Here is a 54,221-nt window from a genome sequence, read left to right on the forward strand (position 1 = left end):
GCGGCATCGACTGGTTCGAGCTGGCGCTCGGCGTCGAGATCGACGGCGAACGGCGCGACCTTGCGCCGATGCTGGCGGCGCTGGTCTCCAATCCGGGCTTCACGCCGGACATGGTCAGAAAGCTCGCCGAGGACGGCGATAATCTCTATGTGCCGCTTGCCGATGGTCGTCACGTGGCGCTTGCCGCGGATCGTTTCCTACCCGTGGTGCTGGCGCTGCACAGCCTGAGACTCAGCGGCGTATCGTTCGAAGCTTCGGGGACTATCAAGCTCGCGCGCGCGGATGTCGTACCGCTACTGGCGCTCGAGAGCGACAACTTCATCTTCAAGGGCGCCGACAACCTTCGCCGTCTCGCCGGCCTGCTGCAGGGACCGGGCCTCGTTCCTGCTGCCGTACCGCCTGATTTCCGTGCCGAGCTGCGGCCCTATCAGGCGCTCGGCGTGGCATGGCTTGATCTGCTGCGCGAGAGCGGACTGGGCGGCGTGCTGGCCGACGACATGGGGCTCGGCAAAACCGTTCAGATTCTGGCGCTAATCGCGCTGGAGAAATCGCGCGCCAATCTCGTCGGACCGGCCCTTGTCGTGGCGCCGACCAGCCTGATGACCAACTGGCTCAATGAAGCGCAAAAGTTCGCGCCGGAATTGAAGGTCCTGGTGCTTCATGGCGCGGACCGCAAACAACGATTCGACAGTATTTCCGAGCAAGATCTGGTGCTGACGACCTATCCGCTGATCGCGCGGGATAAAGAAATCCTGTTCGCGCGCGAATGGCATATGGCGGTCTTGGACGAGGCGCAGACTGTCAAGAATCCGGATGCCGCCACCAGCCGGTTGATCCGTGACTTGAAGGCAAAACACCGTTTCTGCCTGACCGGAACGCCGATGGAAAACCATCTCGGCGAACTCTGGTCGATCATGAGTTTCGCCAATCCGGGTTATCTCGGGGACAAGGCGGCGTTCGCCCGTCAATGGCGCAGCCCGATCGAAAAGCGTGCCGATGCCGCGCGAGCGGCGGTGCTGGCGCGCCGGGTCAGGCCGTTTTTGCTGCGGCGGACCAAGGCCGAAGTGGCGGCCGAGTTGCCGCCCAAGACCGAGATTCTGGAGACGATGGTCCTGGAAGGAAGCCAGCGCGACCTCTACGATTCGATTAGGTTGTCAATGTCGGCCAAAGTCCGCAAGGCCATCGCGGCGCGCGGGCTCGCAAAGAGCCATATCATCGTGTTGGAGGCGTTGCTCCGTTTGCGCCAGGTGTGTTGCGACCCGGCGCTGCTCAAGCTCGACGACGGCGTAGAACGGTCCTCCGCCAAACTCGAACGGCTGATGGAAATGGTGCTGGAGTTGCTGAGCGAAGGCCGCAAGATCATCGTCTTCTCGCAATTTACCTCCATGCTCGCGCTGATCCGGATCCGCCTCGATGCGGAACGCATCCGTTACAGCGTGCTGACCGGTGAAACTGTGGACCGCAAGACCGCCATTGAAACCTTTCAGGGCGGCGGCACCGATGTTTTTCTGGTCAGCCTGAAGGCGGGCGGCGTCGGATTGAACCTGACCGCCGCCGACACGGTGATCATTTTCGATCCCTGGTGGAATCCGGCCGTCGAACAGCAGGCGATCGATCGCGCTCATCGCATCGGCCAGGACAAGGCGGTTTTTGTCTATCGCCTGGTGGCGGCAGGCACGGTCGAGGAGAAGATGGACGAACTCAAGGCCCGAAAGCGCGCCTTGGCCGACAGCCTGTTCGATCGTGACGGACGCATCAGTTCAGCCCTCACGGAAGAGGATGTGAGAGCTTTGTTCGATGATTAGATCAGCCGACCACCGAGGGCGCAAGCCGTCGGCAACCACAAGCACGAGTGAACCTGCTTGCGTCGCGGCCTACTCGGCAGCCTCGGTATGCGGCTGATAGCGCGCGTCGGGAACGGGTTGACCCGTCTCTCGAGCGACCTCCAGCCAAAGGTCCATCGCGACACCCAACTCCGCTACCGCTTGTTCCGGCGTACTGCCGTGCGCCGCGCACGGTTCCAGGTCCGGTGCTTCCGCAATCCAGACGGCGTCCTCGTCGGACCAATACACGATGAGGGCGTACTTCTTCATTCGCTCTTGTCCAAGGTCAGGCCATGTTTACGGATCATATCGCGAAGGTGTCGAACCTGGGGATCGTTCGGCGGCCTTAGCATTTGATCGAAGTTTTTTGACCGCTGGGCACGCAAATCCGTAGATTTCGGCAATATATTCGTTTGGGATGACGCGACGAACTACTCCGTCGAAATCTTCAACTTGTTCGCGCCGTTGTAGCCGTAGACCTCATGCAGGATCGTCAGGAGTTCGTTAGCGATGGCCGCGTCGCCGAATTTGTCCAACGGATAGCTCTTCCAGTAATCCGCTGCACGTCCGGGATCGGCATATCCCGCGCTTCGCAGCCGCGACAGGCGAACGGGCGTGAGGATGGTTGCCAGTGCAGGCCAGCTTTCCGCCGATTGAGCCTCGCAGTAGATGGCTGTGGGCGGAGTTTCCGTTATGCATTGGACGTAACCAATGCCGGCGTTGAAGATGACGTAGACTTGGCGTCCGGTATTGATCCGCAACCGCTGGATTTCCGCGTTTGCGGTGGCGCCGTAGAGGGCGATGAGTTCCGCCGACGAGTTGACGATCTGTGGCGTCTCCAAATCCGGTTTATAAGAGCAGGTGCGCACCGCCCACTTTCGCATCGCCGGCGTGTCATTGACGAGGCCGGCGAGATTTTGCGAAGGACCGTTGCGGGGCGGGCAGGGCGTATCGGAGATCCACGTGGTTTGTATTTCCGGGCCTGGTGAGTCCGGGTCGTACGCCTCGGTCAACGTCCGCAGAATGTGAGCCGCTATAGAACCTGTCGGCCTGTCCGCTGGAAACGTCTGCACATAGTTTCCGAAGCTGGGATCGAGGGTCCAGCCGAGCGCCATGAGACGGCTTAACCGATCCCCGGTTAGCACGTTCTTGAGTGAGGATTGCATCGTCGTTCCGGCCGCTTCGCAGCGGAGTTCGCGCTCCGGCAGACGTCGGCACTGGATATATTTATTGCCGTCCCAGAACGTCGCGTAACCGATCCGACCGGGCCGAACCAATGTGGTGATGTTTTGCAGCGCCTCGTCGATGCGCGAACTGGGCGTTTGCGCGAAACTCGAGCCTGTTACCCGCGACAATTCGATCACGGCGATAACCACGGCAGCCCGCCTCAGCCAAAATCCAAAAACCCTCATGCGCGCGCCCGAAACGTCAGGATTTCAGGCACGATATTCGAGCAAGCCGCCGTCGGACACCGACTGAAAGTGGTTCGGACCTACCTCTGCAACTTATCCAGGGCCGTCGGCCGATCGCCGACGCATTTACCCAAGGCGTCGCGTTGGCAACGGCCCCCCCGCGGTGTCCTGCTGGAGCACCTCAATGAGTTCCAGCGGAATGCAGCGCCTCAGAGACGAACCCATCTCGATCGTACCCGTGCGCGAGGCTGTCAAGCTCCGTACACGATCGGGAAGTAGGCCTCGTCAATCTCATTATTGCGATCAGCAATAAGTGACACGTTGATGTGCTTATCCGACGCCGTGCCCGGGACGTAATGAAGGTCGGCGTCCATATAGTGAAGCGTCATGGCAATTCGATCGCGGGGCGATGTGTTGGGCCGGCTGCGATGTCCGGTCAGGCAATGATGTACCGATATGCTCCCCGCCGGACCGACGATAGGATGGCCGTCGTAAGCGTCGAGGTCGGCATCGTCGCCGAGGCCGGCCGCCTCGACCCTGTGGCTTCCCGCCGCGAACTCCATGCCGCCGTTGGTGGGGGACACGGAGTTCAGGGCCACCCAGAAGGTCAGGAGACGCGGCGCGCTCAGGCACTGCCAGGAGGTCATGTCGCGATGCCATCTTATCGCGTTCTTGCCGGGGGCGCCGGCGTATTTGCAGATGAAGGACGTCCCCCAAAGCCGGATGCGCCGAACGCCCAACATGCCCGCGGCCAGCCGGCCGAGATCGGCACTGAGAGCGATCCGTTCAACAACTGCGCTCGACCAGTGAGGGTGCGAGAGCATGTCGAGACTGTCCCGCTCATAAAGATCCTTGATCGTGTAGCGCGCCGGCGGGCGCGGGAGTTCGTCGAAGTTTCGGATCAGCCGCACGTATTCGCGCTTAAGGTTTCTCACATCCGAGGCCAGAACCGGTCGATCGGCTATGGCGAAACCAAGCCTGGCCCATTGTTCGAAGTCGAACGCCTCTTCCACACGCATGGGATCTCCGACGGCCACGGCGTCTCACCCCAATTCATTCGCCTTGAGGATGGACGGCCAGCGTCGCGGCCGTGTTTGACATTACTCCAAAGATCGCAAAAGACTACTCGCTTCCACCCTAACGACCGCAGGAAACCGATGGCACGCGTGCGCTGTATTACCGAAATGGGCATGGGCGTTGATGTTCACGGCCGCGATGCCACCAAGGCGGCAAGGCGTGCGGTCTCCGACGCCATCCGCCACTCCAGCCTCGGCTTCTTCCGGATGCTGGGTAAGACGGCCAACGACATGTTCGTCGATGTCACCATCGGCGTGCCGGACCCAGGCTTGGTTGACACCGCAGCGGTCGCAAAAGAGCTTCCTTACGGAACGGTGACCGTCACCGCGGTCAAAGGCGGACTCGAAGTTCCCGCTGAGAGCGGCGGGGATGCCATCATCATTGCCAATGCAGCGGTGATCGTCAGTCTCGACGACGGCGTGCCCGGCTAAACGCACATCTGAATTGGGCGCTGCCGCGCTCGGTCATCAACGAGTTCAATGGCATCAACCGCGGGGGGCCACAACCTGACGAGCGGCCCGGGACACAATTAAGTGGGAGTGATCCGGAAATGGCAGCCATTTATCAACCGTGAGTATTGAGATGCGCGTTCTAAGCCATTGAGGATTATGAATAAAATATAGAAAGGGTTTTTTATGCATTTGCACGTCGGAAATTGTAAAAAATTATTTTCACTACACACTTCAAAGATTCAGTTGAATTTTTGACGAACCTTCGCCTCGGTTGACCTTCCAAAACCTCCCTTATTCTGACGCTCGCTGTTGAAGGGGAATCGATATGGCGAGCCCAACAAAAACATTCGATGCGGTTAGGCGTGGTCATGGCAGTATTTCTTTTAATGACTTGCAACGACTTCTGAGCAAACTGGGTTTTCGGCTAGATCGAGTGCAGGGAGCCATCATATCTATGTTCGCGCGGGCGTGTCGCGCCCGATCAATATCCAGCCCGTAGGAAAAGATGCAAAACCGTATCAAGTTCGCCAACTTCGCGATATAATCGAGGAGTTCGGTCTGAAACTCGAAGATTGAATCCATGAACCGTTACGCCATCAATGTGTTCTGGTCGGAGGAAGACGGCGTGTGGGTTGCCGACGCTCCCGACCTGAAGTCTTGCTCCGCCTTCGGCGCGACTCCCGAAGAAGCGCTCGCAGAATTGCGAATCGCCATGGATGCCTGGGTGCAGGCCGCCCGCGAAGCAGGATACCCCATTCCCGACGCCCGCTATCAAACGCACCACGAAGCTGCCGAATAGGCGCAATATGACCACAGAGGCCGTCCGTCCCGCTCCGCGCCATCAGCCGTGGTACAAGATCCTCTACATCCAGGTGCTGATCGCCATCGCACTTGGCATCCTGATCGGGCATTTCTATCCAAATACCGGCAAGGCCCTAAAACCGCTCGGCGACGGGTTTATCGCGCTGATCAAGATGATGATCGCGCCGGTGATCTTCTGCACCGTGGTGCATGGCATCTCCTCGATGGGCGACCTGAAGCGCGTCGGCAGGGTCGGATTGAAGACGCTGGTTTATTTCGAAGTGATTTCGACGCTGGCGCTCGCCATCGGCCTCTTGGTCGGGGAAATCCTGCAGCCGGGCCACGGTTTCAACATCGATCCGGCCACGATCGACCCGAAATCGGTCGCCACCTATGTCACCAAGGCAAAGGAAGAGGGCATCGTCGAGCATCTGATGGGGATCATTCCCGACAGCTATATCGGGGCGCTGGCGCGCGGCGACCTGCTGCAGGTCCTGCTGATCTCGATCCTCTCCGGGTTTGCGATCGCCTTTCTCGGCAAGGTCGGCGAGCCGATCGCCTATGCGATCGACCAGGCCGCAAAGATGTTTTTCGGCATCATCCGCATCATCGTGCGGGCAGCACCGCTCGGCGCATTCGGCGCGATGGCCTTCACCGTCGGCGCCTACGGCCTTGACGCGCTGTGGAATCTGATCGCGCTGATCGGGACGTTCTATCTGACCAGCATATTGTTCGTGCTGATCGTGCTCGGCACCATCGCGCGGTTGGCCGGCTTCTCCATCCTCCGCTTCATCGCCTACATCAAGGACGAACTGCTGATCGTGCTCGGCACCTCGTCGTCGGAAACCGTGCTGCCGCAGATGATCCAGAAGATGGAGCATCTCGGCGCGTCGCGATCCGTGGTCGGCCTTGTGATTCCGACCGGCTACAGTTTCAATCTGGACGGCACGAATATCTATATGACGCTGGCGACGCTGTTTCTCGCCCAGGCCACCAACACCAACCTGACGATCTGGCAAGAGCTCGGCATCCTCGGCATCGCCATGATCACCTCGAAGGGAGCCTCGGGCGTCACCGGCGCCGGCTTCATCACGCTTGCGGCGACGCTTTCGATTGTCCCGGACATACCGATCCAGTCGATCGCCATCCTGGTCGGCATCGACAAATTCATGAGCGAATGCCGCGCGCTGACCAACCTGATCGGTAATGGCGTCGCCTGCATCGTGATCAGCCGCTCCGAAGGCGAACTCGACATGGACAAGCTGCACGAAACCATGGCGCATCCGATCGAACTCGGCGAGGCGCTGGAGCCGGGGCGAAGCTGAGCGTACCGAAGCTGGTGTTTCGCTTACACCCAATTCTCGGTCCTGACCCCCGGCATGCGGCTGAACTCGCGCACGTTGTTGGTAACGGTGATCAGCCCCTCGCTGCGGGCGTGGCCGCCGATCTGCATGTCGTGCGTGCCGCAGGGCGTTCCGGTGGGCTGCAGTTCGGCGCGGAGTTGCCCGTAGTGCATGGCGGCCTTTGCGTCGAATGCCAGCACATCGAGGCGCGCCACGAAATGCTCGAGACTGATCAGGTTGGCGGCGCGACGCGCGGATTTTTCAGCGCCATAGTGCAGCTCGCCGAACGTGATGCTGGAGATACAAAGTTGTTCGGCGAGCGAATTGAATTTTTCGAGCAGATTGAGAGAGCGTTTCCTCATCACATAGATGCAGATGTTGGTGTCGAGCATGTAGGTAAGCATCAGAGCGGCTCACGCTCCTCGGCCGCGGGCTGCTCACGGTCGATCATAAAATCCTCGCTGACGTGTGGACCGTTAAGAAACCAATCGTCCCAACGTCGGCCCTTGGGCACGATCACCCGGCTGCGGCCGATTTTCAAAATATCGACTTGGTGCACCGTGGTCGAGCTGACGCGTGGGAGCGGGGTGACGCAGGGCGCCATCTCCCAGCATCTCAAGTCGTTGAAGCTGGCTGGCCTCGTCGCGGAACGTCCCGAAGGCCGCAACGTCTATTACCGCGCCCAGCCCGACGGTCTCGCACCGCTCGTGGACTGGATGAGCCATTACGGCGTCTTCTGGCGTGACCGCTTCGCCAATCTCCGAACTCTCCTGACGGAAATCGATCCATGAACGACGTCGCTTTGAAATCCGGCACGCAAGAGATCGTCGTCGACGAGGTCTTTCCGCATGCGCCAGAGACGATCTGGCGGACGCTGACGTCAGGCGCGCTGATGACCCGCTGGCTGGGGATGACACCGACAGGGTTCGAGCCAAGGAAGGGCACGAAGTTCACTTACCAGACGACGCCGGGCGGCGCGTGGGATGGTGTCATTCACTGCGAGGTGCTGGAAGCGACAGCGAATGAACGGCTCGTCTACACCTGGAAAAGCGGGCACGCGGAAAACATTGGCTACGGCGCGCCGCTCGATACCGTCGTCACATTCATCCTCTCCAGGGTCGAAAACGGAACGCGCCTTCGCCTTGTCCACTCCGGCTTCGTGCTCCCGAAGAACGATGCCGCTTTCAAGAACATGGGCGGCGGCTGGAAGAAGGTCGTGCCAAGGATCGGCGCCATCGCCGGCGAACAGGACTGACGCATCACCTGAGAAGGGACGGAAAGAAGGAGTGCACGCCATGAACACACCCCCGATCGTGTCGCCGCAAGAATGGGATGCTGCGCGCGAAAAACTTCTGGTCGAGGAGAAGGAAATGACGCGCGCCCGTGACGCGCTGGCTGCCGAGCAACGGCGGATGCCGTGGGTTGCCGTGGAAAAGGCCTATACGTTCGACGGGCCCGAGGGCAAAGCGAGCCTGCTCGACCTGTTCAAGGGCCGCCGTCAGTTGATCATCTACCGCGCCTTCTTCGAACCCGGCGTGCACGGCTGGCCGGAGCATGCCTGCATCGGCTGTTCGCTCGGGGCTGACCAGGTTTCCAACCTTGCCCACCTGAATGCGCGCGACACCACCCTCGTATATGCCTCGCGCGCGCCGCAGGCCGACATCGCCCGGCTGAAGGCGCGAATGGGCTGGGAAATCCCCTGGGTTACCATCACCGACAGTTTTGACGCCGACCTCGGCGTAGACGAGTGGCATGGCCACAACGCGTTCATCCGAGACGGCGAGCGGATCTTCCGCACCTACTTCATCAACAGCCGCGGCGACGAGGCGATGGGCACCGTCTGGAGCTATCTCGACATGACGGCGCTCGGACGCCAGGAAGAGTGGGAGGACTCGCCGGAGGGCACCCCGCAGAGCCCGCCGTACAAATGGTGGAACTGGAACGACAGTTACGTCCAGGGCGCCGCGCCCGACCCGAAGTGGGTCGAGGTGTCGGACGCTGGGGAGGCCGCCTTTCGGACGTGATCCCGGCCGGGCCAGGTGACGCGTGCGCATTATTGGAACGTCGCCGATGGGGGACGCAGCGCCTTTCGGAAACGCGACGGGTAGTCCGGTGCGGCATCGCTCAGGCGGAGGCATTGATCGAGGCGATGGACTATCCCACCAGCGGCCGGTTCAGTTCCGTGCGCCAGTTTGCCGGGTCGGGACTCGACTGCGGACCGACCGAATACAGCTCCCACAGATCATTCGCCTGCGGGTGCCCGTTCGCCTTCATCCAACTGTTGAACTCGTCCCAGGCTGATGGCAGACCTTCATAAGGACCGCTATAGATTGCGCGAGCGACCTTTGCGGCGGGAAGCTCGCCCGGGTGCACGCGCCCGGAGGCCTTTACGGGCGCCGCGGTCTTCACGCCCAATTCGAAATCGAAGCTGTCGGCACTCATCTTCAGATGGTGCGCAAAGACCGCTCCGACCGGCTTCACCCCCTGTGCAGCGAGCGTTGTCATCAGCTCGCCAACGGCGGGGCCAAACTGTTTCATCATCTCGCTGCGCGGAATGGTGAGGCGGATGATGGCGGCCTGCTCGGCGCTGGTCTGAACGATCTCTGGCGTGGATAGCATGTCGGTACTCCCGGATTCGATGTGACAGATGCGATGGACATTCCGGGACACGCACTTTCGCGTCGACTCGGAATCCAGCCAGCTTATGCAGCGTTTAGATTTCGGGTCTGCGTGTTTCCCCGCATCCCGGAATGACGAGAAGTTCAAATCATGGTCTCGAGCCGGACATAACTCGCTTCCATCCCGTGCTCCATTCCGCTCGCAAGCATCCTTGCGCGCGTCTCGGCGTCGGGCAGGGTCATTCGCATGGTCATCAGTGTGCCTGCTCCGTCCGGCTCGAATCTCGTTTCGACGTGATTGTCGGGCGTCGGATCCGGCAGATGCATTCGCTCGACGTGAACGATCCGAATGAATGGCGCCAGTTCGATGAATTCACCGGTGACGTGAAATCCGTTTCCCTTGCCATCCGTCCACTCGTAGCGGATTTTCCCCCCCGGCCGCGCCTCGCAGATGCATACGGGCATCGTCCAGCCGTCAGGTCCGAGCAGCCATCTCTGGATAAACTTCGGCTCGGTGTGCGCGCGATAGACCGCTTCGGGCGGCGCCGCAAAACGTCGCGTGACCACGACATGCCTGTCGTCTTCTGTCCGGAGCGTCAGCTTGCTCATCGTCGGGGCTTTCGCTTTCTCGGTTTCATGGTGGCCAGAACGTCGTCGAGCCGGTCGTAGTTCTTGGCCAAGGCTTGCCGCAGCATGCCGAGCCATTGATCGATCTCGCTTATGGCGGCGGGCGCCAGCCGGCATGGCCGCCGCGTGCCCTCGACGCGGCGGATGATGAGGCCCGCGCCTTCGAGCACCTTGAGATGCCGGGAGATCGCCGGCTGCGTCATCTCGAATGGTTCTGCCAGCTCCATCACCGACGCTTCGCCCAGAGCCAGGCGAGCCAACAGCGCCCGGCGGGTCGGGTCTGCGAGCGCGGAGAAGGCAGAGTCGAGGGTTGCCATAGCCATCCTTTATATAACAGAATAGTTATATAAAGAAGCTGTTGTCAAGAGCCTTTTAATGGCCTCGACAGAGGTCGCCGCCATCCGGAAATCGCTGGCGGAATGCTCGGATCCTCGAAGGCTGATACGCGCGCGCATGATGAACTGAGTTCTCTGCGCGCATAGGCGTGGGATTATCTCACCGCCGCAGCTTGTCCAGCGTAATCGGCAAATCGCGCACGCGCTTCCCCGTTGCGTGATACACGGCATTAGCAATGGCCGCGGCCACGCCGACGAGGCCGATTTCGCCGACCCCCTTGATCCCCAACGGATTGATGATGTCGTCAGGCTCGTCGACAAAGATCACCTTGATGTCGTGAACGTCGGCATTCACCGGCACGTGGTACTCGCCGTAATTGGCGTTCATGATGCGGCCGAAATGGTGATCGAGCAGAGTTTCCTCGTGCAGCGCCATGCCGATGCCCCAGATCATGCTGCCCATGATCTGGTTATGCGCGGTCTTGGTGTTGAGGATGCGCCCGGCGGCGAGCGCGCTGACCAGGCGGGTGACCCTTATGACGCCGAGCTGCTCGTCGACCTTCACTTCCGCGAACACCGCGGAGTGCGCGTTGCGCGCATGTTTATCGTCTTTCTTGAAACTGGTGGATTTTTCCTGCTCGATCCGGTCGACCTTGCCGTGCCTCATCGCGTCCGCGATCGACACCGCGCGGCTCGAGTCTTGTTTGCTCACGATCTTGCTGTCGGCAAGCATGACATCGTCCGGCTTTACACTTTTCAGCGGCGAGTCTGGAATCTTCTTCGCGAGCGCCAGCAAGTCCTTGCGAACGGCATCGGCGGCATTCTTGATCGCATGCGATACCGAGGCTGCCATCCACGATCCGCCTTCGACCGGCGATGCTGGCAACGAGGAATCGCCGAGTTTGATGCTGACATTGTCGATCGGCAGGCCCAGCATGTCGGCGGCAACCTGCGCCATGATGGTATAGGTGCCGGTGCCGATATCGGCGGTGGCGCAGGAGACTTCGGCATGCCCGTTTGCGGTCAGCACGATCCGCGCCGAGGTCTTTTCCTGCAGCGCTTCCCATACGCCGGTCGCCATTCCCCAGCCGACCAGCTCGCTGCCGTCCCGCATCGAGCGCGGTTCGGCGCTGCGCTTGCTCCAGCCGAACGCCTCCGCCGCCTGACGGTAACATTCGCGCAACTCCTTGCTGGTGTAGGGTAAGCCCTCGTCCTGCTGGAGGTCCGAGTAGTTGCGCAGCCGCAATTGCAGCGGGTCCATCTTCAGCGCAACGGCGAGTTCGTCCATCGCGCATTCCAGCGCATACATCCCCGTCGCGGCCCCCGGCGCGCGCATGTCGCACGGCGTGGGCACGTCGAGCTTTGCAAGCTCATGAGAATATTTCGTGTTGGCGCATTTATACAGCGCGCCGGACCAGCCGGTGTCGTTGCGGGCAAAATCCTCGTATTGCGAGGTCATCGCGATCACGTCGTGCTCGATCGCATCGAGCACGCCGTCGGCGCTGGCGCCGAGCGCGACGCGCTGGGTGGTGCCGGGGCGGTAACCCAGCGTGTACATCTGCTGCCGTGTCAACACCAGGCGGACCGAGCGTTGCAGCGCGCGCGCCGCGAGCACGGCAAGTGCCACTTGGTGCTGCGGACGCAATCCTGAACCGAACGCGCCGCCGACAAACGGCGACATCACGCGCACTTCGTCGGGCTTCATCTTGAAGACGCCGCACAGATAGCGGTGCACGTTCTGCACGCCCTGGGTCTTGTCATAGACCGTCAGCTTGCCGTCGGACTCGCGAATCACCGTCGAGGCGAACAACTCCATCGGATTGTGATGCTCGACCGGTACGTAATATTCGCCCTCGTGGCGCACCGCGGCGGCGGCGAGCGCCTTCTCGGCGTTGCCGCGCGGCTTTGGCGCGTTTTCGGCAGGCTGCGTTTCGTCGAGCTTTCGCTTCATATCCGTGACGTGCGGTTCCTCTTCGTACCCGACGCGCACCCGCATGGCGGCAAAATGCGCGGTCTCCCAATCTTCGGCGAGCACCAGCGCGACCGGCTGTCCGCTGAACATGATTTTGTCGTCGTACAGGGGCCGGTAAGGCGATCCACTCTCCGGCGCGGTATCGTCCTTGTAGGCGCGGTCGTTATTGGCCATCGGCGGACGGTTCTTGTGCGTCAGCACGGCGATCACGCCCTCAACCGACAGCGCCTCGCTCATGTCGATGCTGGCGATGCGGCCTTTGGCGATCGTCGACGTCACGACGCTGCCAAAAGCGAGGTCGGGCGCGCCGAATTCGCCGGCGTATTTTGCTGATCCCGTGACCTTGGCGTGGCCGTCGACGCGGGATGTGGGCGTGCCGATATAGGGACCCATGACGTTCACCGGATTTTCTTGTCGGACTGCGATTGCGGCGTGGCTTTCGCGGCTTGGGTCAGCGCGCGGACCATGGCGCGCCGCGCCAGATCGATCTTGAAGGTGTTGTGCGCAAAACCTTTTGCATCGCCCAGCAGCAGGTCGGCGGCGCGCTCGAAGGTGGCCTGGTTGGCGGGCTTTCCGCGCAACGCCGCTTCGGCCGCCGGATCCCGCCATGGTTTATGCGCGACGCCGCCCAGCGCCAGCCGCGCGTCCTTGATGCTCTCGCCGTCGAGCTCAAGTGCTGCGGCGACCGACACCAGCGCGAAGGCGTAGGACAGGCGGTCGCGGATTTTCAGATAGGTGTAATGCTCCGCAAAGCCCCGCGCGGGAAGTTCGACCGCGACGATGATCTCGTCGGCCCCAAGATTGCTGTCGCGCTGCGGCGTGTCGCCGGGCAGGCGATGGAAGTCCGCGAACGCGATCACGCGCTCGCCCGCAGGCCCGGCCACATGCACTTTGGCCTCGAGCGCGGCCAGCGCCACGCACATATCGGAGGGATGCACCGCGATGCAGGCTTCGCTGGTGCCGAGGATCGCGTGCATGCGGTTGACGCCGGCAATCGCCGAGCAGCCGCTGCCGGGCTCGCGCTTGTTGCAGGGCGTTGCGGTGTCGTAGAAATAATAGCAGCGGGTCCGCTGCAGCAGATTGCCGCCGGTCGAAGCCATGTTGCGCAGTTGCGCCGAAGCCCCGGCGAGGATCGCGCTGGAGAGCAGTGGATAACGCTGCTCGACCAGAGGATGCCAGGCGAGGTCGGAGTTCGGCACCATCGCGCCGATGCGCAAGCCGCCGTCCGCGGTTTGCTCGACCGACTTCAGCGGCAGCCGGGAAATGTCGATCAGCCGCGTCGGGCGTTCGACCTCCTCCTTCATCAGGTCGATCAGGTTGGTGCCGCCGGCGATGAATTTTGCGCCTGGTTCGGCCGCGATCTGGCGCACCGCGTCGGAGACGTCACTGGCTCGCGCGTATTGAAAATTGATCATGATTTCCCCATCGCCTGCTGGATCGCCGCAACGATGTTGGGATAGGCGGCGCAGCGGCAGATGTTGCCGCTCATCAACTCGCGGATTTCGTCCGGGGTCTTCGCCTTGCCTTCTGCGATCATTCCCGCCGCCGAGCAGATCTGCCCCGGCGTGCAGTAGCCGCACTGGAACGCATCATGATCGATGAAGGCCTGCTGCAGCGGATGCAGTGCGCCGTCCCGGGCAAGGCCTTCGATGGTGGTGATTTCCGCACCGTCCTTCATGACCGCCAGGGTCAGGCAGGAATTGACGCGGCGGCCGTCGACCAGCACCGTACAGGCGCCGCACTGGCCGTGATCGCAGCCTTTCTTGGTGCCGGTGAGATCGAGATGGTCGCGCAGCGCGTCGAGCAGGCTGGTCCACGGCGCAACGTTGAGCTGCCTCGTGGCGCCGTTGACCGTCAAGGCGACGGGAATTTTGGCCGGCGCTGGAATGGCTCCCTTCGGCGGCCGCGCTGTGTTCATTCCTGCCATTGGCTTCTCCGGGGTATGTCTTGGGGTGCCGAGGTCCTGAACACGCGCGTCGTCGTCGATGTGCGTTGCAACGGCCGACCGCCCCGTCCGGTTCCACGATAGCAGCTACATTGATCTGGCGTGCGGGTCGCCGCGCGGCTAGTTTTCAAATTTGCAGGTTTTCGAGGGGGTTACGTTGACGACGGTCATCTACGGCATCAAGAACTGCGACACCATGAAGAAGGCCCGCGCGTGGCTTGATCGCCACCACGTCGTCTACGGCTTTCATGACTATAAGACGGAGGGCGTCCCAAAAGAGAAGCTCAAGCGCTGGAGCGAGGAGGTCGGCTGGGAGACGTTGCTCAATCGCGCCGGCACCACGTTCCGCAAGCTGCCCGAAGCCGACAAGGAGGGCCTTAACGAACGCAAGGCGCTCGCCTTGATGCTGGCGCAGCCATCCATGATCAAGCGGCCGGTGCTTGAAGCCGGCGGCAAGTTGCTGGTCGGATTCAAGCCGGACGTTTACGCGAAAGAAGTGACGCGGTCGCGCTGAACCCGCGTCCAGCTTCTCGAATTCCTCGATGCCCAGCTCATTCGATCGCATCGAAGACGCCGATACCTTCGCCGAAACCTCGGTAAATCAATAAGTCTCTTCGCAATTCGACTAATTGCGGACCCCGGTCCCCGCGCCGCTCTGCCGCATGCCCAGCTTTGCGCCTTGCACAAACCTGCCCGTTGACGGCATATTCCCGGCCGGAGAGGCGGCTGGCCGGGCGAATCCAAGGCGTCCTGGAACCAGCAGTTACGAAATTCGGCCACGCGCGAGGAGACTTGCTGCGAAGGCCGATGGGGGAAATTCGATTGGCCGATGAGTTCATTCTTGAAACCCAGGGATTGACCAAGGAGTTCGCGGGGTTCTTCGCCGTTCGCGATGTCAACCTGCGGGTCCGCCGTGGCAGCATTCACGCTTTGATCGGCCCCAACGGGGCCGGCAAGACCACGTGCTTCAATCTCCTGACCAAATTCCTCAAACCCTCGGCGGGCCAGATCCTCTACAGGGGACAGGACATCACCGCCATGGCGCCCGCCGACGTGGCCCGGCTGGGCCTCGTGCGTTCGTTTCAGATTTCGGCGGTGTTTCCGCATCTCACCGCGCTGGAGAACGTGCGGGTGGCGCTGCAGCGCCAGCACGGCCATTCGTTCGATTTCTGGCGTTCCAAAACGGTGCTCGACAAGTACAACAACCGCGCCTGCGAATTGCTCGACGATGTGGGTTTAAGCGAATTCGAGAAGACGCCGGCGGTCGAGATGCCCTATGGACGCAAACGCGCGCTGGAGATCGCCACCACGCTGGCGCTCGATCCGGAGATGATGCTGCTCGACGAGCCGATGGCAGGCATGGGCCATGAAGACATCGACAAGATCGCGGCGCTGATCAAGCGCATCTCGGCGAAATACACGATCCTGATGGTCGAACACAATCTCAGCGTCGTCGCCAATCTTTCCGACATCATCACGGTGCTGACCCGCGGCCATGTACTTGCGGAAGGCAATTATGCCGAGCTGACCAAGGACGAGCGGGTCAAGGAAGCCTATCTGGGAGCCGGTCATGGCTGATGTGAAAATGGCCGCGCGTCCAACTACCTCCGCTGCGACCGGTCCGGTGCTGACGGTTCAGAATCTCGAGGCCTGGTACGGCGAATCCCATATCCTGCACGGCATCAATTTCAACGTGAATGCCGGTGAGGTTGTCACGCTGCTCGGCCGCAACGGCGCCGGCAAGACCACGACGCTGAAATCGGTGATGGGCATCATCGGCAAGCGCACCGGCTCGATCCGCTTCGGCGATCAGGACATCTCGCGAGCGTCGTCGGACCGGATTGCGCGCATGGGCGTCGCGTTCTGCCCGGAGGAACGTGGGATTTTCGCCAGCCTGGACGTGCGTGAAAACCTGCTGCTGCCGCCGATCGTGCGCGAGGGCGGCCTGTCGCTGGACCAGATATTCGAGCTGTTTCCCAACCTGAAGGAACGGCTGGGCAGCCAGGGCACCAAGCTGTCGGGCGGCGAGCAGCAGATGCTGGCGATCGCCCGCATCCTGCGCACCGGTGCGCGGTTCCTGATGCTGGATGAGCCGACCGAAGGTTTGGCTCCGGTGATCATTCAGCAGATCGGCCACACCATCGCGCGGTTGAAGTCTGAAGGCTTTACCATTCTTCTGGTCGAGCAGAACTTTCGCTTCGCCTCGACCGTGGCGGACCGTTACTACATCGTCGAGCACGGCAAGGTCATCGATGGCTTTGCCAACTCGGAATTGCAGGCCAACATGGACAAGCTTCACACCTATCTCGGCGTCTGAAAACAACGAGAAAAAATCCAGGAGGAGAACCAATATGAAGAACAGGATTTCGGCGCTTTTGCTAGGCACCGCGCTGATGCTTGCCGCGGGCGGCGCTTTCGCACAGGACAAGAACATCAAGATCGGCGTGCTGACGGACAATTCGGGGCTTTATTCCGATCTGGGCGGCGCCGGGTCGACGCTGGCGGCCCAGATGGCGGTCGAGGATTCCGGCCTTCAGGCCAAGGGCTGGAAGATCGACGTGATTTCCGCCGATCATCAGAACAAGCCCGACATCGGCACCAACATCACCCGGCAATGGATCGACGTCGACAAGGTCGACATCTTCATGGATGTGCTGAATTCCGGCGTGGCGCTGGCGGTCAACAACCTCGTCAAGGAAAAAAACAGCATCATGATCAACACCGGCGCGGCGTCGTCGGATCTGACCAATGCGCAATGCTCGCCGAACACGATTCACTGGGTTTACGACACCTACATGCTCGCCAACTCTACCGGTCAGGCGCTGGTCAAGGCCGGTGGCGACACCTGGTATTTCCTGACCGCGGATTATGCCTTCGGCGCCGCGCTGGAGCGCGACACCACCGCGGTGGTGGTCAAGTCGGGTGGAAAGGTGCTTGGCACCGTCAAGCATCCTTTGAATTCGTCGGACTTCTCCTCGTTCCTGCTGCAGGCGCAGGCGTCGAAGGCGAAAATCGTCGGGCTTGCAAACGCCGGCGGCGATACCACCAACTCGATCAAGCAGGCGGCGGAATTCGGCATCGTCAAGGGCGGTCAAAGGCTCGCGGGTCTGTTGCTGTTCATCACCGACGTGCATTCTCTCGGCTTGAACGTCGCGCAAGGCCTGAACTTCACCGAGACCTTCTATTGGGATCTGAATGACGACACCCGCAAGTTCGGAAAACGCTTCTCCGATCGCACCAAAAGCAAGGCGCAGCCATCCATGGTGCAAGCCGGCGTCTATTCCGGCCTGATCCATTACTTCAAGGCGCTTGAAGCGATGGGCGGTAATCCGCACGATGGCGCCAAGGTGGTGGCGAAAATGAAGGAGATGCCGACCGACGATCCGCTGTTCGGCAAGGGTTCCATTCGCGCCGACGGACGCAAGATTCACCCGGCCTATCTGTTCGAGGTGAAGAAGCCGTCGGAGTCCAAGGGGCCGTGGGACTATTACAAGCTGGTAGGCACCACTCCGGGCGACCAGGCGTTCCGGCCGCTGTCGGAAAGCGCTTGCCCGCTGGTGAAGAAGTAACAACGGCTGCCCGTCGGCCTCGCGCCGGCGGGCATCCATTCGGCGTTACCCGAGACATAAGTGCGAAAGACCGATCGTCATGCAAGCTCTCTACGCACAGCTTCTGGTAGGACTGATCAACGGCTCGTTCTACGCGCTGCTGAGTCTCGGGCTCGCGGTCATCTTCGGGATGCTCAACATCATCAACTTCGCCCATGGCGCGCTCTACATGATGGGCGCGTTTTGCGCGTACTTCCTGCTCAACATCGCCGGCATCGGCTACTGGCCCGCGCTGATCCTCGCGCCGATCGCGGTCGGCATTTTCGGCATGGTCCTCGAACGGACGATGCTGCAATGGCTGTCCGGCCTCGACCATCTCTACGGCCTGCTGCTGACCTTCGGGCTCGCGCTGATCATCCAGGGCGTGTTCCAGAACTATTTCGGATCGTCCGGTCTGCCCTATGCGATTCCGGATGAACTCAAGGGCGGCATGAACCTCGGCTTCATGTTCCTGCCGATCTATCGCGGCTGGGTCGTGGTGTTCTCGCTGGTGGTCTGCCTGCTGACCTGGTACCTGATCGAGCGAACGCGGCTTGGCGCCAATTTGCGCGCCGCCACCGAAAATCCGACGCTGGTGCGCGCCTTCGGCATCAATGTGCCGCGGATGATCACGCTGACCTACGGCCTCGGCGTCGGGCTTGCCGCGCTCGCCGGCGTATTGTCGGCGCCGATCAATCAGGTGCGGCCGCTGATGGGCGCCGACCTGATCATCGTGGTGTTCGCGGTGGTGGTGATCGGCGGCATGGGCTCGATCATGGGATCGATCATCACCGGCTTTGCGCTCGGCGTGATCGAGGGGCTGACCAAGTATTTTTATCCTGAGGCCTCCAACACCGTGGTATTTGTCCTCATGGTGCTGGTGCTGCTTGTAAAACCGTCGGGACTGACGGGGAGGGCGGCCTGACATGACAGCCATGACCGACGATACCCTGCCGGTGACGCCGCGCTCCATTCGCGACGAGATGATCCTTTTCGTCATTATGGCGGCGGCGCTGGCAGTCGTACCATTTACCGGCGTCTATCCGTTCTTCGTCATGCAAGCGCTGTGCTTTGCACTGCTGGCTTGTGCGTTCAACCTGCTGATCGGTTATGGCGGGCTGCTGTCGTTTGGCCATGCGATGTTTCTGGGAAGCGCCGGTTACTTCACTGCTCATGCGCTGAAGGTATGGGGCGTTACGCCCGAGCTTGGCATCGTTATCGGCACCGCGGGTGCTGCGGCACTTGCCGTCATCACCGGCCTGGTCGCGATCCGGCGCCAGGGCATCTACTTCGCGATGATCACGCTGGCGTTGTCGCAACTGTTGTACTTCATCTATCTGCAGACGCCATTCACCCACGGCGAAGACGGTATCCAGGGCATCCCGCAAGGGTACCTGTTCGGGATTTTCAATCTCGCCCGGCCGACGACGCTTTATTATGTCATCCTGGTCGGCTTCCTGCTCGGCTTCCTGCTGATCTACCGCACCATCAATTCGCCGTTCGGCGAGGTGCTGAAATCGATCCGCGAGAACGAACAGCGCGCGATCTCGCTCGGCTACAAGACCGACCAGTACAAGCTGCTCGCCTACATCCTGTCGGGGACGCTGGCCGGGTTCGCCGGTTCGCTAAAGGTGTTCGTCGCGCAGAACGCATCGCTCACCGACGTGCACTGGACCATGTCCGGTGAAATCGTGCTGATGACGCTGGTCGGCGGCCTCGGCACGGTGTTCGGCCCGGTGGTCGGCGCTTTCGTCATCATCGCCATGCAGCAGTATCTCGCCGGATTCGGGCAATGGGTCACGGTGATCCAGGGTGTGATCTTCGTGGTCTGCGTGCTGACCTTCCGCCGCGGCGTGATCGGCGAAATCGCGCATTATTTCCGCAGATCGCTGTAAATCCCGTGTCCCGGACGCGGTGCGGCATTCTTCATGCCGCTCCGCAGAGCCGGGACCCCGCTTAAGCTGGACCCCGGCTCTGCAGCGCACCACGCCGCGAAGAGCGGCGCGCTGCGCTGCGTCCGGGGAACACACAAAGCGGTGGATGACCGCGTTGCGGGCATCCGTCATTGCCCGCTTTTGCGGGAAATGGTCTATGACAGTTTCGCGACACGGTGCCCTGGCCGCCGTTGTTTTCCGTGCATGGACCTGACCGATGATGCGTTTGTTTCGCTACTTCCTGCCGCGCGAAGAACGGTTCTTCGAGTTGTTCGCCCGGCATTCCCAGACGGTGGTAAAGGGCGCCGAAGCGCTGCAGGGCATGTTGCGCGGCGGCGAGGAGACCCCGGTATTCTGCCAGCGCGTCAACCAGTTCGAAAACGACGCCGACGGCATCACCCGCGAAGTTCTCACCGCGGTGCGCCGCACCTTCATCACGCCGTTCGACCGTGTCGATATCAAGAACCTCATCACCTCGATGGACGACGCCATCGACCAGATGCAGCAGACCGCCAAGGCGGTAATCCTGTTCGAGGTGCGAACTTTTGAGCCGCCGATGCGGGAAATGGGCACCCTGGTGGTCGAGTGCGCCAACCTGGTCGGGCGTGCGCTGCCGCTGCTGCAATCGATCGGCGACAATGTCGCAATGCTGACCGCGATCACCGAGGAACTCGGCAAGCTGGAAGGCCGCGTCGACGATTTGCACGATATCGGCCTCAAGGAGCTGTTCCTCAAGCACCGCAATGCCAACACGATGGACTACATCGTCGGGGCCGAAATCTACGACCATCTCGAGAAAGTCGCTGATCGCTTCGATGACGTTGCCAACGAGATCAACAGCATCGTGATCGAACAGGTATAGGGCAGGGCCGCGCAGTGGACGCCACGCTAGGTCTTCCGATTCTGGTCGGACTAATCGCCGTCGCGCTGCTGTTCGATTTTCTCAACGGATTGCACGACGCTGCCAATTCGATCGCGACCATCGTCTCGACGAGGGTGCTGCGGCCGCAATATGCGGTGCTGTGGGCGGCGTTCTTCAATTTTATCGCTTTCCTGGTGTTCGGACTCCATGTCGCCAATACCATCGGCACCGGCATCATCGACCCCGGCATCATCGACGCGCAGGTGATTTTCGCGGCCTTGATGGGCGCCATCGTCTGGAACCTGATCACCTGGGGGCTCGGGATTCCTTCCAGCAGTTCGCACGCGTTGATCGGCGGGTTGCTCGGCGGCGGGATGGCCAAGGCGGGACTTTCGGCCGCGGTGTGGAGCGGATTGTCCAAGACGCTGCTCGCCATCGTGCTGTCGCCGCTGGTCGGATTCTTGCTGGCGCTGGTGCTGGTCGCAATCGTGTCGTGGCTGTCGGTGCGTTCGACACCGTTTGCGGTGGACCGCGCGTTCCGCATCCTGCAATTCGTCTCGGCGTCGCTGTATTCGCTCGGCCACGGCGGCAACGATGCGCAAAAGACCATGGGCATCATCGCGGTGCTGCTGTATTCGCAAGGGCACCTCGGCGAGCATTTTTCGGTGCCGTTCTGGGTGGTGCTGGCGTGCCAGGCGGCGATGGCGCTGGGCACCCTGATGGGCGGCTGGCGCATCGTGCGCACCATGGGGTTGAGGATCACCAAGCTGACGCCGATGCAGGGATTTTGCGCCGAAACGGGAGGTGCTGCAACGCTGTTCGCCGCGACGTTCCTCGGCGTGCCGGTGTCGACCACCCATACCATCACCGGCGCCATCGTCGGCGTCGGCGCCGCCCGCCGCGTCTCGGCGGTCCGTTGGAACGTGGCGAGTTCGATCGTCTATGCCTGGGTCATCACCATCCCGGCTTCGGCGATCGTCGCGGCGCTGGCTTACTGGGCGGTGCTGCTGCTGCGCTGAGGATTGGACGCTTTCATGTCACCAGCTTCAGCCCGACAATGCCGGAAACGATCAGGCCGATGCACAACAGCCGCATCGCCGTCGCCGGCTCGCCGAACAGCCAGATGCCGAGCAACGCGGTTCCGACCGCGCCGATCCCGGTCCATACCGCATAGGCGGTGCCGATCGGCAGCGTCTTCAACGCCAGACCCAGCAGCGCCATGCTTGCGGCCATGCTCAGCAGCGTCAGCACCGACGGAACCAGCCGCGTAAAACCCTCGGTATATTTGAGGCCGATCGCCCAGGCGATTTCCATCAGCCCCGCGACGAACAGCGTAAACCAGGCCATGACGAGCCTCCGGACAGGCAGGGCCGTCCCCGCGAGTGATGTGCTGATGGAAGGTCGTCCTTCCCGTCCCTATATGTGGATTCGGGACCGCTCCGCAACCGAACCGCGTCCCGGCAAATCCCCTCGCTAGCGTGCTGCAATCTCCTTGATCCGGCCCGCTTTCCCTGCCACATGCTCGCCTGATGTCTGACCTCGTTCTCACAGCCGAATCGCCTCCGCGCTCGCCGCTGGCGGCTGAAGTCGCGCGCCGACGCACCTTTGCGATCATCTCGCATCCCGACGCCGGCAAGACCACGCTGACCGAAAAACTGCTGCTGTTCGGCGGCGCCATCAATCTTGCGGGGCAAGTCAAGGCCAAGGGCGAGCGCCGCAACACCCGCTCCGACTGGATGAAGATCGAGCGCGAACGCGGCATCTCGGTCGTCACCTCGGTGATGACCTTCGAGTTCGAGAACCTCGTGTTCAACCTTTTGGACACGCCGGGCCACGAGGACTTTTCCGAGGACACCTACCGCACGCTGACCGCGGTGGACTCCGCCGTGATGGTGATCGACGCCGCCAAGGGCATCGAGGCGCGTACGCGAAAGCTGTTCGAGGTGTGCCGGCTGCGGGACATCCCCATCATCACCTTCATCAACAAGATGGACCGGGAAAGCCGCGACACGTTCGAATTGCTGGATGAGATCGAAAAGACGCTGGCGCTCGACACCACGCCGATGACCTGGCCGGTCGGCCGAGGCCGCGATTTCCTTGGCACCTACGATATCGAGACCGGCGGCGTGCGCCTGCTCGAGGGCGGCGGCGCCAAGACCGGCGCCGCACAACAGATCGACATCGCCGATCTCGCCGGCCGCAACGCCAATCTCGACGTGGGTGAGGTCAAGGACGAACTCGCTTTGGTTTCAGAGGCCTGCAAGCCGTTCGAGCTCGACGCGTTCCGCGAAGGCCATCTGACGCCGGTGTATTTCGGCTCGGCGCTGCGCAATTTCGGCGTCGGCGATCTACTGCAGGGGCTCGGCCGGTTCGCGCCGCCGCCGCGCGCGCAGGAGAGCAATCTGCGCAAGGTCGAGGCGAGCGAGCCGCGCATGACCGCCTTCGTATTCAAGATCCAGGCCAACATGGATCCGAACCATCGCGACCGCATCGCCTTTGCGCGGCTGTGCTCGGGGAAGCTGACGCGCGGCATGAAGGCAAAACTGGTGCGCACCGGCAAGAACATGAGCCTGTCCAGCCCGCAATTCTTCTTCGCGCAGGACCGCGCGCTGGCGGACGAGGCGTTCGCCGGCGACGTGGTCGGCATTCCAAATCATGGCACGCTGCGGATCGGCGACACCTTGAGCGAAGGCGAGGACATCAACTTCGTGGGCGTGCCCTCATTCGCCCCGGAAATCGTCCGCCGCGTGCGGCTGGCGGACGCGATGAAGGCGAAGAAGCTGAAGGAAGCTCTGCAGCAGATGTCGGAGGAGGGCGTGGTGCAAGTATTCCGCCCGCGCGACGGCGCCCCCGCGCTGGTCGGCGTGGTCGGCCCGCTGCAGCTCGACGTGCTGAAGGCGCGGCTGGATGCCGAATATTCGCTGCCGGTGGATTTCGAGGTTTCGGAATTCCAGCTGGCGCGCTGGATCTCGTCCGACGACCGCAAGAAGCTCGACGCGTTCATCGCCGCCAACGGCTCCGGCGTCGCCGACGACGTCGACGGCGATCCGGTGTTTCTGGCGAAGAACGAGTTCTATCTCGGCTACACCAGGGAACGTGCCGAGGGCATCGTGTTTTCCAGTATCAAGGATGTGAAGAAAAAATGAGTTCGTCGTCCCCGCGAAGGCGGGGGCCCAAAGCCCCTGGCGCTTATGATCTGGCGACGCTTGTCAACAAGATCATTAACGCCTTCCGCATCACGAACGACAACGGCGTATGGGTCCCCGCCTTCGCGGGGACGACGAAGGAGGGGCACTCATGTTGCGGCATGCATCTGCTTTTCTTGTCATCGTGACTGCAAGCGCGGCGCTCGCCACCACCGCCGAGGCGCAGCGGCGGCATCCGGTCGATGCCACGCCGTTCGCGCATGCGCCGTGCAGCGTGCTGTCGAACGAGCCGTGTACGCCGTCGTTTTGCAGCGTGTTCAACCACGGACCCTGCATTCCCGAGATCGATTATCCGATCGGGCAGAACCTGCAGCTCACGATCCAGAGCGTGCCGCCGCAGGCCGACGCCGCGAAGTATCAGAAACCGGACCACGACCTCGACACCATCGGCGACCTGTTCGCGGCGCTGCGCGCCTGCTGGTCGCCGCCGCCGGCGGACGACGCGCGCGAGGGCATGCAGATGTCGGTGCTGTTCAGCTTCAAGCGAAGCGGCGAGATCATCGCAGCCCCGCGCGTCACCTATTCGACGCGCGAGGTGCCGCAGCAGACCCGCGACCTCTATCGCAAGGCGATATCAGCGTCGCTCGACGCCTGCGTGCCGCTGAAATTCACCGGCGGCCTCGGCGGCGCGCTGGCGGGACGGCCGATCATGATCCGCTATGTCGACAACCGCGACCTCGGCAAGCAGTCGGGGAAGCCGTGAAAGCAGGCGTCATTGCCAGGCTTGGCCTGCCATCCATCTTCTTTGAAAGACTCTTGCGAAGATCGATAGATGGCGGGTCAAGCCCGCGCATGGCGATCTGCAGCCGGCCCGATGCGGCCGAGATGGGTGAATCCGAATCCGGTTGCGTATTTCAGGCCGTAGCCCAGCGCGCGGTCGAAGCCGATATGCGCCAGCCAGATCATCGCGATGGAAAGCACCAGCGGCGAGGCCAGGGCAAATCCGGCGACATTCAGCATCATCGGCGCCATGTAGCTATGCGCGGCGTTATAGATGATGGCGCCCATGCGCGGGCCGGCGAATTAGGCCGCGAAGCTGAGGTCGGGCACAAAAAACAGCAGAGCGTAGATCCACCATGATCCGCCCCACACCGCGTAGCGCAGCGTCATGCCCGCGAACAGCGTCAATCCCTCCAGCCGGAGCAGCGTCCGCAATCCGCCGGTGACGGCGCCTGCCGCATCCGCGCTTACGCTATCAGTCATGCGTCGCCCTCCCGTCGGTTCCGGACGTATCGTAGGGGGCGAGGCTGCCGGATGATAGGAGGATGTTTCCCGCCTGCAAAATGCCGTGTTAGAACCCGGACAAATCTGACGGGAAGAACGCCAATGAAAGACATCCTGGACACCCTTGAAGAGCGCCGCGCGGGGGCAAAATTCGGCGGCGGCGAGAAGCGCATCGAAGCGCAGCACGCCCGCGGCAAGCTGACCGCGCGCGAGCGCATTGAACTGTTGCTCGACAAGGGCTCGTTCGAGGAGTTCGACATGTTCGTCGAGCACCGCTCGGTGGAATTCGGCATGGAAAAATCAAAAGTGCCCGGCGACGGCGTCGTCACCGGCTGGGGCACCGTCAACGGCCGCAAGACGTTTGTGTTTGCCAAGGATTTTACGGTGTTCGGCGGCTCGCTGTCGGAAACCCACGCGCAAAAAATCGTCAAAATCCAGGACATGGCGATGAAGGCGCGCTCCCCGATCATCGGGCTCTACGACGCCGGCGGCGCGCGCATCCAGGAGGGCGTCGCGGCGCTCGCCGGCTATTCCTATGTGTTCCGCCGCAACGTCATCGCCTCCGGCGTGATCCCGCAGATCAGCGTCATCATGGGGCCGTGCGCCGGCGGCGACGTCTATTCGCCCGCGATGACCGACTTCATCTTCATGGTGAAGAACACCAGCTACATGTTCGTCACCGGGCCCGACGTGGTGAAGACCGTTACCAACGAGGTGGTTACCGCCGAAGAGCTCGGCGGCGCCTCGGTGCACGCCACGCGCTCGTCGATCGCCGACGGCGCGTTCGAGAACGACGTCGAGACGCTGCTGCAGATGCGCCGGCTGATCGACTTTTTGCCGTCCAACAATACCGACGGCGTGCCGGAGTGGCCGAGTTTCGATGACATCGAACGCGTCGACATGTCGCTGGATACGCTGATCCCCGACAATCCCAACAAGCCCTATGACATGAAGGAGCTGATCCTTAAAGTGGTGGACGAGGGCGACTTCTTCGAAATCTCCGAAACCTTTGCCAAGAACATCGTCACCGGTTTTGGCCGCATCGCCGGGCGTACCGTGGGTTTCGTCGCCAACCAGCCGATGGTGTTGGCGGGCGTGCTCGACAGCGACGCCTCACGCAAGGCGGCGCGCTTCGTTCGGTTCTGCGACGCCTTCAACATCCCGATCGTCACCTTCGTCGACGTGCCCGGATTTTTGCCGGGCACCGCGCAGGAATATGGCGGCTTGATCAAACACGGCGCCAAGCTGCTGTTCGCATTCTCGCAGGCGACGGTGCCGCTGGTCACCGTGATCACCCGAAAAGCCTATGGCGGCGCGTTCGACGTGATGGCCTCGAAGGAAATCGGCGCCGACATGAACTACGCCTGGCCGACCGCGCAGATCGCGGTGATGGGCGCCAAGGGCGCGGTCGAGATCATCTTCCGCAGCGATATCGGCGACGCCGAAAAGATCGCCGCCCGCACCAGGGAATACGAGGACCGCTTCCTGTCCCCCTTCGTCGCCGCCGAGCGCGGCTACATCGACGACGTCATTATGCCGCATTCAACAAGGCGCCGCATCGCGCGGGCGCTGGCGATGCTGAGGGACAAGAAGGTGGAAATGCCGGCGAAGAAGCATGATAATTTGCCGTTGTAGTCCTGGTCCCGCGGCGGGGATGACGAGATGCCGACAGTTCTGCGCTGGGGACCGTATCGAGCCTTCTTCTATTCCAACGAAGGCAGCGAACCGGCGCATGTCCACGTCCGCAGTGGCGATATGGAAGCCAAGTTCTGGCTGCACGATCTGTCCATGGCGGTGAATGCCGGGTTTCCGTTACATGAAATAGGCGGTATCATCCGCCATCTGCGATCCCATCGCGATGAATTGCTGGGTGCATGGAATGACCACTTTAGAAATTGAGGTCGGCGATCTGCGTGCGCGCTCGGTGGAGTTCACGGCGTCAGAGCTTGTCGTAACGCTAACGGACGGCCGGCGCATCGCGACGCCGCTCGACTGGTATCCGCTCCTTGTGAAGGCGTCAGCGGCCCAACGTGCAAATTTCGAGATCATGGCGATGGGGATTCACTGGCCCGATCTCGACGAAGATTTAAGTATTGCCGGGATGCTGAAGGGGCGGAAAGCGAATTAACAGTTTTGAGAGAAGGGTATTCCATGCCTCACCACTTCTTCGTCGTCCGCGCCACCGTCTCCGATCCTGCCAAACGCGCGGCGTTCGACGCCTGGTACGCCAACGAACATATGCCCGACGCCGTAAAAACGTTCGGCGCGGAGAAGGCGTGGCGGTTCTGGAGCGTCACGGATCCCGCCATACATCAGGCGACCTATCAATTTGCCGACAAGGCGTCGCTGGATCGCGCGACCAGTGGCGAGGAGATGAAGCGGCTGGTTGCCGACTTCAATCGCGACTGGCCCGGGATTACCCGTACGCGGGAGATCTTGGTGCTGGCGGAGGAATTCGGCGTGGCGTGAGGCCTAAGCGGTTCAGCCAACGTTCATCTCGGCGCGGCGAAACTCGCCGCCCATGATATGCAAAGGAGGAATGTGATGGAACGCCGCCACTTTCTAAAACTCACCTTTGGATTTATTGCGGGCGTATCCGCGCTGGCCGCGGGTGCCGTGGCTACCGAGGCCGCGCCACTGCCGCCCGTTACGCCGGAGGGACCGGGCGCTCCCCAGCGTGGTGACCGCGCGGAACCCGCGATCGCAATCCAGGACGATGTCGATCGCCTTGCGCCGGACCAGGTGCGGTGGAGGCGCCGCTGGGGCTATCGCCGGCGTTATTGGGGCTACCGCCGCCGCCGCCGGTTCTGGCGCCGCCGTTATTGGGGCTACCGCCGTCGCCGGTTCTGGCGCCGCCGCTACTGGCGCCGCCGTTATTATTGGTAAGGTTTTAGGCGCCCATGGTGAGGACCTGAAGCGGTTGATTGCGACTTCAACCGCGACTGGCCTTAACTCAGCACGCGCGAAATTTTCCTGCTGGCCGAAGAGGGCGCCGCGACATGGTGAGCCGTCGCGTCTCCCTAGCCTCGTGCGTCGGATGGTCGCCATCGGCTCGTCCCGGTTGCCCGGGTTTGGCGTCGGAGCTACCGTAGGTTTTTCAAAAAGGAGTCTTTGATGTCGAAATCATTGCCGAACACGAAGGGCTGGAAAGCATGGCAAGACCTGCAGCCGCCGGGGCCGCCGACGCTGCATGTCATCGGTGAGGTCGAAACCACCAACAGCAATCAGACACCGCACCTCACCGAAGCGAGCCCGCAAGGTACCAACCCCAAAATTCTTCTGCTGGACCTGAGCATCACGACTGCGGGCACCGGTCTTACCGTGATCGAGTGGAAGCAGGTCACCTTCACAAAGAAAATTTCGAAGGACCAATACACCAGCGTCGATATTTTCTCGGACGGCGAGCAGGTCGGGACCGCCAAGGTCGAAACTGTGGTTTAGTCCGAGGGCCGGAGCCGATAATTTATTCGCCGATGCTTACGGCCAAAACAAAGCCCCGCATGATGCGGGGCTTTGCCGGTTCGATAACCGCGCTCAGAACGGGCGGCAGCGCCCAGCACGCCAGGCGAATCCACGAGGGCAGACGCGGGCGCGCGGCACCACCACGACCGGGGCAGGCGCGACCACGACGCGGGGAACGACCACGCGAGGCGCCACCACGACGGCACCGCCATTGGGCCGGCATCCGCCATAGGGACCGCGATGGAAGCCGGGGCCGCATCCGCCGGCGGCATCGGCGGCACTGAACCCCGCGAGCGTGCCGGCAACCAGAACTACTGCGAAAAGCGTCTTCATGTTTCCTCCGTTTTGCTGGGCGCCAAGCGGCACCGGACCATGATTCAAGCTGCGTGATTCGACAACGCCGAATCCTTGCAACGCCTCGTACATCGATGCGCAAGCCTAGTTATGGCGGCCTGAATGCGGAATGAATGCGCGGTTTTCGCAAAAAAACCATGACATGCGTCAACGGGAGGCGAGAAACGCCAGCATCAGCTCGTCGAATCGTTGCCGCGCTTCCAGAAACACCAGATGGCCCGTTCCCGATATCACCTCGGCCCTGGCGTTCGGCATTCTGGCGGCGAGGGCTTTGGCCAACTCCGCATTCTGGCCCATCTTCGGACGCAACGCTTCCGGCGCGTTGGGCCTGCCCGGCGCGTTATGGTCGTCCGCGCCCATCACAAACAGCACGGGCTGCGTGAGCAAGGGAATTTCGTGCGCCACCGGCTCGCGATAGATCAGCTGCGCCGAATTGACGAAGGCGCGCAGCCAGCGCGGATATTCCGATGAGCCCTTGATGTTGAAGCGTGCGTCGATGAACGGCGTCACCTGATCCGGCGGCAGTTTTAGGGAATAGTTGGTCTCTAGCTGCTTGCGGTAGGCTTCGGCGGTGAGCTTGTCTTCGTTCTCGAGAATTTTTTCGGTCGGCGTCGGCGGCACGTAGAGCCGGTAGTCCTCCAGGCCGATCGGGGCTGCGAGCAGGAGATGCTCGATGCGGTCGGGATAGGCGCGGGCGATGCGTACCCCGAGCATGCCGCCCATCGAATGCGCAACGATGTCGGCTTTTGCGATTCTCAAGTGATCGAGCAGCGCGATGGTGTTGCGCGCCAGCGTGTCGAAATGCAGGTCGGCGGCCGGCTTTGAGGATTTGCCGAAGCCGATCTGGTCCGGCGCCACCACGCGGTAGCCGGCCTCGCCGAGCGTCTTGATCACCGGCGCCCAATAGCTCGACGGAAAATTGCGGCCATGCAGCAGTACCACGGTGCGGCCGTTCGGCGCAGGTGCCGCGACATCCATATAGGCCATCCGCTCCGGCTCGCCGTCATTGACCAGCGGCAGCATGTTGACGGGGTAGGGATAGGCGAACCCTTCGAGGCCGATGCCGTAGGGTTCGCGGGCAACCGGTTCGGCGGCGTGCGCAAAGGCGAGTGGCATGGCGGCGAGTAGGGCGGATAGTACAAAGCGCATCATGGAGACCTCCGTACCCCCGGGGCGTCATACGCGGGCTTGACCCGCGTATCCATCAATCTAAATGAGACTCTTTCGAAGGAGATGGATTGCCGGGTCAAGCCCCGGCAATGACGATATCGAGTGATTTTACTCTTCGCCCGCCCCGAACAGCGCCGCGAACTGCTTTTCGCCGTTGCGGGTGAAGTTGACGATGCGGCTGCCGGGGGCGGGATCGCGCGCGGCCCATTTCAGTTCGGCGAACCGCGTCATCATGGCGGCGCCGAGGGTGCCCGCGAGATGATGGCGCCGCTCGCTCCAGTCGAGGCAGGCCTTGCACAGCGGCCGGCGTGGGTGGGCGAGTTTGTCGGCGTCGATCTGCAGCCTCGTTGCCATGAAGCGCTCGCCGTCCGCGGTCAGCTCGATTTCCTGTTTGTGCTGCCGGACCAGCCGCTGCTTCTTCATGCTGTCCAGCATCTGCACGCCGAGATCGCCGGCGAGATGATCATAGCAGACCCGCGCGCGGCGCAGCGCCGGGTCCTTCGGTCCGGTGCGTACGCGCAGATGACCGGCGCGCGCGGCCAGCCCGGCGAGACCTTCGAGCACGCCGGCGACGTCGGATCCGGTGAGGCGATAGTAGCGGTGGCGGCCCTGTTTCTCCGGCTCGATCAGCCCGCCGACTTCCAGCTTCGCCAGATGCGAACTCGCGGTCTGCGGCGTGACGCCAGCCTCCTGCGCGAGCTCGCTCGCGGTCAGCGCGCGGCCGCTCATCAGCGCGGTGAGGATATTGGCGCGCGCGGGATCGCCGACCAATGCGGCGACCATGGCTATGTCGGGGCCTGCTTTCATACTTCGATGGTAGACGAAGCATTGGCGTCGATCAAGCGTTTATATGCGGGTTGTTGGAAAAATAAGCAGGAGGGTCTTGGCCATCACGGTTTTCATCCGCTACCAGCTCGAAGGCATGGCGAATTTCAATTTCGCCGAGGAGAACAAGTTCATCCTCGCGGAGGAACGCAGCTTCCTGCGCAAGGTCGAGACCTGACATCGCGCGCACTGGCGCCGGACGCCGCGCGCGGTTATCGTAAGGCAAGCAAAACGAACACAGGGAGAAAACATGCCGGTTTCAACTCAGGACAAGCGCGCGGCGTTCCGCAAGCTGCATGAGAGCGGCTGCTTCGTGCTGCCGAACCCGTGGGACGTCGGCAGCGCGCGGGCGCTTGCGCAGCTCGGCTTCAAGGCGCTCGCCTCGACCAGCGCCGGTTTTGCGTGGTCGATCGGCCGCGCCGACACTCGCGTCAGCGTCGATGACGTCTGCGAGCATCTCACCGCGCTTTGCAACGCGGTCGATCTGCCCGTCAATGCCGATTTCGAAGGCGGTTTTGCCCGTGAGCCGGAGAAGGTGGCGGTCAATGTCGCGCGTGGGGTGAAGACCGGCATTGCGGGGTTATCGATCGAGGATTCCACCGGCGACAAGGCGAACCCGCTCTACGAGCGCGCGCTTGCGATCGAGCGCATCAAGGCGGCGCGGGAGGCGATCGATGCCGACAGCAGCGGCGCGCTGCTGGTCGGGCGCTGCGAAGGATTCCTATGGGGGCAGACCGATCTTGCCATGGTGATTGACCGGCTCAATGCCTATGCGGAAGCCGGCGCGGATTGCCTCTATGCGCCGGGCATCAAATCGAAGGAGCATATCGCGGCGGTGGTGAAGGCCGTGCATCCAAAACCGGTCAACCTGCTGATCGGTTCTTCCGGCCTCAGCGTTGCGGAAGCTGCCGATCTCGGCGTGCGGCGCATCAGCGTGGGCGGTTCGCTGGCGCGGGTGGCCTGGGCCGGTTTCATGAAGGCGTCGCGCGAGATGTTGCAGCAGGGCACGTTCACTGAACTCGGCAACGGCTTTCCGGGTGGCGAACTGAACAAAATGTTCAGCGATTGAACGGCGCAGACAAAACGCAGCGGGCTGGCAGGCCCGCTGCGTCCTGAAACCTCAGTACTCAGCCTTTATTTGGCCGGAGCGTCGGGTGCCGCGCTATCGCCCGGCTTGGCACTACGGTCGATTTCCTGGCCGGTCGGTGCATTGGCTGCCGGCTGCTGCGGACGGGCCGGCGCCGCGCCCGTGGTCATGCCCGGCTCGGTGTTGCTACGCGGCGTCACGTCACGCATGCCCGAAGGCGCCGCCGGGGTTGTCTGGGCTGTGTTCTGGGTCGCCGGCGCGGTGGCGGTCGAGCCTGTGCCGGCCGGGTTCATCGACGAGTTGTTCAGCCCGTAGAAAACCGCGCCCAGCACTACTGCGACCGCGACGGCGAACATCGCGACCTTGCTGCCGCTGGCGGGGCCTTCGCCCAGTTCCGGGTCGGCCTGCAACTCTCTATCGAGACGCATGCGCTGCAACTCGTCGTCCGCAGAATCGATGTTGGGACGATAGGGATCGTTCGGGTTACGTTCGTAAGCCATGGATCAAGTCCTCCGTTGTCTCCTTCCTGACAACAGCCGGAGAGGACGGCAGTTCCCGGAACCGAACTGGAACCCACCGGCCTTTTCGCCCTGTTCACCCGGGAACCCGCGACGTAAGTTCCCCTCCGCCCATTCGAATCAAACCCTGTCCATGTGGACGATGCCCCCTGTCGATACCGTTCTTCACGTGCTGTCGCTGGTGGCGGCCGCAGCGCAGGCGATGACGGCGGCGCTCGCCGCCGGACGGCGCAGCATGGACTGGGTTGGCGTCTGTCTGCTCGGCTGCGTCACGGCGCTGGGCGGCGGATCGCTCCGCGACGTCCTGCTCGGACACTATCCGCTCGTTTGGGTGGAAAATCCCACATATCTGGCGATGACCGTCGCCGCCGCGCTCGTCACCATCGCGATTGCGCGCGTGGTGCACCGTCTGCAACTTGCATTTCTGGCGCTCGACGCCATCGGGCTCGTGGTGTTCACCATCGCCGGCTGCGAGGTTGCGCTTCAGCTTCATGAGTCGCTGCCGATCGTGATCGTCGCGGGCATGATCACCGGCTGCGCCGGCGGCGTGCTGCGCGACATTCTCTGCAACGATATCCCGCTGCTGTTCCGTTCGGAGCTTTATGCCAGCGTCTCGGCGGTCACGGGCGCAATCTATGTTGCGGCGCTCGGGCTTGAGTCGAACCACGACGTCGCGACCGCGCTGGCCTTCGCGGTCGGCCTGGCATTCCGGCTGCTTGCAATCCGGTTCAGATGGGAAATGCCGAAATTCGTCTTCACGGACGAGCGGCGCTGAGCCCGAAGGGATTGCGCGGTGTCAAGCGTCTGGTGATCGACGGCATCGACGGGTTTTCCAAGCTGACCGATGAAAACCGGATCGGGTCTTTTTTATTCGCGTTGTGCAACGAGTTGCGGGCGCTCGGGGTTACCACGCTGGCGACGGCGGAAACCGACCATGCCGGAATAACGCCGGGCCAACTGCTGGCCGGAGTGAACCAGCCCGGACCGTCCGCGGTCGCCGAGAACATCATCGCGCTGCATCTGGCGGCCTTGCGACCGGAGACCTATCGCTTGATGACCGTTCTCAAATCCCGTGATCGCCGGACCGGTATGCGGATGCGGCGCTTCGATATCGCCGAAAGCGGCATCGTGCTCGAAAGCGATCATCAGGGAGCCGAGAACATCCTTCGCGACCTCTCCCGCCAGGGCGCACCGCCGCCACCTTCTCCTGATCCGCAACTGACTGGAGAGTGACGGTGCGGACCGTGCTGATTGTCGAGGACGAATGGGCGATTGCCGACTGGCTCGAAGTACTGCTCGGCGAGAACGGCTACAACGTCCTGGTCGCCAGCAATGGCGGCGAGGCGCTCGACATCCTGCATCGGGAAACGCCGGACCTGATGCTGACCGATTTCATGATGCCGTTCGTCGATGGCGCCGGACTGATCGCCGCCATGCAGGAGAAAGCCGCCACCCGCGCCGTCCCGGTAGTCATCATGACGTCGCTGCTGGAAAGCGCGGTGCGCGACCGCGTCGCCGGCTACCGCGCCTACTTGCGCAAGCCGTTCCGCGAGGCCGATTTGATGAAGCTCGTGGGCGAGATTTTGGGAAAGTAGTTTTGCCGCTGCCCATGTCACAGCGTCATTGCCGGGCTTGACCCGCCTGCGGGGCCGAAGGCCCTCGGCGCGGCGGAGGCCCGGCAATCCATCCTCTATGGATGCCGGATCAAATCCGGGCATGACGGAATCGGCTGGAACGCAAGCTTTCATGTCAAGCGTTCATGCTAAAGGCCCCGACCTCGTTGCCAAGACCTTTTTGAGTGAGCGCGAACCGGTCAGCGCTTGGACTTCTTCGCCTTCTTGCTTTTCTTCGGCGTCGATTTCTTGGCTGACTTCTTCGCAGCTTTCTTGGCGCTTTTCTTGGCGCTCTTCTTCGCGCCCGATTTTTTGGAGGCCTTTTTTGCTTTTTTTGCCTTCTTCGTTTTCGCGGCCTTGACGCCGGCCGCCGACTTCTTGGCTTTTTTCACCGCCTTGGCGACCGCTTTCGCCGGCGCCGATTTCGCCGCCGCTTTCTTGACGCGGCTGACCACGGCCTTGGCGGCCGAGTTCGCAAGTACGGTTGCCCCGCTTACAACGAGGTCGCCGACGACATCGCTAATGGTCGGCTTCGGCTGGTCTCCATCCGGCTTCTTCTCGGTATCCATGACGCCCTCCAAAATTGAGCTATCAGCCTAGCCGATTCGGCAGCGGCCACCGTCACGCAAAACGTGCCTGCAGCGCTGCAAAACGCGCTTATGCACCATTTAGAGCGTGGTTTCGCGCGGCCCGCTACCACCACGTCACTGCATCCGCCTTGCTTTCGCCACCTGCTCCGTGGTCACCGCGGGCGCGGCGTTGCCCATGCGGCGTGTGGCATGCGCCGCAATGTGGAGCGCCCTCGACCAGATAGGCGCCGCGATTCCATTCCCCCGGCGAGCGGTTTTGAGGATCGGCGGTAAGGCAACTGGCGCAGTCGGCGGCGTCGGCCAGCGGCTTGCCGCGCGCAATCGTGTCCTGAGGCGCATCGGCTCGGGCGCGGCCAGCGCCGAGCGCAGTGCACAAAAGCGTCGCGCGAACAATGGTCCAAAATCGCTCGCATTGCGTGACTTCGTCCCTGCACCAGCGCGGGCGCGCAGACTGACCGTCGCACCACCGACAGAGTCATGGTGGTTTCATTTCTGGTCCCGCCAAGAGAGAAGATCCCGGCCTCGTATACTGGAGCCCGAATTTAAATAATCTTCCACGGACTTAGGCGAGAGAGCAAGACGGAGGTTGGTGATCAGGCCCGTTTGGCGGCGACCGCAACTTGAACAGGATTTACCTTAATCACTTGACTGTAGAGAGGGGGCAGGCCAGCGCAGTAGGCCGAAAGGGCGACGGGGTCCATCGAAGCGTTCCAATATTGGAATTGGTTTGGGTTGTCCTGCGGCAGCGGCCCCTCCATCGTCGATCCGTAGGCCCCCAGATCGATCAGGCTGGCCGCGCTGTCGTCCGGACCTAACAGAAATACAAATGTTCCGTATTTCGGATGCCCGAGATACTGGTACACGCGCTGGCCTATCTGCTGCTTGAGGGAGTACCGAAGAAAAGCATAGGAGCGGGTCGTTAGCATGAACGCGGTTTTTATCGGCGAAGCGGCAATGTTCCCGGGCAGACAAAATAGCAGGTTTCCGAAATAGTCGAGAAGGGCTACGGCTTGGCCGGGTCCGCCCTGCTGCCGATCGATCGCCGCAGCTCGGGTAAGGTAAGGAAGCAGTTCCTGATCCGGCGCGCTTCTCGCGGGGCCCCGATATTGCAGCGTTTGCGGATAGATATCCTGCAAGGCTTTAATGATGGGATCATCGGCGGCAAGTGTTGTTGGATCGATCAGTTCGTCGGGCGGCAAGTCCTGGCTCACGCTATCGCGTACCGACCCCAAAGTTGCCAGAAAGGCCGTAAGGCAGAGCGCTTGGGTCTGCTCGTCGATCACCGGTTGGGCGAAAAACTTCGGAACGGGCGCGCCGCTCGCGCTTCGCGCGAAGGATGTCGTACCGTTGACGGCGGGGTAGCTGAACGTCGATTTGGCTTTCGCCCGAACAGTTGGCGCCAAAGTAGGAAAGTCAGCTTTTGTATCGTAGTTGATTCCCGACTGGGTGTCGAATGCCGCGACGGTGACGTTGAAGCCGGCGTGGAGGATTGAGCCTGCGCACATGCAACAAGGGTCCAGCGAGGTTACGACGGTCATTTCGGCCGGGGACGGCAGTTGCCCGCCTTGGCTAATTTGCTCGAAATACCAATCGATCATCTGACGTTCGCCATGCGCAGTCGGATCGAATGTGGTTTTAGCTTTGACAACGTTGTTGTGAAGCGCGTGGATCAGCTTCCCCGTATTGTCGAGCAAGACGCCTCCAACGCTGAATGTGCCTTGGTCGAAGGCCTGGAGCACCTGATCGGCAGCAAGGGCGGCCGCCATTTCCACATCGGTTACGATCTGCGGATTTTGCGTCACGGCTTAAAGTCCTGATATGATTGAGGATGGAATATAGGAACGCCATTCTCCGACTGGCGAATTCAATCGCTTCTGATCGAAGAAGAAACATCTCAATGGATCGTCGGTCTATACAACTGATCGGATATTGACTCAACCTGCACGCGGGACGTTTGTAAAATACAGCTATTGTGACGGTCCGGCGAACCGTGGCGGTCAATCCAGGACGATATCACCACGCGATCTCCAGGTTGTTCCTTAGCGAGAACGAAATTGCGTTCTGCGGGCGCGGGTCTCCGTTGCCTAGATTTGTGGTGCGCGCAACATAAAAACCAACGTAGACTGGTTCTAATGAATTGAATACCTACGTAAAAACAGTCGCCGCGGCCGAGAATCGTCCAAGCGTCGCCTGAGACTCGAGAGGGTGGAATGGGAATCAACCAAGGTCCGATCAGTCTCGATCAGAAATACACCCAGGGCTCCGGTCACGTCTTCCTGACCGGCATCCAGGCGCTGGTTCGCCTTCCGATGGCGCAAATCCGGCGCGACCGCGCCGCCGGCCTCAATACCGCCGGCTTTGTCACCGGATACAGAGGTTCCCCGCTCGGCGGCTACGACCAGCAGCTGTTCGCTGCGCGAAAACATCTCGAGCAGTACAACATCAAGTTCCAGCCTGGCGTGAACGAGGACCTCGCGGCCACCGCGATCTGGGGCTCGCAGCAGCTCAATTTGTCGCCCGGCGCGCGGCATGATGGCGTGGTCGGCATCTGGTATGGCAAGGGTCCCGGCGTCGATCGCTGCGGCGACGTGTTCCGCCACGGCAATGCCGCGGGCTCGGCGAAAAACGGCGGCGTGCTGTGTCTGGCCGGCGACGACCACGGCGCAAAGTCCTCCACCGTGCCGCATCAGTCGGACCACGCCTTCATCTCCGCGCTGATGCCGTACCTCTATCCCTCCAGCATCCATGAAATGATCGAGATGGGACTGCTGGGGATTGCGATGTCGCGCTATTCCGGCTGCTGGGTCGGCATGAAGGTGATCACCGAAACCGTGGAAACCACGGCGGAGGTCGATCTTTCCGACGAGATGAAGCCCTTCATCATCCCGACCGATTTCGAGATGCCGCCGGGCGGCCTCAATCTGCGCTGGCCTGACGACCGCTACGACCAGGACCACCGGCTGCAGGACCACAAGGGTTTTGCCGCGGTCGCGTTCGCGCGTGCCAACAATGTCAACCGCGTCACCATGGATTCGCCGAATGCGCGGTTCGGCATCATGGCCTCGGGCAAGAGTTATGAGGATATCAGGCAGGCGCTACGGGAACTCGGCGTCACCCCGGAAGTCGCCGCCAAGATCGGCTTGCGGCTCTACAAGATCGGCATGCCGTGGCCCCTGGAGCCGCAAGGCGTGCGCGAATTCGCCGTGGGCCTCGAGGAAATCCTGATCGTCGAAGAGCGCCGCGAGATCGTCGAGAACCAGGTCAAGCAGGAACTGTTCAACTGGCGCGACGACGTCCGCCCGCGCATCGTCGGCAAGATGGACGAGCACGACAAGCGCTTCCTCCCCTTCGCCGAAGAACTCAGCGTCGCCTCGCTGGCAAGCTCGCTGACCGAACGGCTGCTGCGCCTCAATCTCAATCCCGAAGTCGCGGCGATGCTGCGCGCAAAGGCCGACTGGTTCAACGGCCGGCAGGCGACGCAGATGCAGGCGGTGGCGCCGATCACCCGCACGCCGTATTTCTGCTCCGGCTGTCCGCACAACACCTCGACCAAGGTGCCGCAAGGCAGCCGCGCGTTCGCCGGCATCGGCTGCCACTTCATGTCGCTGTGGATGGACCGCAACACAGAAACCTTCACCCACATGGGCGGCGAAGGCGTGCCGTGGGTCGGCGTCGCACCCTTCACCGACGAAAAACACGTTTTCGCCAATCTCGGCGACGGCACCTATTTCCACTCCGGCAGCCTCGCGATTCGCCAGGCGGTGGCCTCCGGCGCCAACATCACCTACAAAATCCTCTACAACGATGCGACCGCCATGACCGGCGGCCAGCATGTCGACGGCGACCTCACGCCGCAGCAGGTGACGTTCCAGCTGCACTCCGAAGGCATCCGCGACATCTATCTGGTGTCGGAAACTCCGGAGGCCTATCCGGCCTCCGAGATCGCGCCGGGCACCAAGACCGCGCATCGCGACGAGCTCGACGCGGTGATGAAAACCTGCCGCGAGATCAAGGGCGCCTCCGCCATCGTGTTCGTGCAGACCTGCGCCGCCGAAAAGCGCCGCCGCCGTAAAAGGGGCACGCTGGAGGATCCGCAGCGCCGCGTGCTGATCAATCCTGCGGTTTGCGAAGGCTGCGGCGATTGCTCGGTGCAGTCGAATTGTATTTCGGTGGAGCCGCTGGAAACCGAGATGGGACGCAAGCGCACCATCAACCAGTCCAGCTGCAACAAGGATTATTCCTGCCTCAAGGGCTTTTGCCCGTCCTTCGTCACCGTCGATGGCGGCAAGCTGCGCCGCCGCGCGCCGGCCGATCTCGGCAACATCGGCGACCTGCCGGAGCCGGCATCGCGGCCCTCGCTTGAAAAACCCTACAACGTCGCGGTCGGCGGCGTCGGCGGCACCGGCGTGCTCACCATCGGCGCGCTGCTCGGGATGGCCGCGCATATCGAAGGCAAGGCCAGCATGATCCTGGACATGTCGGGCCTCGCGCAAAAGGGTGGCGCGGTGCTGAGCCACGTCCGGCTGTCGCAAAATCCCGCCGACGTGACGTCGTCGCGCATCGTCACCGGCACCGCCGATCTCGTGATCGCTGCCGACGAGGTGGTGGCGATCGCCAAGGAAACCATTACGCTCTGCGAGTCCAGCCGTACCCACGGCGTCATCAACACGCACCTCATTCCGATCGCCGATTTCATCCTCAACCGCGATTTCAATTTCCAGAGCGGCAAGGTCAACCACGTGCTGGAAACCGCGCTGCGCAAGGACTCCTCCTTCTTCGATTTCACCAAGCCGGCTGAAACGTTGCTGGGCGACTCCATCGCCACCAACATGATGATGATGGGATATGCCTATCAAAAGGGCTTGCTGCCGCTGACGGCAGCTAGCATCGAGCAGGCCATCGAGATCAACGGCGTTGCGATCAAGATGAATACGCAGGCATTCCAGCTCGGACGGCTGGCAGCCGCCGCGCCCGCGCGCCTAGCTGCAATGATGAAGGGGCAGGACGAGACGGTAGCGCCGAAGACGCTGGACGAGATGACAACAGATGAAGTCATCGCGCACCGCAGCGCATTCCTGACCGGGTATCAAAGCGGCCGGCTGGCGAAACGCTATCGCATGCTGGTGGACAGGGTGCGGCGGCAATCGGCGGCCGAGTTCGGCGACGATCTTGCGCGCGCGGTCGCGATCAACTACGCAAAACTGCTCGCCTACAAGGACGAATACGAGGTGGCGCGGCTGTTCACCGACGGCCGGTTCGAGAAGCAGCTGAAAGACCAGTTCGACGGCGACTATACCTTCACCTTCCATCTGGCGCCGCCGCTGTTGCCGTCCGAGAACGATCACCTCGGCCGGCCGAAGAAAAAGACCTTCGGGCCGTGGATGATGAAGGCGTTCCGGCTGCTGGCGGCCTTGCGGTTCGTCCGCGGCACGCCGCTCGACCTGTTCGGCCGCAGCGCGGAGCGCAGGATGGAGCGCGACCTGATCGCGGGCTATGAAAAAGACGTCGCCTTCGTGCTGGAAAAGCTGTCGCCCGCCAATATCGATACCGCGGTCGAACTGCTGTCGCTGCCCGACCGCATCCGCGGCTACGGGCCGGTGAAGGACAAGTCGGTGGCTGACGCCAAACTCCGCTACGCGGAATTAGCCCGCGACCTGGTCAACCCGCCGCCGCCGCTGCCGCGGCAGATCGCGGCGGAGTAGGGCGGACTCTTCGTAGGGTGGGCAAAGGCGCTCTTGCGCCGTGCCCACTATGACAAGCATTTGCGAGCGATGGGGGCTCGCTTCGCCTCCCTGCCGCGCGTTACTTCCGGTCACCGGAGTCAAGACTCATCTCGACCTTGATGTCACCGAAGGCGGGCTGTGGCTGCAAGTTATAAACCTCAATGCGATAGACGCCCTCATTGAGGCCAAATCGGCCGACATCCCTATATTTGTCATTTGTCGCGTGAGCCACGTAGCATAGCGAATTGAAGGTCTGTTCAAACACGAGATCGCTTCCCGGTTCTGTGCGCATAACGACTTTGAATGAAATGGGGAGGCCCAAGCCTGATCGTTCTTGTTGTGGAATGGCGTCATACTGGATGTTGCCAGTGCAATAGTTGCCGCTGTAACGCTCGCCTACGAGGTTGTCCTTGATGCGGGTCTCCGTTGATGAAAAAACGAATCTGAGGCTGAGCAGGTAAGATTTGTCGACGGGCGCAGTGAATTTCGTACTGAGGACCAGACCCGCTTCTCGAATCGAAATTTCAGTTGCAGGAATCAAGGGTGGAAAAGCGCAGAGCCCCGTGATCCACATCGCAAGTCCGATGATTTCTCTATGACAAAGGCTGTAAGTGATGGGTCCCATTATTTCTCGAACTGCGGTCAGAGTTTTACCCTCTGAAGCTAGTACTTTGCAACTTAGCGTCGAGCCCAAATCGACGCGGCGGAAGCGCGTAGTCAGTCATAGGGGAGCAAAAGCTATCGCCAAAATCCGCTATGCGGAGTTAGCCCGCGATCTGGTCAATCCGCCGCCCGCGCCGCGGCAGGTCGCGGCGGAGTAGCACTGAACAAAGCCCTTCCGTTGTGCTAAGTCCTTATGCATAATATCGGAATGACAGACTTGCTAGACCGAGCAATGACGGCGGCTCGCAACCTGCCGCCCGAGGCGCAAGACGAGATCGCCCGCGTCGTGCTGATGATGGCTACCGACGAGGAACCGGTTTACGTCCTGTCTCCTGAAGAGAAAGCTTCGCTCGCGAAATCGAGGGAGCAGTCACGGCGCGGCGAATACGCGACGGACGAACAGGTGCGGGCGATCTGGGCGAAGCACGGCCTCTGAAGCTGCGCTTCACGCCGCAGGCGCTCTCCGAACTGGACGCAATCCTCGATCATATCGCGGAACGATCGCCGCATGGTGCAGAGCGCATCAAAGCGCGCTTGCTCGGTCTCGCCGGTTTCATTCAGGGCCACCCAAATGGCGGCCGGAAAACGAGCGAATCTGGTCTACGGCGCCTCGTGGCCGCCCCTTATCCCTATCTTGTTTTTTAGGAGGTTAAGGACGACGAAGTTGTGATTGTCGGCGTGCGTCACGGCGCGCGCGATCCCGGTTCGATGCCGGGCGAGGGCGGAGCGGCATGAAGAATGCCGCGCCGCGTCCAGGACACAGCTGCTATTCCTCCGCTTAGCGCGCTTGCCAAGCCTCTCCTGACAGGCCACAAAAACCGCTGGAAAAAACGCCAGCGGAGAGCTGCATTGACGATTAAAGGCAAGGCCTACATCGCCGGGATTTACGAGCATCCGACCCGGCATGCACCCGACAAATCCACCGCGCAATTACACGCTGAAGTCGCCAAGGGCGCGCTTGAAGACGCCGGGCTGACCAAGGCCGATATCGACGGCTATTTCTGCGCCGGCGATGCGCCGGGCGGCGCCTGGCCGATGGTGGATTACCTCGGCCTCAAGGTGCGCCACATCGATTCCACCGAGACCGGCGGCTGTTCCTACATCATCCATATCGGCCATGCCGCCGAAGCCATCGCGGCGGGCAAATGCTCGATCGCGCTGGTCACGCTGGCCGGCAAGCCGCGCACCAGCGCGATGCCACCGCGCGCGGCGGGAGCCGAGCAGGATTTTGAGGCGGCTTATGGCGCCACCACCCATAATGCCTACGGCATGTGCGCGATGCGCCATATGCACGACTACGGCACTACCAGCGAGCAGCTGGCCTGGATCAAGGTCGCGGCTTCGCATCACGCACAATACAATCCGCATGCCATGCTGAAGGAGGTTGTCAGCGTCGAGGACGTGCTGAACTCGCCGATGATTTCCGATCCCTTGCACCGGATGGATTGCTGCGTCGTCACCGATGGTGGCGGCGCGCTGATCGTCACCACGCCGGAGATCGCAAAAAGCCTAAAGAAGCCGCTGGTACGGATGATCGGCCACGGCGAAGCTATGAAAGGTCCGCGCGGCGGCAAGGATCTCGATCTGACCTATTCGGCCGGTGTGTGGTCAGGACCGCGCGCGTTCGAAGAGGCGGGTGTGACGCCGAAGGACATCAAATACGCGTCGATCTACGACAGTTTTACCATCACCGTGCTGATGCAGCTCGAGGATCTCGGGTTCTGCAAGAAAGGCGAGGGCGGCAAATTCGTCGCCGACGGCAATCTGATTTCCGGCGTCGGCAAGCTGCCGTTCAACACCGACGGCGGCGGGCTGTGCAGCAACCATCCGGTCAACCGCGGCGGCATGACAAAGATCATCGAGGCGGTACGGCAATTGCGCGGCGAGGCGCATCCGAAGGTGCAGGTGAAGAATTGCGATCTCGCGGTCGCGCATGGCACCGGCGGATTGCTCGGCGTCCGCCATGCAGCCTCGACCGCCATCCTGGAGCGCGTGTAATGGCTGAAGCAAAGAAATATCCGGCGCCCCAAGGCAATCCGGAAACAGCACCATTCTGGGAAGCGGCAAGCCAAGGAAAGTTCCTGATCAAGCGTTGCACCGCCTGCGGCGAGCCGCATTATTTTCCGCGCTCGATCTGCCCGTTCTGTTTTTCCGACAAGACGGTGTGGGAGGAAAGCTCGGGCGAGGGAACGATCTATACCTTCAGCCTGATGCGTAAATCCGCCAGCGGGCCTTACGCGATCGGCTACGTCACGCTGAACGAAGGCCCGTCGCTGCAGACCAATTTCGTCGATTGCGATCTCGGTTCGTTGAAGATCGGACAAAAGGTAAAAGTGGTGTTCAAGCCGACCGACGGCGCGCCGCTGCCGTTCTTTACGCCGGTTAGCTGACGCCCTCATCCTGAGGAGCGCGCTCTTGCGCGCGTCTCGAAGGATGAGTGAAACAGGGAATGAGCTTGTGGCTCTCATGGTTCGAGACGGCGCAAGAGCGCCTCCTCACCATGAGGAGAAACGAGGGGGAAACACACCGATGCCCAAATACGACGAGTTGATGGCGCTGAAAAACCTCGGCCAGAAATACGCCTACACCGATCGCGAGGTGATGCTGTACGCCGTTGGCATCGGGATGGGCGCCGACCCGATGGATGAGAAAGAACTTGCTTATGTCAACGAGGCCGTCTTCAGCCCGCGCGCCTTGAAGGTGGTGCCGACTTTCGCTTCGGTGGCCGCATGGGGCGCCAACCCCGGCGAGATGAACCTCAACCGCCTGATGGTGGTCGACGGCGAGCGCGACATCACCTTCCACAAGCCGCTCCCGGTGGCTGCCAATATCACCGCGGACTCCACCGTCCTCGGCGCATGGGACAAGGGCAAGGACAAGGGCGCGGTCATAAGGCACAAGACCGTGCTCAAGAACGACAAGGGCGAGGACCTGGCGACGCTGGTCGCCTCGCGATTTGCGCGCGGCGACGGCGGTTTTGGCGGTCCCTCGGAAGGCCAGCCCGAGCCGCACCAGGTGCCGACCCGGGCGCCGGACAAATCCGTCGATATCCCGACGCGCCCGGATCAGGCGCTGATCTATCGGCTTTGCGGCGACCGCAATCCGCTGCACAGCGACCCTGAATTTGCCAAACGCGCCGGTTTTCCAAAACCGATCCTGCACGGCATGTGCACCTACGGCATCACCTGCCGCGGCATTCTGCAGACCTACGCGGATTACGATGCCGGCGCGTTCATACGGCATGCCGTGCGGTTTTCCTCGCCGGTCTATCCCGGAGAGACGGTGACCATGGACATGTGGAAGGACGGCAATGTGATTTCATTCGAGGCAAAAGTGAAAGCGCGGAATGTGACGGTGATCAAGAGCGGCCGGACGGAGCTGGGGTGAGCGTGCCCCGGACGCAGCGCAGCGCCTAGCCCTTGCGGAGCGGTGCGCTGCAGAGCCGGGGCCCCGGTTGCTTTCGGTTCGAAGAAATAAGAAACCGGGGTCCCGGTTCTGCGCAGCGGCATGAAGAATGCCGCAGCGCGCCCGGGACACGATAGAGGGAGAAACACATGGGACACCTAGACGGCAAGGTAGCGCTGATCACCGGCGCGGGCGGCGGGCTTGGTGAAGCCTACGCAAAGCTGTTCGCGCGCGAGGGCGCAGCCGTGGTGGTCAACGATCTCGGCGGCCCGCGCGACGGCAGCGGCGGCGACGCGTCGATGGCGCAGAAGGTGGTCGACGCGATCAAGGCCGAAGGCGGCCGCGCGGTGGCCAACGGCGCCGACATTTCCACCATGGCGGGCGGGCAGTCGGTGTTCGACGACGCCATAAAACATTTCGGCCGCGCCGATATCCTGGTCAACAATGCCGGCATCCTGCTCGACCAGACCTTTGCCAAGGCGACCGAGGCGGCCTGGGACAAGGTGCTGAAGGTGCATCTGAAGGGCACGTTCTGCGTCACGCAACCTGTATTCAGATGGATGCGCGAGAACGGCGGCGGCGTCATCGTCAATACCTCGTCGACCTCGGGGCTAATCGGCAATTTCGGCCAGACCAATTACGGCGCCGCCAAGGGCGGCATCTGGGGGCTGTCGAACGTGCTGGCGATCGAGGGCCGCAAATACAATATCCGGGTCTGGACGCTGGCTCCGGGCGCGCTGACCCGCATGACATCAGACCTGCCGCGCTATATCGAGAACCCCGGCGCGGCACTCGGGCCGGACGGCATCGCGCCGGCCGTGCTATACATGGTCTCAAGCCTGTCCGGTGATCAGACTGGAAAAGTGCTCGGCGTCTCCGGCCCACGTGGCGTACGCGAGATGCGGATGATGGAAATGGACGGCTGGACGCCGCCGCATAGCGGATGGAAGGCGGAGGATATCGTCGATCACGCCGGGGAGATTTTCTTTTCGGAGGACGCGGTGAAGAAATCGGCACGGCGGTTTAAATAGAACGCCGTCATTGCGAGCGAAAGCGAAGCAATCCAGAGCCGCAAGAACAGACTGGATTGCTTCGTCGCAAGTGCTCCTCGCAATGACGAATAACGGATATAATCTTGCGGATCATCGACAGGAGTCACCATGAAACTCACCCACACCGCCGCAGGCACCTTTGCCATCGCCCCGACACCGTTCCACGACGACGGGCGTATCGACGAAAAATCCATCGACCGGCTGACCGATTTCTACGCCGAGGTGGGCTGCGACGGCGTCACCGTGCTCGGCATTTTGGGCGAGGCGCCGAAGCTTGACGGTTCGGAAGCGGAAGAAGTCGCAAAACGCTTCGTCAAGCGCGCGAAAAGCATGCAGATCATTGTCGGCGTCTCCGCGCCGGGTTTTGCCGCGATGCGATCGCTGGCGCGGGCGTCGATGGATGCGGGCGCTGCCGGCGTGATGATTGCGCCGCCGCCGCATCTGCGCACCGACGAGCAGATCACCGGCTATTTCAAGCAGGCGGTCGAGGCGATCGGCGATGACATCCCGTGGGTGCTGCAGGACTATCCATTGACCCTCACCGTGATCATGACGCCGTCGGTGATCCGCAAGATCGTGATGGACAGCCCATCCTGCGTGATGCTCAAGCACGAGGACTGGCCGGGGTTGGAGAAGATCTCGAGCTTGCGCAATTTCCAGAAAGACGGTTCGCTGCGGCCGCTGTCGATCCTGACCGGCAATGGCGGGCTGTTCCTCGATTTCGAAATGGAGCGCGGCGCCGACGGCGCGATGACCGGTTACGCCTTCCCGGAACTGCTGATCGATGTGGTAAAACTGTCGAAAGCGCGCAAGCGCGACGCCGCGCACGATCTGTTCGATGCGCATCTGCCGCTGATCCGCTATGAGCAGCAGCCCGGCGCCGGCCTTGCCGTGCGCAAATATGTGCTGCAGAAGCGCGGCGTGATCGCCTCCAGCACGCAGCGCAAGCCGGGCTCGAACATCACCGCGGCGGCGAAGGCCGAGGTCGACTACCTGCTGTCGCGCGTGGCGCGGGTCGACAAGCGGGCGGCGATGCAGCCGCAATCAAGTGCTGCGGGTTGAAATGGACCTGTAGGATGGGTTGAGCGAAGCGATACCCATCGCTCCGGTGCGCAGCGTTTGTGATGGGTTTCGCTTCGCTCAACCCATCCTACGCATTAATCTTGGAGAGCAACGTTATGGCCGAAGCCGCCAAAGCCCGTCCCGCCTCCACCATCCTGCTGCTGCGCGACAGCGCAGGTCCCGACGGCAACGGCGAGATCGAAGTCTTCATGATGGTGCGTCATTATGAGATCGACTTCAATTCCGGCGCGCTGGTGTTTCCCGGCGGCGCCGTCGATGCCGGCGATCATGACATTGCGGCCAAGCCTGAACTCTACGCCGGCGGTGAGGGGCTGGATGCCGAGCCGCTTGGTTTCCGGATTGCGGCGATCCGCGAGACGTTTGAGGAAAGCGGCATCCTGCTGGCGAAACCGCGCGGGTCGACCGCGCTGGTCGACGCGAAGCGGGCGGGCGAGATCGAAGCACGCAATCGCGGGGCGCTGTGCGAAGGCAAAACAACGTTGTTGAAGCTTCTCACCGACAACGGGATATTGCTGACATTAGACGAACTGGTGCCGTATGCGCACTGGATCACGCCGGAGGGAATGCCGAAACGCTTCGACACCTGGTTCTTCCTCGCAGCCGCCCCGCCGGACCAGGCCGGTGCCCACGACGGCAAGGAGTCGACGGACTCCATCTGGGTTTCGCCGCGCGAGGCGCTGGCGGGCGGCGAGAGCGGCCGGTTCAAGCTGCCGTTTCCGACCACGCGCAACCTGATCAAGCTCGGCAAGCATCGCACGGTGAAAGCCGCACTCGACGATGCCAAAGGCAAGCCTGTTGTCACGGTGATGCCGGTCATGACCAGGGAGAATGGCGGCCGCCAGCTGCGCATTCCCGCCGAGGCGGGTTACGACGGCGAAGTGTTCGAGGTCGGATCGATCGGGTGAGGGCAGGGCACATCATGGCCCTTTTGAACCGGGTCACCGCACACACCGCCGTCATCCTGAGGTGCTCGCCGCGCAGCGGCGAGCCTCGAAGGATCGGCCAAGGGCACTCGCGGCGATCCTTCGAGACGCCGCGCAAGGGCGCGGCTCCTCAGGATGACGGAGTCATGTGTGGCCGCGCCTCTTTTTCTCTCAGCTGCCGCAACATCGCCGCCGCGATAGTATGGCTGATGTGTCTCGCGATATTTGGTGTCGCGCACGCCCAAGAGAATTTCCCCTCCCGCCCCGTCCGCATCGTCATCCCCTATTCGCCGGGGAGCGTCACCGACGTGTTCGCGCGCATCGTCGCGCAGAACATGGCGGCGCAGTGGAACGGCTCGATCGTCGTCGAATCCAAGTCCGGCGCCAACGGCTCGATCGCCGCCGAGGAAGTCGCGCGCGCGGCGCCCGACGGCTACACGTGGCTGCTGGTGACGACGTTCTTCACCGCGAGCCCTGCGCTCGATCCAAAACTGCGCTGGGAGCCGGTGCGCGATTTCATCCCGGTCGGGCAGATCTGCCGGGCGCCGAATTTCTTCATCGTGCCGGTCTCCTTGCCGGTGTGGAGTGTGGCCGACTACGTCGCGCTGGCTAAGGCGAAGCCCGGCACGCTGAACTACAGCCACCCGGGCAAAGGCTCCACCGGGCATCTCGGCTTCGAGCTGTTCAAGCGGCTCGCCGGCATCGATGTCACGGCAATAGGCTATCGCGGCTATCCGCAGATGGTGCCGGATATCGCCAGCGGCCTGATCACCTCGACGTTCCTGTCGGCCAATCAGGCGCTGGCGCAGGTGCAGACCGGGGCGATCAGAATCATCGGCGCGATCAGCGATGGCCGCTCGAAATATTTCCCCGATGCGCCGACCATGGCGCAGCAGGGCTTTGCCGACGCCCAGGTGACGCCGTGGTTCGGTGTCGTGGTGCCGGCGGGCACACCACAGCCGGTCGTTGATCGCATCAGCGAGCATTGGACAAAGCGCTTGCCACACCGGACGTGCAGCAGCGTCTCGACACCGCCGGATGCGAGCCCAAGAGCGCGCCGCTCAAGCAGTTCGCCGACATTATCAAGGCCGACGTCGCGCTGTGGGCGAAAGTGGTTAAGGAAGCCGGCATAACCGCGGACTGACACAGGGGTCAGGTGTTCCCCCCGGAGCCGATTCCGGGATATATTGCGGCCTTCGGAGCCGGTCTCGATCACCAATGCCATTTGCCGCGATTGCCCAACGGATACGCTCGTTCTCGCTTTCGATTGGTCAGCTGACCTTTGGCAGCTTTCTGCTGGTATTGGCGGTGATCATGATGACGAGCATCGCCAGCGTCGTCGCCATCCGCCATATCGATGCCACCTTCGCCGAACTGCAGCGGCTGCAAAGCGTCGGCGATCTGGCCGAGGAGATCGACCGGCGCATGAACGAGTTGCGGCTGGCCGCCCGCGATTACGTCACCGACCCGGAGGCGCATTCCACCGGCGTCTGGGACGCCGCATCGGCGCTGAATGTGCTGTTGAAGAAGACGCGGCTGGAGCTCGATCCCGAGCAGCGGGACATGATCGACGGCGTCGCGGCGCGACTGTCGACCTATCGCGGCGGTATCGAGCGCGTCACCGCGCTGATCGCGCGCCGCGACGAATTGATCGCGGCGTTGCCGCCGCTGCGGGAGATATTTGAAAAGGCAGTCGCAGAATCCTCGGAAAGAGCCACGGCGTCGGCCCTGTTCAACGCGCAAAGCCGGATCGCCGCGGCGCTGCTGGCGCACGATCCGGCCAGCGCCGAGCAGTCAGCCCAGAGCATGCGCACCTTGACCATCGCGGAGCCACGAGTTCGCAGCGCGGCCGAGGCCTATGCCGAGGCCATCATTTCGCTTTCAACCCGGGAACGTCAGATCGCCGACCTCGATAGGGACGTGCTCGGAACCGAAGGCCGGCTGATCGGACGCGTAACCGAGTTGCTGCGCGAGCTCAGCGCGAAGCGGGGGCGGGTGCTGTCCAACGACCTCGCCCGCACGCTGGCCGACGACAAATGGCAAAGCATCGTGCTCGGCGCCGCCGGAGTCCTGATCGGATTGTTCGCGGCGCTGTTCATGGTGCGCAGGACGGTCCGGCCGCTCAGGACTATCGCGACGGCGATCCGTTCGCTTGCTGTCGGTGAAAAAGATACCTCGATTCCCGCCACCGACGTGCACAACGAGATCGGCGACATCGCGCGCGCCGCCGAAGTGTTCCGCCGCACGCTGGTCGATGCCGACGCCGCGCGCGAGGCGGCGGTCCGCGCTCTGGCCGAACAGCGCCTGGCCGAGGAAAGCTATCGCAAGCTGTTCGAGGGCTCGGTCGATGGAATCTACGTAACGACCCCGGGCGGCCGCCTGCTCAACGCCAATCCGGCGCTGGCGCGGATGATGGGCTACGATACGCCGGAGCACCTGATCAACGGTGTCAACGATATTGCGCGCACGGTCTATGTCGATCCTGAGGTCCGCGCCGAATATCAGGCGCGCATGCAGCGCGACGGCATGGTCCGCGAGTTTGAATACCAGGTGCGCCAGCGCGACGGCGGCATTCTCTGGCTCTCCGACAGTGCGACCTCGGTGCGTGACGAAACCGGTCAGGTGGTCCGCTATGAGGGCACGGTGCGCGACATCACCGACCAGAAACGCGCAGAAGACGCCATCGCCGAAGGCCGCCGGCTGCTGCAGGAGGTGATCGACACCGTGCCCGCGGTGATCAATGTCAAGGACAAGGAGCTGCGCTATATCCTGATGAACCGCTATATGGCCGGCATCTTCGGCATCGAACCTTCGGACGCCATCGGCCGCACCACCACTGACCTGATGTCGCGCTATGGCGCGGAGAAAACCGACGAAAACGACAAGCGCGTGCTGGCCGCAAGCCGGGAACTCGGCTTCTACGAAGAGGAATATATCGATTCATCCGGCCACATGCGGCAATGGCTGGTCAACAAGCTTCCGCTGCTCGACGCCAAGGGCGACATCGAAAACATCGTCACCGTCGCGCTCGACATCGGCGAGCGCAAGCGCGGCGAACTGGAAATGCGCAAGGCCAAGGATGCCGCCGAAGCGGCGCTGCGAAACTTGCGGGAAACCCAGAACTCGCTGATCGAGGCTGAGAAGCTCGCAGCGCTGGGACGGCTGGTGGCGGGCGTCGCCCACGAGGTCAACAATCCCGTCGGAATCAGCCTGACCGTGGCGTCGTCGCTGGAGCGCAAGACCGCTTTGTTCACCTCCGAAGTTGCGCGCGGCAATCTCAAGCGGTCCAGCCTGACCGATTTCCTGGAGGCCAGCCGCGACGCGTCGTCGCAACTGGTGGCCAATCTCAACCGCGCCGCCGAGTTGATCCAGTCGTTCAAGCAGGTGGCGGCCGACCGCAACTATTCCGACCAGCGCGCCTTCGATCTTGCCGATCTCACCGAGCAGGTGGTCATGAGCCTGCGGCCGGGCCTGCGCAAGCACAACCTGACCCTCAACGTCGATTGTCAGCCCAATCTCACCATGAACAGCTATCCCGGGCCCTACGGGCAGGTGCTCACCAACCTGTTCCTCAATTCGGTCGCGCACGCGTTTCCGAACGGCAGGTCCGGCACCGTTGACATCAAGGTGCGGGAATCCGGCAAGGACAATGTCGAAATCCTGTTTTCGGATAATGGAATCGGCATGAGCCTCGACGTCCGGCGGCGGGCGTTCGATCCGTTCTTCACCACAAGGCGCGACCAAGGCGGCACCGGCCTCGGCCTGCATATCGTCTACAGCATCGTCACCAACCGGCTGGGCGGGCGGCTCGATCTGGACTCGCAGCCGGGCGGCGGCACGCAGATTCAAATCATCCTGCCGCGGGTGGCGCCGATCGAGCAGGCCGCGGAATAACTCCTTACCGCTCCCCGCGGGGAAGAGGTCGAAGCCGGAGCGAAGCGTAGGCTTCGGGTGAGGGGTCTATCCACGAGTCCGAATGCGTGCAAGATCCCCTCACCCGGATGTCATCTTCGATGCCATCCGACCTCTCCCCTTCGGGGAGAGGTGACCGGCTTAATTGCTGTCCGCCAGCTTTCGCAGCGTCGCTCCGAAAATCTGGCTGGCCTTTCCAACCAGAGCCGTGCCGTTCATGATCGCCGCCGTATCGGTGAACGTGCCGGAAACGCCGATGCCGACCGGGACCGGTCCTCCGAACAACGGGTTCGCATCCGGGCTGCTGGTATGACGCTGCACCAGCACCTCGCCCTTGAAGGTGTCGCCCTTCACCGAGTAGCTGCCGGTGTAATACAGATAGGCATCGCCGCCGAGGATTTTGCCGTCCCGGAACAGAATCACGCCACTGCCCTTGCCCGAACGCCCGTCGAGCAACGCAACGTGAATCGAATACAGCCCATTCTTCATCGTATTCCCGACGCGACCGTCCCGGGTCGCGGAGCGCCGTTCGCATTCTGCCAAAGCCGGTGCCACGGCGTCAACGCGCCAGGTTGGCCGTTGGTGTCGTTCTGCGCGCCATGGGTTCGAATTCCGCCCGCGTTTTTACCTCTCCCCGCAGGGGAGAGGTCGGATCGCATCGCAGATGCGATCCGGGTGAGGGGCTTGTCCGCGAGTCCGAGTTTGTGGAGAGCCCTCACCCGGAGCCTGCGCTACGCTCCGGCTTCGACCTCTCCCCTGCGGGGAGAGGTAAAAAACGATCCGCGCCGCCTGAACTCACGCATACTTCTTGTCGCGCTCCAGCAGTTCGACCGAGATGCCCTGCGGCCCCCGGATGAAGCAGATGCGCACGCCGGGCCGGATGGTCTCCGGCTCCCGGGTAAACTCGACCCCCTTGGCCTTGATTTCGGCGGCGACCGCATCGATGTCCTTCACCGTCAGCCCGAAATGATCCAGCCCCTGATAGGGCGTCACCGGCGGTGCGTTGACGCCGTCCCCCGCCGCGACCGGTGCGATGAACACATTGGCGCCGCCGAGCCTGACGTCGATCCGCCCGGGGCTGCGAATGATCTCGCCGCCGAGAATGTCTTCCAGCCACGCCGCCGTCGCCTCGGGGTCGGGGCTGCGGAGATGAATGTGATCCCAGGTGACTATCGGCATTTGCTCTTCCCCGTTGTTCTGTGTTGCGGTGCTGGTATCAGGCCATCGCAGCCAATCGGCGCTCACATTCTCCGATATTGCCGCCTTCGAGCGCAACTATTTCCGGTTTCATGAATTGATGGAAATCGGCCGAACCGCGCAATCGGCAGTCGTGTACAGGAGCCGTGCGGTTTAATGCCCGCGCGGTTTTTTTATTGCGCCGCGAAATCGAGCCTTTCATTTCGCCGCCTCGTGGAGGGCAAGGAAATGGGTGCTGGGCATTTTCGCATCGAATCGACCGGCCTCGTCGGCGCCGGGTTTTCCGGGCGGCCGGCGGCGAAGCTGCTCACGAACAAGCTCATCTGGCTCTCAGTCATCGTTGTCGTTGCCGCGGGGGCGTGGAAGATGCTGTCCGAGGACGCTGCCGGCCCGGTCAAGGGCCAAACCGTGGGCAGGTCGAATTTCGCCACGACCGCGTCAATTGAGCCCGCGCCAACGCCGCAACTCGATCCCGCATTGAGCGCACCGCAATTTGCTACCGCGCCCGCCGCACCCGTGGAGGCGGCGCCGGTCGAGGGCTTGAAAATTTCATCGCAGTCCTGGCGAAGGGGCGGCCTGGGCTCGAAAGCCCTGATCACGCTCACGCTGCGCAACGACAACGACTACGCGGTCGGCGGCATCGAACTGCTCTGTTCGTTCAGCCGCGCCGACGGCAGCCCGGTGACCGAGCGCCGCCAGACCATCCGTGACGCGGTGAAAAAGAAAAGCCGCAAGACTTTTGCGCGGATGCATGTCGGCTTCGTCAATATCACCGCCGATCGGGCGAGGTGCTCGCTGCTGACGGCGAGCCGGGTCTGATAGCCTCGGCCGGCGTGTTTGGACGGCAATCCAGAACACTTTGTTAGTGATGTCTATAAAGGTAAATTCGCGTCTTTCGTTGACGACGGCAATGGCCGAACTATTCATGCGGAGAGATCGCAATGGAAGGGCCACCGGAAATGACAACCTCACGCGTATTCGCAGCACTGCTCGCTTCGGCAGTCACAGTCATGGCGCTTCCGACCGCCGCGTCCGCGGGATGTTACGGTTGCTATACGCCACCGCCTTGTCCCACCTGCTATCAGCGCCAGGTCGCGCCTCCGCAGTATCGCGCGGTTCAGGAAACGGTGATGGTAGCGCCCGGAGCCGTAGTCGCCCATCGCACGCCCGCTCAATATCGCACCGTCATGGTGCCGCAGACCGTCATGGTCGCTCCCGAACGCGTTCAGTACCAGCAGATCGCGCCTCAATACGCGACCCGTCAGCGCGTCGAAATGGTCGCGCCGGCCCGCGAATACTATGTCGCCGTGCGCCCGCGCTGCGGGTCCTGCGGATACTGAGTGGCTTGTTCTTCGGCTGCTTCGTACGGCGTAGTCCGCATGAGCGCAGCGACATGCGGGATCGTGGGGCAGTATCTCATCAGGAT

Annotated in this window: 61 protein-coding genes and 2 pseudogenes; 41 read left to right on the plus strand and 22 right to left on the minus strand. The window is 62.2% G+C overall.

The genetic code is table 11. The features are described from left to right. On the plus strand, positions 1–1,805 hold a 1,805-nt coding region (locus VGP39_RS27730), incomplete at its 5' end, for a DEAD/DEAH box helicase (RefSeq protein ID WP_327571293.1). Between the two features lie 69 nt (positions 1,806–1,874). Here the strand turns inward: VGP39_RS27730 and VGP39_RS27735 are convergent. From VGP39_RS27735 to VGP39_RS27745, 3 genes are all read right to left on the minus strand, one after another. Next, positions 1,875–2,093, minus strand: coding sequence for a type II toxin-antitoxin system HicB family antitoxin (locus VGP39_RS27735; protein WP_327571294.1), 219 nt, complete (start codon positions 2,091–2,093; stop codon positions 1,875–1,877). A gap of 161 nt (positions 2,094–2,254) precedes the next feature. Continuing rightward, a complete protein-coding gene (locus tag VGP39_RS27740) occupies positions 2,255–3,199 on the minus strand; it encodes a hypothetical protein (protein WP_327571295.1) in 945 nt (314 codons plus the stop codon). 287 nt (positions 3,200–3,486) lie between these two features. Beyond that, the gene (locus VGP39_RS27745; RefSeq protein WP_327571296.1) at positions 3,487–4,254 is read right to left on the minus strand and encodes a phytanoyl-CoA dioxygenase family protein; all 768 of its coding nucleotides are present in this window, start codon (positions 4,252–4,254) and stop codon (positions 3,487–3,489) included. 138 nt (positions 4,255–4,392) lie between these two features. On the opposite strand from VGP39_RS27745, the gene VGP39_RS27750 reads away from it, so the two are divergent. The 3 genes from VGP39_RS27750 to VGP39_RS27760 all read left to right on the plus strand — a co-directional run bounded on the left by VGP39_RS27750 (position 4,393) and on the right by VGP39_RS27760 (position 6,890). After that, a complete protein-coding gene (locus VGP39_RS27750) occupies positions 4,393–4,743 on the plus strand; it encodes a Lin0512 family protein (RefSeq protein WP_327571297.1) in 351 nt (116 codons plus the stop codon). Positions 4,744–5,344: 601 nt separating this feature from the next. After that, a complete protein-coding gene (locus VGP39_RS27755; protein ID WP_327571298.1) occupies positions 5,345–5,563 on the plus strand; it encodes a type II toxin-antitoxin system HicB family antitoxin in 219 nt (72 codons plus the stop codon). A 7-nt stretch (positions 5,564–5,570) separates the two neighbouring features. Further along, entirely contained in the window at positions 5,571–6,890 is a 1,320-nt protein-coding gene (locus tag VGP39_RS27760; protein ID WP_327571299.1) for a dicarboxylate/amino acid:cation symporter, read from the plus strand. A 23-nt stretch (positions 6,891–6,913) separates the two neighbouring features. Here VGP39_RS27760 and vapC read toward each other — a convergent pair whose 3' ends face one another. Beyond that, a complete protein-coding gene (gene vapC, locus VGP39_RS27765) occupies positions 6,914–7,312 on the minus strand; it encodes a type II toxin-antitoxin system tRNA(fMet)-specific endonuclease VapC (protein WP_327571300.1) in 399 nt (132 codons plus the stop codon). A gap of 102 nt (positions 7,313–7,414) precedes the next feature. Between vapC and VGP39_RS27770 the strand changes: the two genes are divergently transcribed. The 3 genes from VGP39_RS27770 to VGP39_RS27780 are packed head-to-tail and all read left to right on the plus strand — an operon-like array spanning position 7,415 to position 8,932. Continuing rightward, positions 7,415–7,699 carry a metalloregulator ArsR/SmtB family transcription factor gene (locus VGP39_RS27770; protein WP_327571301.1) on the plus strand — a complete coding sequence of 95 codons (285 nt, stop codon included), beginning with the start codon at positions 7,415–7,417 and terminating at the stop codon, positions 7,697–7,699. Further along, complete coding sequence (locus tag VGP39_RS27775) at positions 7,696–8,163, plus strand: SRPBCC domain-containing protein (RefSeq protein WP_327571302.1); 468 nt, start codon at positions 7,696–7,698, stop codon at positions 8,161–8,163. The genes VGP39_RS27770 and VGP39_RS27775 overlap by 4 nt, the downstream gene beginning before the upstream one ends. 40 nt (positions 8,164–8,203) lie before the next feature. Then, positions 8,204–8,932, plus strand: a complete 729-nt coding sequence (locus VGP39_RS27780) for a DUF899 domain-containing protein (RefSeq protein ID WP_327571303.1) — start codon at positions 8,204–8,206, stop codon at positions 8,930–8,932. 130 nt (positions 8,933–9,062) lie between these two features. Here VGP39_RS27780 and VGP39_RS27785 read toward each other — a convergent pair whose 3' ends face one another. From VGP39_RS27785 to VGP39_RS27810, 6 genes are all read right to left on the minus strand, one after another. Then, the gene (locus VGP39_RS27785; protein WP_327571304.1) at positions 9,063–9,527 is read right to left on the minus strand and encodes a GyrI-like domain-containing protein; all 465 of its coding nucleotides are present in this window, start codon (positions 9,525–9,527) and stop codon (positions 9,063–9,065) included. Between the two features lie 143 nt (positions 9,528–9,670). Then, positions 9,671–10,135, minus strand: a complete 465-nt coding sequence (locus VGP39_RS27790) for an SRPBCC domain-containing protein (protein WP_327571305.1) — start codon at positions 10,133–10,135, stop codon at positions 9,671–9,673. Continuing rightward, complete coding sequence (locus VGP39_RS27795) at positions 10,132–10,470, minus strand: metalloregulator ArsR/SmtB family transcription factor (RefSeq protein WP_327571306.1); 339 nt, start codon at positions 10,468–10,470, stop codon at positions 10,132–10,134. The genes VGP39_RS27790 and VGP39_RS27795 overlap by 4 nt, the downstream gene beginning before the upstream one ends. Positions 10,471–10,648: 178 nt before the next feature. Beyond that, a complete protein-coding gene (locus VGP39_RS27800) occupies positions 10,649–12,853 on the minus strand; it encodes a xanthine dehydrogenase family protein molybdopterin-binding subunit (RefSeq protein ID WP_327571307.1) in 2,205 nt (734 codons plus the stop codon). A 5-nt stretch (positions 12,854–12,858) separates the two neighbouring features. Beyond that, positions 12,859–13,875 carry a xanthine dehydrogenase family protein subunit M gene (locus tag VGP39_RS27805; RefSeq protein WP_327571308.1) on the minus strand — a complete coding sequence of 339 codons (1,017 nt, stop codon included), beginning with the start codon at positions 13,873–13,875 and terminating at the stop codon, positions 12,859–12,861. Further along, complete coding sequence (locus VGP39_RS27810; RefSeq protein ID WP_327571354.1) at positions 13,872–14,378, minus strand: (2Fe-2S)-binding protein; 507 nt, start codon at positions 14,376–14,378, stop codon at positions 13,872–13,874. Before VGP39_RS27810 ends, VGP39_RS27805 begins: the two co-directional genes overlap by 4 nt. 184 nt (positions 14,379–14,562) lie before the next feature. On the opposite strand from VGP39_RS27810, the gene VGP39_RS27815 reads away from it, so the two are divergent. The 8 genes from VGP39_RS27815 (at position 14,563) to VGP39_RS27850 (ending at position 21,807) form a co-directional block, all read left to right on the plus strand. Continuing rightward, the gene (locus VGP39_RS27815) at positions 14,563–14,919 is read left to right on the plus strand and encodes an ArsC family reductase (protein ID WP_327571309.1); all 357 of its coding nucleotides are present in this window, start codon (positions 14,563–14,565) and stop codon (positions 14,917–14,919) included. A gap of 308 nt (positions 14,920–15,227) precedes the next feature. Then, on the plus strand, positions 15,228–15,983 hold the full coding sequence (locus VGP39_RS27820; protein WP_327571310.1) for an ABC transporter ATP-binding protein: 756 nt from the start codon (positions 15,228–15,230) through the stop codon (positions 15,981–15,983). A gap of 7 nt (positions 15,984–15,990) precedes the next feature. Next, positions 15,991–16,722 (plus strand): ABC transporter ATP-binding protein, encoded by a 732-nt coding sequence (locus VGP39_RS27825; RefSeq protein ID WP_414644828.1) that lies wholly within the window; start codon positions 15,991–15,993, stop codon positions 16,720–16,722. Between the two features lie 34 nt (positions 16,723–16,756). Next, positions 16,757–17,974: an ABC transporter substrate-binding protein gene (locus tag VGP39_RS27830; RefSeq protein ID WP_327571312.1), complete on the plus strand. Its 1,218-nt coding sequence runs from the start codon at positions 16,757–16,759 to the stop codon at positions 17,972–17,974. Between the two features lie 79 nt (positions 17,975–18,053). Further along, entirely contained in the window at positions 18,054–18,917 is an 864-nt protein-coding gene (locus VGP39_RS27835) for a branched-chain amino acid ABC transporter permease (protein ID WP_327571313.1), read from the plus strand. A 1-nt stretch (position 18,918) separates the two neighbouring features. Continuing rightward, the gene (locus VGP39_RS27840; protein WP_327571314.1) at positions 18,919–19,887 is read left to right on the plus strand and encodes a branched-chain amino acid ABC transporter permease; all 969 of its coding nucleotides are present in this window, start codon (positions 18,919–18,921) and stop codon (positions 19,885–19,887) included. Between the two features lie 256 nt (positions 19,888–20,143). After that, positions 20,144–20,788 (plus strand): DUF47 domain-containing protein, encoded by a 645-nt coding sequence (locus VGP39_RS27845; protein WP_327571315.1) that lies wholly within the window; start codon positions 20,144–20,146, stop codon positions 20,786–20,788. Positions 20,789–20,802: 14 nt separating this feature from the next. After that, on the plus strand, positions 20,803–21,807 hold the full coding sequence (locus tag VGP39_RS27850) for an anion permease (protein WP_327571316.1): 1,005 nt from the start codon (positions 20,803–20,805) through the stop codon (positions 21,805–21,807). A gap of 13 nt (positions 21,808–21,820) precedes the next feature. Here VGP39_RS27850 and sugE read toward each other — a convergent pair whose 3' ends face one another. Then, positions 21,821–22,135 (minus strand): quaternary ammonium compound efflux SMR transporter SugE, encoded by a 315-nt coding sequence (sugE, locus tag VGP39_RS27855; protein ID WP_327571317.1) that lies wholly within the window; start codon positions 22,133–22,135, stop codon positions 21,821–21,823. A 182-nt stretch (positions 22,136–22,317) separates the two neighbouring features. Between sugE and VGP39_RS27860 the strand changes: the two genes are divergently transcribed. Beyond that, positions 22,318–23,934 (plus strand): peptide chain release factor 3, encoded by a 1,617-nt coding sequence (locus VGP39_RS27860; protein ID WP_327571318.1) that lies wholly within the window; start codon positions 22,318–22,320, stop codon positions 23,932–23,934. A gap of 151 nt (positions 23,935–24,085) precedes the next feature. Further along, positions 24,086–24,697: a hypothetical protein gene (locus VGP39_RS27865; RefSeq protein ID WP_327571319.1), complete on the plus strand. Its 612-nt coding sequence runs from the start codon at positions 24,086–24,088 to the stop codon at positions 24,695–24,697. Positions 24,698–24,774: 77 nt separating this feature from the next. Here the strand turns inward: VGP39_RS27865 and VGP39_RS27870 are convergent. Next, a pseudogene (locus VGP39_RS27870) lies at positions 24,775–25,197 on the minus strand (DUF4260 domain-containing protein). Between the two features lie 123 nt (positions 25,198–25,320). Between VGP39_RS27870 and VGP39_RS27875 the strand changes: the two are divergent. From VGP39_RS27875 to VGP39_RS27900, 6 genes are all read left to right on the plus strand, one after another. Beyond that, positions 25,321–26,853, plus strand: coding sequence for an acyl-CoA carboxylase subunit beta (locus VGP39_RS27875; protein ID WP_327571320.1), 1,533 nt, complete (start codon positions 25,321–25,323; stop codon positions 26,851–26,853). 27 nt (positions 26,854–26,880) lie between these two features. Beyond that, a complete protein-coding gene (locus tag VGP39_RS27880; RefSeq protein ID WP_327571321.1) occupies positions 26,881–27,117 on the plus strand; it encodes a DUF4160 domain-containing protein in 237 nt (78 codons plus the stop codon). Further along, on the plus strand, positions 27,098–27,346 hold the full coding sequence (locus tag VGP39_RS27885; RefSeq protein WP_327571322.1) for a DUF2442 domain-containing protein: 249 nt from the start codon (positions 27,098–27,100) through the stop codon (positions 27,344–27,346). Before VGP39_RS27880 ends, VGP39_RS27885 begins: the two co-directional genes overlap by 20 nt. 23 nt (positions 27,347–27,369) lie before the next feature. Beyond that, entirely contained in the window at positions 27,370–27,687 is a 318-nt protein-coding gene (locus VGP39_RS27890; protein WP_327571323.1) for a hypothetical protein, read from the plus strand. Positions 27,688–27,762: 75 nt separating this feature from the next. After that, positions 27,763–28,104, plus strand: a complete 342-nt coding sequence (locus VGP39_RS27895) for a hypothetical protein (RefSeq protein WP_327571324.1) — start codon at positions 27,763–27,765, stop codon at positions 28,102–28,104. Positions 28,105–28,332: 228 nt separating this feature from the next. Further along, entirely contained in the window at positions 28,333–28,659 is a 327-nt protein-coding gene (locus tag VGP39_RS27900) for a hypothetical protein (protein ID WP_327571325.1), read from the plus strand. A gap of 93 nt (positions 28,660–28,752) precedes the next feature. Here VGP39_RS27900 and VGP39_RS27905 read toward each other — a convergent pair whose 3' ends face one another. From VGP39_RS27905 to VGP39_RS27915, 3 genes are all read right to left on the minus strand, one after another. Further along, on the minus strand, positions 28,753–29,013 hold the full coding sequence (locus tag VGP39_RS27905; protein WP_327571326.1) for a GCG_CRPN prefix-to-repeats domain-containing protein: 261 nt from the start codon (positions 29,011–29,013) through the stop codon (positions 28,753–28,755). A 168-nt stretch (positions 29,014–29,181) separates the two neighbouring features. Continuing rightward, complete coding sequence (locus VGP39_RS27910; RefSeq protein ID WP_327571327.1) at positions 29,182–30,186, minus strand: alpha/beta hydrolase; 1,005 nt, start codon at positions 30,184–30,186, stop codon at positions 29,182–29,184. Positions 30,187–30,312: 126 nt separating this feature from the next. Further along, positions 30,313–31,011: a metalloregulator ArsR/SmtB family transcription factor gene (locus VGP39_RS27915; protein WP_327571328.1), complete on the minus strand. Its 699-nt coding sequence runs from the start codon at positions 31,009–31,011 to the stop codon at positions 30,313–30,315. A gap of 94 nt (positions 31,012–31,105) precedes the next feature. On the opposite strand from VGP39_RS27915, the pseudogene VGP39_RS27920 reads away from it, so the two are divergent. After that, positions 31,106–31,207: pseudogene (locus VGP39_RS27920) on the plus strand (NIPSNAP family protein); the annotation flags it as partial. A 72-nt stretch (positions 31,208–31,279) separates the two neighbouring features. After that, positions 31,280–32,098 carry an isocitrate lyase/phosphoenolpyruvate mutase family protein gene (locus VGP39_RS27925; protein WP_327571329.1) on the plus strand — a complete coding sequence of 273 codons (819 nt, stop codon included), beginning with the start codon at positions 31,280–31,282 and terminating at the stop codon, positions 32,096–32,098. 65 nt (positions 32,099–32,163) lie between these two features. Here the strand turns inward: VGP39_RS27925 and VGP39_RS27930 are convergent, their stop codons facing one another. Continuing rightward, the gene (locus tag VGP39_RS27930) at positions 32,164–32,616 is read right to left on the minus strand and encodes a hypothetical protein (protein WP_327571330.1); all 453 of its coding nucleotides are present in this window, start codon (positions 32,614–32,616) and stop codon (positions 32,164–32,166) included. Positions 32,617–32,767: 151 nt separating this feature from the next. Here VGP39_RS27930 and VGP39_RS27935 point away from each other — a divergent pair, with 151 nt between their 5' ends. The 3 genes from VGP39_RS27935 to VGP39_RS27945 are packed head-to-tail and all read left to right on the plus strand — an operon-like array spanning position 32,768 to position 34,229. Continuing rightward, complete coding sequence (locus tag VGP39_RS27935; protein WP_327571331.1) at positions 32,768–33,409, plus strand: trimeric intracellular cation channel family protein; 642 nt, start codon at positions 32,768–32,770, stop codon at positions 33,407–33,409. Then, positions 33,367–33,867, plus strand: coding sequence for an RAD55 family ATPase (locus tag VGP39_RS27940; protein WP_327571332.1), 501 nt, complete (start codon positions 33,367–33,369; stop codon positions 33,865–33,867). The genes VGP39_RS27935 and VGP39_RS27940 overlap by 43 nt, the downstream gene beginning before the upstream one ends. A 2-nt stretch (positions 33,868–33,869) precedes the next feature. Further along, on the plus strand, positions 33,870–34,229 hold the full coding sequence (locus VGP39_RS27945; RefSeq protein WP_327571333.1) for a response regulator: 360 nt from the start codon (positions 33,870–33,872) through the stop codon (positions 34,227–34,229). 218 nt (positions 34,230–34,447) lie between these two features. Here the strand turns inward: VGP39_RS27945 and VGP39_RS27950 are convergent, their stop codons facing one another. Both VGP39_RS27950 and VGP39_RS27955 read right to left on the minus strand, forming a co-directional pair. Beyond that, positions 34,448–34,816, minus strand: a complete 369-nt coding sequence (locus VGP39_RS27950) for a hypothetical protein (RefSeq protein ID WP_327571334.1) — start codon at positions 34,814–34,816, stop codon at positions 34,448–34,450. Between the two features lie 614 nt (positions 34,817–35,430). Then, the gene (locus VGP39_RS27955) at positions 35,431–36,639 is read right to left on the minus strand and encodes a nucleoside deaminase (protein ID WP_327571335.1); all 1,209 of its coding nucleotides are present in this window, start codon (positions 36,637–36,639) and stop codon (positions 35,431–35,433) included. 408 nt (positions 36,640–37,047) lie between these two features. Here VGP39_RS27955 and VGP39_RS27960 point away from each other — a divergent pair, with 408 nt between their 5' ends. Next, positions 37,048–40,539, plus strand: a complete 3,492-nt coding sequence (locus VGP39_RS27960) for an indolepyruvate ferredoxin oxidoreductase family protein (protein WP_327571336.1) — start codon at positions 37,048–37,050, stop codon at positions 40,537–40,539. A gap of 100 nt (positions 40,540–40,639) precedes the next feature. On the opposite strand, the gene VGP39_RS27965 is transcribed toward VGP39_RS27960, so the two are convergent. Beyond that, positions 40,640–41,185 (minus strand): DUF5625 family protein, encoded by a 546-nt coding sequence (locus VGP39_RS27965; RefSeq protein WP_327571337.1) that lies wholly within the window; start codon positions 41,183–41,185, stop codon positions 40,640–40,642. Positions 41,186–41,431: 246 nt separating this feature from the next. Here VGP39_RS27965 and VGP39_RS27970 point away from each other — a divergent pair, with 246 nt between their 5' ends. The 10 genes from VGP39_RS27970 to VGP39_RS28015 all read left to right on the plus strand — a co-directional run bounded on the left by VGP39_RS27970 (position 41,432) and on the right by VGP39_RS28015 (position 51,580). Next, positions 41,432–41,659 (plus strand): hypothetical protein, encoded by a 228-nt coding sequence (locus VGP39_RS27970; protein WP_327571355.1) that lies wholly within the window; start codon positions 41,432–41,434, stop codon positions 41,657–41,659. A gap of 2 nt (positions 41,660–41,661) precedes the next feature. Then, positions 41,662–41,868, plus strand: a complete 207-nt coding sequence (locus VGP39_RS27975) for a type II toxin-antitoxin system RelE/ParE family toxin (RefSeq protein ID WP_327571356.1) — start codon at positions 41,662–41,664, stop codon at positions 41,866–41,868. 204 nt (positions 41,869–42,072) lie between these two features. After that, positions 42,073–43,221 (plus strand): thiolase domain-containing protein, encoded by a 1,149-nt coding sequence (locus VGP39_RS27980; protein WP_327571338.1) that lies wholly within the window; start codon positions 42,073–42,075, stop codon positions 43,219–43,221. Continuing rightward, a complete protein-coding gene (locus VGP39_RS27985; protein WP_327571339.1) occupies positions 43,221–43,613 on the plus strand; it encodes a Zn-ribbon domain-containing OB-fold protein in 393 nt (130 codons plus the stop codon). The genes VGP39_RS27980 and VGP39_RS27985 overlap by 1 nt, the downstream gene beginning before the upstream one ends. Positions 43,614–43,752: 139 nt before the next feature. Next, positions 43,753–44,610 carry a MaoC family dehydratase gene (locus tag VGP39_RS27990; protein WP_327571340.1) on the plus strand — a complete coding sequence of 286 codons (858 nt, stop codon included), beginning with the start codon at positions 43,753–43,755 and terminating at the stop codon, positions 44,608–44,610. 167 nt (positions 44,611–44,777) lie between these two features. Next, the gene (locus VGP39_RS27995; RefSeq protein ID WP_327571341.1) at positions 44,778–45,659 is read left to right on the plus strand and encodes an SDR family oxidoreductase; all 882 of its coding nucleotides are present in this window, start codon (positions 44,778–44,780) and stop codon (positions 45,657–45,659) included. 129 nt (positions 45,660–45,788) lie between these two features. Further along, positions 45,789–46,742 (plus strand): dihydrodipicolinate synthase family protein, encoded by a 954-nt coding sequence (locus tag VGP39_RS28000; protein WP_327571342.1) that lies wholly within the window; start codon positions 45,789–45,791, stop codon positions 46,740–46,742. 116 nt (positions 46,743–46,858) lie between these two features. Beyond that, on the plus strand, positions 46,859–47,668 hold the full coding sequence (locus VGP39_RS28005; RefSeq protein WP_327571343.1) for an NUDIX hydrolase: 810 nt from the start codon (positions 46,859–46,861) through the stop codon (positions 47,666–47,668). 164 nt (positions 47,669–47,832) lie between these two features. Beyond that, positions 47,833–48,819 (plus strand): tripartite tricarboxylate transporter substrate binding protein, encoded by a 987-nt coding sequence (locus tag VGP39_RS28010; protein ID WP_327571344.1) that lies wholly within the window; start codon positions 47,833–47,835, stop codon positions 48,817–48,819. 85 nt (positions 48,820–48,904) lie between these two features. After that, the gene (locus tag VGP39_RS28015) at positions 48,905–51,580 is read left to right on the plus strand and encodes a PAS domain S-box protein (RefSeq protein ID WP_327571345.1); all 2,676 of its coding nucleotides are present in this window, start codon (positions 48,905–48,907) and stop codon (positions 51,578–51,580) included. A 159-nt stretch (positions 51,581–51,739) separates the two neighbouring features. On the opposite strand, the gene VGP39_RS28020 is transcribed toward VGP39_RS28015, so the two are convergent. The 3 genes from VGP39_RS28020 to VGP39_RS28030 form a co-directional block, all read right to left on the minus strand. Beyond that, complete coding sequence (locus VGP39_RS28020) at positions 51,740–52,087, minus strand: GrlR family regulatory protein (RefSeq protein WP_327571346.1); 348 nt, start codon at positions 52,085–52,087, stop codon at positions 51,740–51,742. 306 nt (positions 52,088–52,393) lie between these two features. Next, positions 52,394–52,777, minus strand: a complete 384-nt coding sequence (locus tag VGP39_RS28025) for a VOC family protein (protein WP_327571347.1) — start codon at positions 52,775–52,777, stop codon at positions 52,394–52,396. A 37-nt stretch (positions 52,778–52,814) separates the two neighbouring features. Next, the gene (locus VGP39_RS28030; RefSeq protein WP_327571348.1) at positions 52,815–52,997 is read right to left on the minus strand and encodes a hypothetical protein; all 183 of its coding nucleotides are present in this window, start codon (positions 52,995–52,997) and stop codon (positions 52,815–52,817) included. Positions 52,998–53,023: 26 nt separating this feature from the next. On the opposite strand from VGP39_RS28030, the gene VGP39_RS28035 reads away from it, so the two are divergent. Together VGP39_RS28035 and VGP39_RS28040 are read left to right on the plus strand one after the other, a co-directional pair. Further along, positions 53,024–53,614, plus strand: coding sequence for a hypothetical protein (locus VGP39_RS28035; RefSeq protein ID WP_327571349.1), 591 nt, complete (start codon positions 53,024–53,026; stop codon positions 53,612–53,614). A 191-nt stretch (positions 53,615–53,805) separates the two neighbouring features. After that, positions 53,806–54,135, plus strand: a complete 330-nt coding sequence (locus VGP39_RS28040; RefSeq protein WP_414644830.1) for a hypothetical protein — start codon at positions 53,806–53,808, stop codon at positions 54,133–54,135. Positions 54,136–54,221 lie beyond the last annotated feature (86 nt).

The organism is Bradyrhizobium sp. (assembly GCF_036009065.1).
In the GTDB taxonomy this organism is placed as follows: Bacteria; Pseudomonadota; Alphaproteobacteria; order Rhizobiales; family Xanthobacteraceae; genus Bradyrhizobium.

Excerpts from the sequence above, each read along its gene's own strand:
- VGP39_RS27735 (WP_327571294.1), bottom strand. The coding sequence starts at position 2,093 with ATGAAGAAGTACGCCCTCATCGTGTATTGGTCCGACGAGGACGCCGTC.
- VGP39_RS27745 (WP_327571296.1), bottom strand. The coding sequence starts at position 4,254 with ATGCGTGTGGAAGAGGCGTTCGACTTCGAACAATGGGCCAGGCTTGGT.
- VGP39_RS27750 (WP_327571297.1), top strand. The coding sequence starts at position 4,393 with ATGGCACGCGTGCGCTGTATTACCGAAATGGGCATGGGCGTTGATGTT.
- VGP39_RS27755 (WP_327571298.1), top strand. The coding sequence starts at position 5,345 with ATGAACCGTTACGCCATCAATGTGTTCTGGTCGGAGGAAGACGGCGTG.
- VGP39_RS27760 (WP_327571299.1), top strand. The coding sequence starts at position 5,571 with ATGACCACAGAGGCCGTCCGTCCCGCTCCGCGCCATCAGCCGTGGTAC.
- vapC (WP_327571300.1), bottom strand. The coding sequence starts at position 7,312 with ATGCTTACCTACATGCTCGACACCAACATCTGCATCTATGTGATGAGG.
- VGP39_RS27775 (WP_327571302.1), top strand. The coding sequence starts at position 7,696 with ATGAACGACGTCGCTTTGAAATCCGGCACGCAAGAGATCGTCGTCGAC.
- VGP39_RS27780 (WP_327571303.1), top strand. The coding sequence starts at position 8,204 with ATGAACACACCCCCGATCGTGTCGCCGCAAGAATGGGATGCTGCGCGC.
- VGP39_RS27785 (WP_327571304.1), bottom strand. The coding sequence starts at position 9,527 with ATGCTATCCACGCCAGAGATCGTTCAGACCAGCGCCGAGCAGGCCGCC.
- VGP39_RS27790 (WP_327571305.1), bottom strand. The coding sequence starts at position 10,135 with ATGAGCAAGCTGACGCTCCGGACAGAAGACGACAGGCATGTCGTGGTC.
- VGP39_RS27795 (WP_327571306.1), bottom strand. The coding sequence starts at position 10,470 with ATGGCAACCCTCGACTCTGCCTTCTCCGCGCTCGCAGACCCGACCCGC.
- VGP39_RS27800 (WP_327571307.1), bottom strand. The coding sequence starts at position 12,853 with ATGGGTCCCTATATCGGCACGCCCACATCCCGCGTCGACGGCCACGCC.
- VGP39_RS27805 (WP_327571308.1), bottom strand. The coding sequence starts at position 13,875 with ATGATCAATTTTCAATACGCGCGAGCCAGTGACGTCTCCGACGCGGTG.
- VGP39_RS27810 (WP_327571354.1), bottom strand. The coding sequence starts at position 14,378 with ATGAACACAGCGCGGCCGCCGAAGGGAGCCATTCCAGCGCCGGCCAAA.
- VGP39_RS27825 (WP_414644828.1), top strand. The coding sequence starts at position 15,991 with ATGGCCGCGCGTCCAACTACCTCCGCTGCGACCGGTCCGGTGCTGACG.
- VGP39_RS27830 (WP_327571312.1), top strand. The coding sequence starts at position 16,757 with ATGAAGAACAGGATTTCGGCGCTTTTGCTAGGCACCGCGCTGATGCTT.
- VGP39_RS27835 (WP_327571313.1), top strand. The coding sequence starts at position 18,054 with ATGCAAGCTCTCTACGCACAGCTTCTGGTAGGACTGATCAACGGCTCG.
- VGP39_RS27840 (WP_327571314.1), top strand. The coding sequence starts at position 18,919 with ATGACAGCCATGACCGACGATACCCTGCCGGTGACGCCGCGCTCCATT.
- VGP39_RS27845 (WP_327571315.1), top strand. The coding sequence starts at position 20,144 with ATGATGCGTTTGTTTCGCTACTTCCTGCCGCGCGAAGAACGGTTCTTC.
- sugE (WP_327571317.1), bottom strand. The coding sequence starts at position 22,135 with ATGGCCTGGTTTACGCTGTTCGTCGCGGGGCTGATGGAAATCGCCTGG.
- VGP39_RS27860 (WP_327571318.1), top strand. The coding sequence starts at position 22,318 with ATGTCTGACCTCGTTCTCACAGCCGAATCGCCTCCGCGCTCGCCGCTG.
- VGP39_RS27865 (WP_327571319.1), top strand. The coding sequence starts at position 24,086 with ATGTTGCGGCATGCATCTGCTTTTCTTGTCATCGTGACTGCAAGCGCG.
- VGP39_RS27875 (WP_327571320.1), top strand. The coding sequence starts at position 25,321 with ATGAAAGACATCCTGGACACCCTTGAAGAGCGCCGCGCGGGGGCAAAA.
- VGP39_RS27880 (WP_327571321.1), top strand. The coding sequence starts at position 26,881 with ATGCCGACAGTTCTGCGCTGGGGACCGTATCGAGCCTTCTTCTATTCC.
- VGP39_RS27885 (WP_327571322.1), top strand. The coding sequence starts at position 27,098 with ATGACCACTTTAGAAATTGAGGTCGGCGATCTGCGTGCGCGCTCGGTG.
- VGP39_RS27890 (WP_327571323.1), top strand. The coding sequence starts at position 27,370 with ATGCCTCACCACTTCTTCGTCGTCCGCGCCACCGTCTCCGATCCTGCC.
- VGP39_RS27895 (WP_327571324.1), top strand. The coding sequence starts at position 27,763 with ATGGAACGCCGCCACTTTCTAAAACTCACCTTTGGATTTATTGCGGGC.
- VGP39_RS27900 (WP_327571325.1), top strand. The coding sequence starts at position 28,333 with ATGTCGAAATCATTGCCGAACACGAAGGGCTGGAAAGCATGGCAAGAC.
- VGP39_RS27905 (WP_327571326.1), bottom strand. The coding sequence starts at position 29,013 with ATGAAGACGCTTTTCGCAGTAGTTCTGGTTGCCGGCACGCTCGCGGGG.
- VGP39_RS27910 (WP_327571327.1), bottom strand. The coding sequence starts at position 30,186 with ATGATGCGCTTTGTACTATCCGCCCTACTCGCCGCCATGCCACTCGCC.
- VGP39_RS27915 (WP_327571328.1), bottom strand. The coding sequence starts at position 31,011 with ATGAAAGCAGGCCCCGACATAGCCATGGTCGCCGCATTGGTCGGCGAT.
- VGP39_RS27925 (WP_327571329.1), top strand. The coding sequence starts at position 31,280 with ATGCCGGTTTCAACTCAGGACAAGCGCGCGGCGTTCCGCAAGCTGCAT.
- VGP39_RS27930 (WP_327571330.1), bottom strand. The coding sequence starts at position 32,616 with ATGGCTTACGAACGTAACCCGAACGATCCCTATCGTCCCAACATCGAT.
- VGP39_RS27935 (WP_327571331.1), top strand. The coding sequence starts at position 32,768 with ATGTGGACGATGCCCCCTGTCGATACCGTTCTTCACGTGCTGTCGCTG.
- VGP39_RS27940 (WP_327571332.1), top strand. The coding sequence starts at position 33,367 with ATGGGAAATGCCGAAATTCGTCTTCACGGACGAGCGGCGCTGAGCCCG.
- VGP39_RS27950 (WP_327571334.1), bottom strand. The coding sequence starts at position 34,816 with ATGGATACCGAGAAGAAGCCGGATGGAGACCAGCCGAAGCCGACCATT.
- VGP39_RS27960 (WP_327571336.1), top strand. The coding sequence starts at position 37,048 with ATGGGAATCAACCAAGGTCCGATCAGTCTCGATCAGAAATACACCCAG.
- VGP39_RS27965 (WP_327571337.1), bottom strand. The coding sequence starts at position 41,185 with ATGGGACCCATCACTTACAGCCTTTGTCATAGAGAAATCATCGGACTT.
- VGP39_RS27970 (WP_327571355.1), top strand. The coding sequence starts at position 41,432 with ATGACAGACTTGCTAGACCGAGCAATGACGGCGGCTCGCAACCTGCCG.
- VGP39_RS27985 (WP_327571339.1), top strand. The coding sequence starts at position 43,221 with ATGGCTGAAGCAAAGAAATATCCGGCGCCCCAAGGCAATCCGGAAACA.
- VGP39_RS27990 (WP_327571340.1), top strand. The coding sequence starts at position 43,753 with ATGCCCAAATACGACGAGTTGATGGCGCTGAAAAACCTCGGCCAGAAA.
- VGP39_RS27995 (WP_327571341.1), top strand. The coding sequence starts at position 44,778 with ATGGGACACCTAGACGGCAAGGTAGCGCTGATCACCGGCGCGGGCGGC.
- VGP39_RS28000 (WP_327571342.1), top strand. The coding sequence starts at position 45,789 with ATGAAACTCACCCACACCGCCGCAGGCACCTTTGCCATCGCCCCGACA.
- VGP39_RS28005 (WP_327571343.1), top strand. The coding sequence starts at position 46,859 with ATGGCCGAAGCCGCCAAAGCCCGTCCCGCCTCCACCATCCTGCTGCTG.
- VGP39_RS28010 (WP_327571344.1), top strand. The coding sequence starts at position 47,833 with ATGTGTGGCCGCGCCTCTTTTTCTCTCAGCTGCCGCAACATCGCCGCC.
- VGP39_RS28015 (WP_327571345.1), top strand. The coding sequence starts at position 48,905 with ATGCCATTTGCCGCGATTGCCCAACGGATACGCTCGTTCTCGCTTTCG.
- VGP39_RS28020 (WP_327571346.1), bottom strand. The coding sequence starts at position 52,087 with ATGAAGAATGGGCTGTATTCGATTCACGTTGCGTTGCTCGACGGGCGT.
- VGP39_RS28025 (WP_327571347.1), bottom strand. The coding sequence starts at position 52,777 with ATGCCGATAGTCACCTGGGATCACATTCATCTCCGCAGCCCCGACCCC.
- VGP39_RS28030 (WP_327571348.1), bottom strand. The coding sequence starts at position 52,997 with ATGAAAGGCTCGATTTCGCGGCGCAATAAAAAAACCGCGCGGGCATTA.
- VGP39_RS28035 (WP_327571349.1), top strand. The coding sequence starts at position 53,024 with ATGGGTGCTGGGCATTTTCGCATCGAATCGACCGGCCTCGTCGGCGCC.
- VGP39_RS28040 (WP_414644830.1), top strand. The coding sequence starts at position 53,806 with ATGGCGCTTCCGACCGCCGCGTCCGCGGGATGTTACGGTTGCTATACG.